44 protein-coding genes, 3 tRNA genes and 1 pseudogene (1 of these 48 only partly in view) are annotated in these 57,186 nt (G+C 69.8%); 30 read left to right on the plus strand and 18 right to left on the minus strand.

All coding sequences use genetic code 11. The annotated features are described in order from the left end of the window. Positions 1-28 precede the first annotated feature (28 nt). From MET9862_RS09675 to MET9862_RS09685, 3 genes are all read left to right on the plus strand, one after another. A tRNA-Met gene (locus MET9862_RS09675) sits at positions 29-105 on the plus strand. Between the two features lie 206 nt (positions 106-311). Continuing rightward, positions 312-1,808, plus strand: coding sequence for a flavin-containing monooxygenase (locus MET9862_RS09680; RefSeq protein WP_142582798.1), 1,497 nt, complete (start codon positions 312-314; stop codon positions 1,806-1,808). A 247-nt stretch (positions 1,809-2,055) separates the two neighbouring features. Next, the gene (locus MET9862_RS09685) at positions 2,056-3,339 is read left to right on the plus strand and encodes a serine hydrolase domain-containing protein (RefSeq protein WP_185156816.1); all 1,284 of its coding nucleotides are present in this window, start codon (positions 2,056-2,058) and stop codon (positions 3,337-3,339) included. 10 nt (positions 3,340-3,349) lie between these two features. Here MET9862_RS09685 and MET9862_RS09690 read toward each other — a convergent pair whose 3' ends face one another. Then, complete coding sequence (locus MET9862_RS09690) at positions 3,350-4,975, minus strand: alpha-D-glucose phosphate-specific phosphoglucomutase (protein ID WP_142582800.1); 1,626 nt, start codon at positions 4,973-4,975, stop codon at positions 3,350-3,352. 219 nt (positions 4,976-5,194) lie between these two features. On the opposite strand from MET9862_RS09690, the gene scpA reads away from it, so the two are divergent. The 4 genes and pseudogenes from scpA (at position 5,195) to MET9862_RS09705 (ending at position 10,825) form a co-directional block, all read left to right on the plus strand. Beyond that, complete coding sequence (scpA, locus tag MET9862_RS09695) at positions 5,195-7,357, plus strand: methylmalonyl-CoA mutase (RefSeq protein ID WP_497756005.1); 2,163 nt, start codon at positions 5,195-5,197, stop codon at positions 7,355-7,357. A 44-nt stretch (positions 7,358-7,401) separates the two neighbouring features. Then, positions 7,402-7,503, plus strand: a pseudogene (locus tag MET9862_RS30430) (DUF559 domain-containing protein); the annotation flags it as partial. A 61-nt stretch (positions 7,504-7,564) separates the two neighbouring features. Continuing rightward, positions 7,565-7,756, plus strand: coding sequence for an endonuclease domain-containing protein (locus tag MET9862_RS30435; RefSeq protein WP_280178957.1), 192 nt, complete (start codon positions 7,565-7,567; stop codon positions 7,754-7,756). Positions 7,757-8,971: 1,215 nt separating this feature from the next. Next, entirely contained in the window at positions 8,972-10,825 is a 1,854-nt protein-coding gene (locus MET9862_RS09705; RefSeq protein ID WP_142582802.1) for a glycoside hydrolase family 15 protein, read from the plus strand. A gap of 133 nt (positions 10,826-10,958) precedes the next feature. Here the strand turns inward: MET9862_RS09705 and dut are convergent, their stop codons facing one another. Both dut and MET9862_RS09715 read right to left on the minus strand, forming a co-directional pair. After that, positions 10,959-11,447 (minus strand): dUTP diphosphatase, encoded by a 489-nt coding sequence (gene dut / locus MET9862_RS09710; protein ID WP_244612641.1) that lies wholly within the window; start codon positions 11,445-11,447, stop codon positions 10,959-10,961. Beyond that, positions 11,444-12,328: an HpcH/HpaI aldolase/citrate lyase family protein gene (locus MET9862_RS09715; RefSeq protein WP_142582803.1), complete on the minus strand. Its 885-nt coding sequence runs from the start codon at positions 12,326-12,328 to the stop codon at positions 11,444-11,446. The genes dut and MET9862_RS09715 overlap by 4 nt, the downstream gene beginning before the upstream one ends. Positions 12,329-12,478: 150 nt before the next feature. Here MET9862_RS09715 and MET9862_RS09720 point away from each other — a divergent pair, with 150 nt between their 5' ends. Both MET9862_RS09720 and MET9862_RS09725 read left to right on the plus strand, forming a co-directional pair. Then, positions 12,479-12,988, plus strand: a complete 510-nt coding sequence (locus MET9862_RS09720) for an NUDIX hydrolase (RefSeq protein ID WP_142582804.1) — start codon at positions 12,479-12,481, stop codon at positions 12,986-12,988. A gap of 46 nt (positions 12,989-13,034) precedes the next feature. After that, entirely contained in the window at positions 13,035-13,700 is a 666-nt protein-coding gene (locus MET9862_RS09725) for a carbonic anhydrase (RefSeq protein ID WP_142582805.1), read from the plus strand. 86 nt (positions 13,701-13,786) lie between these two features. Here the strand turns inward: MET9862_RS09725 and MET9862_RS09730 are convergent, their stop codons facing one another. After that, positions 13,787-14,485 carry a DUF4142 domain-containing protein gene (locus tag MET9862_RS09730; protein WP_142582806.1) on the minus strand — a complete coding sequence of 233 codons (699 nt, stop codon included), beginning with the start codon at positions 14,483-14,485 and terminating at the stop codon, positions 13,787-13,789. Positions 14,486-14,627: 142 nt separating this feature from the next. Here MET9862_RS09730 and MET9862_RS09735 point away from each other — a divergent pair, with 142 nt between their 5' ends. From MET9862_RS09735 to MET9862_RS09760, 6 genes are all read left to right on the plus strand, one after another. Next, entirely contained in the window at positions 14,628-15,776 is a 1,149-nt protein-coding gene (locus MET9862_RS09735) for an acyltransferase family protein (protein WP_280178958.1), read from the plus strand. 104 nt (positions 15,777-15,880) lie between these two features. Further along, a complete protein-coding gene (locus MET9862_RS09740; RefSeq protein ID WP_142582807.1) occupies positions 15,881-16,744 on the plus strand; it encodes a universal stress protein in 864 nt (287 codons plus the stop codon). Positions 16,745-16,931: 187 nt separating this feature from the next. Continuing rightward, a complete protein-coding gene (locus MET9862_RS09745; RefSeq protein WP_142582808.1) occupies positions 16,932-17,540 on the plus strand; it encodes a hypothetical protein in 609 nt (202 codons plus the stop codon). Between the two features lie 41 nt (positions 17,541-17,581). Next, entirely contained in the window at positions 17,582-17,998 is a 417-nt protein-coding gene (locus tag MET9862_RS09750) for an HIT domain-containing protein (protein WP_142582809.1), read from the plus strand. A gap of 4 nt (positions 17,999-18,002) precedes the next feature. Next, positions 18,003-18,908: an NAD(+) diphosphatase gene (gene nudC, locus MET9862_RS09755; protein ID WP_142582810.1), complete on the plus strand. Its 906-nt coding sequence runs from the start codon at positions 18,003-18,005 to the stop codon at positions 18,906-18,908. Between the two features lie 28 nt (positions 18,909-18,936). Then, positions 18,937-19,590 (plus strand): glutathione S-transferase family protein, encoded by a 654-nt coding sequence (locus MET9862_RS09760; RefSeq protein WP_142582811.1) that lies wholly within the window; start codon positions 18,937-18,939, stop codon positions 19,588-19,590. Between the two features lie 9 nt (positions 19,591-19,599). On the opposite strand, the gene MET9862_RS09765 is transcribed toward MET9862_RS09760, so the two are convergent. Then, positions 19,600-19,803: a hypothetical protein gene (locus MET9862_RS09765; protein WP_142582812.1), complete on the minus strand. Its 204-nt coding sequence runs from the start codon at positions 19,801-19,803 to the stop codon at positions 19,600-19,602. A 219-nt stretch (positions 19,804-20,022) separates the two neighbouring features. On the opposite strand from MET9862_RS09765, the gene MET9862_RS09770 reads away from it, so the two are divergent. From MET9862_RS09770 to MET9862_RS09785, 4 genes are all read left to right on the plus strand, one after another. Further along, a complete protein-coding gene (locus MET9862_RS09770; RefSeq protein WP_142582813.1) occupies positions 20,023-20,937 on the plus strand; it encodes a 50S ribosomal protein L11 methyltransferase in 915 nt (304 codons plus the stop codon). A 159-nt stretch (positions 20,938-21,096) separates the two neighbouring features. After that, positions 21,097-21,285 carry a ribosome modulation factor gene (locus MET9862_RS09775; protein ID WP_142582814.1) on the plus strand — a complete coding sequence of 63 codons (189 nt, stop codon included), beginning with the start codon at positions 21,097-21,099 and terminating at the stop codon, positions 21,283-21,285. 41 nt (positions 21,286-21,326) lie between these two features. Beyond that, a complete protein-coding gene (locus MET9862_RS09780; protein ID WP_142582815.1) occupies positions 21,327-23,153 on the plus strand; it encodes an aminopeptidase P family protein in 1,827 nt (608 codons plus the stop codon). Between the two features lie 75 nt (positions 23,154-23,228). Then, positions 23,229-25,376, plus strand: a complete 2,148-nt coding sequence (locus MET9862_RS09785) for a protein-disulfide reductase DsbD family protein (RefSeq protein ID WP_142582816.1) — start codon at positions 23,229-23,231, stop codon at positions 25,374-25,376. A 114-nt stretch (positions 25,377-25,490) separates the two neighbouring features. On the opposite strand, the gene uvrB is transcribed toward MET9862_RS09785, so the two are convergent. Then, positions 25,491-28,187 carry an excinuclease ABC subunit UvrB gene (uvrB, locus tag MET9862_RS09790; protein WP_142582817.1) on the minus strand — a complete coding sequence of 899 codons (2,697 nt, stop codon included), beginning with the start codon at positions 28,185-28,187 and terminating at the stop codon, positions 25,491-25,493. A 193-nt stretch (positions 28,188-28,380) separates the two neighbouring features. On the opposite strand from uvrB, the gene MET9862_RS30575 reads away from it, so the two are divergent. The 3 genes from MET9862_RS30575 to MET9862_RS30015 all read left to right on the plus strand — a co-directional run bounded on the left by MET9862_RS30575 (position 28,381) and on the right by MET9862_RS30015 (position 29,783). After that, a complete protein-coding gene (locus tag MET9862_RS30575) occupies positions 28,381-28,698 on the plus strand; it encodes a DUF2934 domain-containing protein (protein ID WP_306438899.1) in 318 nt (105 codons plus the stop codon). Positions 28,699-28,819: 121 nt separating this feature from the next. Next, positions 28,820-29,185 (plus strand): exopolysaccharide production protein YjbE, encoded by a 366-nt coding sequence (locus tag MET9862_RS09800; protein WP_142582846.1) that lies wholly within the window; start codon positions 28,820-28,822, stop codon positions 29,183-29,185. 100 nt (positions 29,186-29,285) lie between these two features. Further along, positions 29,286-29,783: a DUF4166 domain-containing protein gene (locus tag MET9862_RS30015; protein ID WP_244612648.1), complete on the plus strand. Its 498-nt coding sequence runs from the start codon at positions 29,286-29,288 to the stop codon at positions 29,781-29,783. Here the strand turns inward: MET9862_RS30015 and MET9862_RS09810 are convergent. Together MET9862_RS09810 and MET9862_RS09815 are read right to left on the minus strand one after the other, a co-directional pair. Beyond that, positions 29,684-32,878, minus strand: a complete 3,195-nt coding sequence (locus MET9862_RS09810) for an efflux RND transporter permease subunit (RefSeq protein ID WP_142582819.1) — start codon at positions 32,876-32,878, stop codon at positions 29,684-29,686. The genes MET9862_RS30015 and MET9862_RS09810 overlap by 100 nt on opposite strands. Before the next feature lie 107 nt (positions 32,879-32,985). After that, a complete protein-coding gene (locus MET9862_RS09815; RefSeq protein WP_142582820.1) occupies positions 32,986-34,239 on the minus strand; it encodes an efflux RND transporter periplasmic adaptor subunit in 1,254 nt (417 codons plus the stop codon). Positions 34,240-34,327: 88 nt separating this feature from the next. Between MET9862_RS09815 and MET9862_RS09820 the strand changes: the two genes are divergently transcribed. From MET9862_RS09820 to MET9862_RS09830, 3 genes are all read left to right on the plus strand, one after another. Further along, positions 34,328-34,918 (plus strand): TetR/AcrR family transcriptional regulator, encoded by a 591-nt coding sequence (locus MET9862_RS09820; RefSeq protein WP_142582821.1) that lies wholly within the window; start codon positions 34,328-34,330, stop codon positions 34,916-34,918. A 1,128-nt stretch (positions 34,919-36,046) separates the two neighbouring features. Further along, complete coding sequence (locus MET9862_RS09825) at positions 36,047-36,643, plus strand: response regulator (protein ID WP_142582822.1); 597 nt, start codon at positions 36,047-36,049, stop codon at positions 36,641-36,643. Between the two features lie 23 nt (positions 36,644-36,666). Continuing rightward, positions 36,667-38,445, plus strand: coding sequence for an ATP-binding response regulator (locus MET9862_RS09830; RefSeq protein ID WP_244612643.1), 1,779 nt, complete (start codon positions 36,667-36,669; stop codon positions 38,443-38,445). 217 nt (positions 38,446-38,662) lie between these two features. On the opposite strand, the gene MET9862_RS09835 is transcribed toward MET9862_RS09830, so the two are convergent. After that, the gene (locus MET9862_RS09835) at positions 38,663-39,808 is read right to left on the minus strand and encodes a DUF1194 domain-containing protein (protein WP_244612644.1); all 1,146 of its coding nucleotides are present in this window, start codon (positions 39,806-39,808) and stop codon (positions 38,663-38,665) included. A gap of 202 nt (positions 39,809-40,010) precedes the next feature. Continuing rightward, positions 40,011-40,214 carry a hypothetical protein gene (locus MET9862_RS09840; RefSeq protein WP_142582824.1) on the minus strand — a complete coding sequence of 68 codons (204 nt, stop codon included), beginning with the start codon at positions 40,212-40,214 and terminating at the stop codon, positions 40,011-40,013. Positions 40,215-40,455: 241 nt separating this feature from the next. Here MET9862_RS09840 and MET9862_RS30020 point away from each other — a divergent pair, with 241 nt between their 5' ends. Continuing rightward, complete coding sequence (locus tag MET9862_RS30020; protein WP_244612645.1) at positions 40,456-40,644, plus strand: DUF5681 domain-containing protein; 189 nt, start codon at positions 40,456-40,458, stop codon at positions 40,642-40,644. A gap of 214 nt (positions 40,645-40,858) precedes the next feature. Here the strand turns inward: MET9862_RS30020 and MET9862_RS09845 are convergent, their stop codons facing one another. From MET9862_RS09845 to MET9862_RS09860, 4 genes are all read right to left on the minus strand, one after another. Further along, a complete protein-coding gene (locus MET9862_RS09845) occupies positions 40,859-42,421 on the minus strand; it encodes a PepSY-associated TM helix domain-containing protein (protein ID WP_142582825.1) in 1,563 nt (520 codons plus the stop codon). Between the two features lie 36 nt (positions 42,422-42,457). Next, positions 42,458-45,025 (minus strand): TonB-dependent receptor, encoded by a 2,568-nt coding sequence (locus MET9862_RS09850; RefSeq protein WP_244612646.1) that lies wholly within the window; start codon positions 45,023-45,025, stop codon positions 42,458-42,460. 132 nt (positions 45,026-45,157) lie between these two features. After that, entirely contained in the window at positions 45,158-46,102 is a 945-nt protein-coding gene (locus MET9862_RS09855) for a FecR family protein (protein WP_142582827.1), read from the minus strand. 97 nt (positions 46,103-46,199) lie between these two features. Continuing rightward, positions 46,200-46,709, minus strand: coding sequence for an RNA polymerase sigma factor (locus tag MET9862_RS09860; protein ID WP_142582848.1), 510 nt, complete (start codon positions 46,707-46,709; stop codon positions 46,200-46,202). A 1,080-nt stretch (positions 46,710-47,789) separates the two neighbouring features. Between MET9862_RS09860 and MET9862_RS09865 the strand changes: the two genes are divergently transcribed. Continuing rightward, positions 47,790-48,494 (plus strand): GntR family transcriptional regulator, encoded by a 705-nt coding sequence (locus tag MET9862_RS09865; protein ID WP_142582828.1) that lies wholly within the window; start codon positions 47,790-47,792, stop codon positions 48,492-48,494. Between the two features lie 8 nt (positions 48,495-48,502). Here MET9862_RS09865 and MET9862_RS09870 read toward each other — a convergent pair whose 3' ends face one another. Continuing rightward, a complete protein-coding gene (locus MET9862_RS09870; RefSeq protein WP_142582829.1) occupies positions 48,503-48,919 on the minus strand; it encodes a nuclear transport factor 2-like protein in 417 nt (138 codons plus the stop codon). A gap of 196 nt (positions 48,920-49,115) precedes the next feature. Here MET9862_RS09870 and MET9862_RS09875 point away from each other — a divergent pair, with 196 nt between their 5' ends. From MET9862_RS09875 to MET9862_RS09885, 3 genes are read left to right on the plus strand one after another with little or no spacing between them, the layout of a single operon-like run. Continuing rightward, positions 49,116-50,297, plus strand: a complete 1,182-nt coding sequence (locus tag MET9862_RS09875) for an ABC transporter substrate-binding protein (RefSeq protein WP_142582830.1) — start codon at positions 49,116-49,118, stop codon at positions 50,295-50,297. A gap of 8 nt (positions 50,298-50,305) precedes the next feature. Beyond that, a complete protein-coding gene (locus tag MET9862_RS09880; protein ID WP_142582831.1) occupies positions 50,306-51,175 on the plus strand; it encodes a branched-chain amino acid ABC transporter permease in 870 nt (289 codons plus the stop codon). 4 nt (positions 51,176-51,179) lie between these two features. Further along, on the plus strand, positions 51,180-53,648 hold the full coding sequence (locus MET9862_RS09885; protein WP_142582832.1) for a branched-chain amino acid ABC transporter ATP-binding protein/permease: 2,469 nt from the start codon (positions 51,180-51,182) through the stop codon (positions 53,646-53,648). A 1,734-nt stretch (positions 53,649-55,382) separates the two neighbouring features. Here the strand turns inward: MET9862_RS09885 and MET9862_RS09890 are convergent. The 3 genes from MET9862_RS09890 to recJ all read right to left on the minus strand — a co-directional run. Then, positions 55,383-55,456, minus strand: a tRNA-Gly gene (locus tag MET9862_RS09890). An 82-nt stretch (positions 55,457-55,538) separates the two neighbouring features. Continuing rightward, positions 55,539-55,622 (minus strand) — tRNA-Tyr (locus tag MET9862_RS09895). A gap of 81 nt (positions 55,623-55,703) precedes the next feature. Further along, positions 55,704-57,186, minus strand: the 3' portion of a protein-coding gene (recJ, locus tag MET9862_RS09900) for a single-stranded-DNA-specific exonuclease RecJ (protein WP_142582833.1). It continues 344 nt past the right edge of the window; only the last 1,483 of its 1,827 coding nucleotides appear in the window; its start codon lies off the right edge, out of view; it ends in the stop codon at positions 55,704-55,706.

Raw genomic sequence — 57,186 nt, forward strand, 5'->3', positions numbered from 1 at the left:
CCCTCGACACGATCTCGCAGACGCCCGGCGCGGGGTGGAGCAGCCCGGTAGCTCGTCAGGCTCATAACCTGAAGGTCGTTGGTTCAAATCCAACCCCCGCAACCAGATCCGCAACGGCCCGTCATCCCCCGATGACGGGCCGTTCTGCGTTTCCGGGATCCCAAAGGGATCATCCCTTTGGCGGGTCGAGGGCAGAGCCCTGGAAGATCTCAGGGCTCCGCCCCGACACCCCGCCCAAGGGACTGGTCCCTTGAGGATCCCCGGACATGCTAGAGGGTCGTTCCCCATCGAGCCCAGGGAGGCGTTGAGCCATGCGGATCCTCGCGGAGGCCGACCCGGCCGAGCATCTCGACGTGCTGGTGATCGGTGCCGGGATCTCCGGAATCAGCGCCGGCCATGCCCTGCAGACGCGCTGCCCGGACAAGAGCTACGCGATCCTGGAGGCGCGGGAGGCGCTCGGCGGCACCTGGGACCTGTTCCGCTATCCGGGCCTGCGCTCGGATTCCGACCTCTACACCTTCGGCTTCAGCTTCCGGCCCTGGACCGAGGACAGGTCGATCGCCGACGCCGCCTCGATCCTGGCCTATCTGCGCGAGACCGCCGCCGCCTTCGGCATCGACCGCAAGATCCGCTACCGCCAGCGCGTCGTCTCGGCCGCCTGGAGCACGCCGGAGGCGCGCTGGACCGTCGCGGTCGAGGTCGGGCCGGAGCGGCGACGCCTCACCTATACCTGCGCCTTCCTCTATGTCTGTGCCGGCTACTACGATTACGAGGCCGGCTACCGGCCGGACTGGCCGGGGCTGGAGCGCTTCGGCGGCCGCCTCGTGCATCCGCAGGCCTGGCCGGAGGATCTCGACCATGCGGGGCAGCGGGTGGTGGTGATCGGCAGCGGCGCCACCGCGGTGACGCTGGTGCCGGAGATGGCCAAGACCGCCGCCCACGTCACCATGCTGCAGCGCTCGCCGACCTATATCGTGGCGCTGCCGGCCAAGGACCACATCGCCAACTGGATGAGGCGCCGCCTGCCGGCGGCCCTCGCCCACCGGCTCGCCCGCTGGAAGAACATCGCCCTCAGCCTCGCCTTCTACCAGTTCGCGCGCCGCCAGCCGGAGATGATGACGCGCAAGATCCTCGGCGGCATCCGCGGCCAGCTCGGACCCGATTACGATGTCGGCCGGCATTTCACGCCGCGCTACAAGCCCTGGGACCAGCGCCTCTGCCTCGCGCCGGACGGCGACCTGTTCAAGGCGATCCGGCAGGGCCGGGCCTCGGTGGAGACCGGCCAGATCGCGCACTTCACCGAGACGGGGCTGCAGCTTGCATCCGGCACGCATCTGCCGGCCGACATCGTCGTCACCGCCACCGGACTCCAGGTGAGGATGATGGGCGGGGTGCAGATCAGCGTCGACGGCCGCACGCCCGACCCGGCGCAGAGCTACCTCTACCGGGGCATGATGCTGAGCGACGTGCCGAACCTCGCCCTGGCCATCGGCTACACCAACGCCTCGTGGACGCTGAAATGCGAGCTGACGGCCGGCTTCGTCTGCCGGCTCCTCCGCCGCATGGACGCGACGGGCTCCGCGTGGTGCGTGCCGCGGCGGGGGGAGGCCGCGGGCGAGGAGCCGCTGATCGGCTTCACCTCGGGCTATATCGAGCGGGCGCGCCACCTGATGCCGAAGCAGGGCGCGTCGCGCCCGTGGAAGCTCTACCAGAACTACGTGCTCGACCTCGCCGCGCTCCGCTACGGCCGGCTCGACGACGGGGCCCTCACCTTCGGCGGGCGCCGGGAGAAAACCCGCGCGGCCTGAGCGCCGCGCCCCTCGCGGCAGGGGAGGGGGCTTGTTCGCCGAAGCGCGACGCCGTCCCCGCGCGGCCGGTCGCCTTCCCTGCCGAGGAACAGGCGGCCCGGTCTGTTCCGGGGCGCGGCCCCGGACCGGGTGCGCCGCGCGCCCGGCTGCGAGAGCATGGGCCGAAACGGGGCATCCGCGTTCCGCGCGACCGCGCTGGCGGTTGGCGGCGCGGCACAAGCCTCGGGGTCGAGGGAGGACGATGAGAATGCGCGAGACGCTGACGCGGATCCTGGGCGCCGGCCTGATCGGGCTCGCCCTGGCGGGGGCGCCGGCCCTGGCCTTCGAGCCGGCGCCGCTCGCCGGGGCGGCCGAGCTCGGCTTCGATCCCGGGCGGCTTCAGGCGGTGGCCGATCTGGTTCAGCGGGACGTCGGCAGCGGCAAGATCCCGGGCATGGTCCTGATGGTCCTGCGTGACGGCAAGCCGGTCATGGCCCGGGCCTTCGGCGAGCAGAGCCCGGGCGTGCCGATGCGCCTCGACAGCCTGCACCGCATTGCCTCCACCACGAAGCTCTTCGTCACCACGGCGGCCCTGCGCCTCTACGAGCAGGGCCGCTTCAAGCTCTCCGATCCGGTGGCGACGCATCTGCCCGAGTTGAAGGATCTCAAGGTCTATGCCGGGTTCGAATCCGCTACGAGCGGCGAGGTGCCGCCGCCCGAGGCGCCGCGGCGCCCGCCGACGGTGCAGGACCTGATGCGCCACACGGCGGGCCTCACCTATTGGTGGATCGGGCCGGCCAACCCGGTCCGGCGCAGCCAGCGCGAGCAGGACCTCGAGGGGCTCTACGGCCTGACCGGCCCGGAGATGCTCGCCAAGCTCGCCCAGCAGCCCTTGCTCTACCAGCCGGGCACCACCTTCGAGTACTCGATCGCCACCGACGTGCTCGGGCACATGCTGGAGCGCATCGAGGGCAAGCCCCTCGACCGGATCCTGGCCGAGCAGGTGCTGGAGCCCTTGGGCCTGACCGATACGGTCTGGCAGGTGGACGAGGCGCAGGCCGGCCGCCTCGCCGAGCCCTCGCAGGCGACGCGGGAGAAGGACCCGCTCGCCTGGGTCTTCACCTGGCTCGACCTGCGGAAAGCCCCGAAGCGCTTCTCGGCCGGGGCCGGCCTCGCCTCCACGGCGGGCGACGTGGCGCGCCTCCTGCAGATGCTCGCCAATGGCGGCACCCTCGACGGCGTGCGGCTGCTGGCGCCGCGCACCGTGCGCCTGATGCTCCACCACGACCAGCTCAACGGCATCCGCGGCCCGCGCAACAACGTGGATGACGGCTATGGCTGGAGCCTCGTCAACCCGGTGCGGCTCGCCACCGGCGGCCACACCACGCCCGGCGCGCCGGGCGACCTGTACTGGGGCGGCATCACCGGGCCGCGCTACATGCTCGACCCGGCCGAGCGCCTGGTGGTGGTGGCGATGTTCCAGGCGCCGAGCCTGCGCGGGCACTACTACGCGCTGCTGCGGCAGATGGTGTACGGCGCGCTGATGCGGTGAGGGCGGCGCCTCAGGTCACCACGCTCGGCTCGGCGCGGCCGGTATGGCCGGCGATGTCGGCGATGGCGCGGGCCGCCGCGACCACGGGGCTGAGCACCTCGGCGGGGTCGCGGTCGTGCCGGTCGCGGTCGTAGCGCTCCAGATAGACGCGCAGGGTCGCGCCCTGCGTGCCCGTGCCGGAGAGCCGGTAGACCACGCGCGCGTCCTCGGCGAAGGCGATGCGGATGCCCTGGCGCTCGGTCACCGAGCCGTCGACGGGATCGACGTAGCGGAAATCGTCGGCGCTCTGGACGGTGAGGCCGGAGAAGACCTGGCCCGGCAGGTCGGCCAGGCGGTCGCGCAGGGCCTGCATCAGGGCCTCCGCCGACGCGCTCTCGACCTCCTCGTAGTCGTGGCGGGTGTAGTAGTCGCGGCCGAACTCGGCCCAGTGGGCGCGCACCAGGGCGTCGGCGCGCTCGCCCGTGGCGGCCAGGATGTTGAGCCAGAGCAGCACCGCCCAGAGCCCGTCCTTCTCGCGGACATGGTTCGAGCCGGTGCCGGCGCTCTCCTCGCCGCAGAGGGTGATCAGGCCGGCATCGAGCAGGGTGCCGAAGAACTTCCAGCCGGTCGGCGTCTCGTAGGCCGGGATGCCGAGCTTCCGCGCGACCCGGTCGGCGGCGCGGCTCGTCGGCATCGAGCGGGCGAGCCCGGCAAGGCCCGCGGCGTAGCCCGGGGCGCGGTGGGCATGGGCGGCGAGGATGGCGAGGCTGTCGCTCGGCGTCACGAAGAGATGGGGCGCCACGATCATGTTGCGGTCGCCGTCGCCGTCCGAGGCTGCGCCGAAATCGGGCGCGTCGGGGCCGTGCAGCAGGTCGAACAGGTCCTTGGCGTGGACCGGGTTCGGGTCCGGATGGTGGCCGCCGAAATCCTCCTGCGGCTCGGCATTGACCACGGTGCCGGGAGCGGCGCCGAGCGCGCCTTCGAGGATCGCCCTGGCGTAGGGGCCGGTGACCGCGCTCATCGCGTCGAAGCGCATGCGGAAGCCGCCCGCGAACAGGCGCCGGATCGCGTCGAAGTCGATCAGCTCGGCCATCAGCGCGGCGTAGTCGGCCACGGGATCGATCACCGCGACCACGGTGCCGCCGAGGGTGGTCTCGCCGATCCGGTCGAGGTCGAGGTCCGGCACGTCGAGGATGCGGTATTCCGCGAGTCCCTTCGCCCGCTCGAAGATCGCGGCGGTGACGCTCTCGGGCGCCGGGCCGCCGTTCCTCGCGTTGAACTTGATGCCGAAATCGCCGTCCGGACCGCCGGGATTGTGGCTTGCCGAGAGCACGATGCCGCCGAGCGCCCCGGATTTGCGGATCACGCAGGAGGCGGCCGGCGTCGAGAGCAGGCCGCCGCGGCCGACGAGGAGCCGGCCGAAGCCGTTGGCGGCGGCGATCTTGATCGTGGTCTGCACCACCGTCCGGTTGAGGAAGCGCCCGTCGCCGCCGATCACCAGGGTCGCGCCGGCCTTGTCGGGCAGGGTGTCGAAGATCGCCTGGACGAAGTTCTCGACATAGTGCGGCTGCCGGAAGACCGGCACCTTCTTGCGCAGGCCCGAGGTGCCCGGCTTCTGGTCCGGGAAGGCGGTCGTCGGAACGGTCTTGAGAGCCATCGGCGGGGGCGTATCCTTCCGGGCGCGTCGCGGGGAGGGGCTGAGCGGCGAACCTCGGCCGTTCACTAGTATGGCGATGCCGGAGGGATTCAACAGGGGCGGCGGCGCGCCGGGAGGCCGTCTTCTCCCCCGCACGGGGAGTGGCACGCGCCCGAACCGTCCTTATAATGCCGGTCAAGGGGGCCCTCCCGCGGGCTCCGTTACAGCGAGCCCGTTTTGATGTCGCGCATCCCGAACTTCGCCGAGGTCCCGTTCTCGGGTGAGCCCCTGCCGGCTCCCGCGCCGGTGCTCGGCGAGCCGTGGATGAGCCCGGAGGGCATCCCGGTGAAGGGCGCCTACGGCCCCGAGGATCGCGCGGGGCTCGAGTTCCTGAACACCTATCCGGGCCTGCCGCCCTATCTGCGCGGGCCCTATCCGACCATGTACGTCACCCAGCCCTGGACGATCCGGCAATATGCCGGCTTCTCCACGGCCGAGGATTCGAACGCCTTCTACCGGCGCAACCTCGCGGCCGGGCAGAAGGGCCTCTCGGTCGCCTTCGACCTCGCCACCCACCGCGGCTACGATTCGGACCATCCGCGCGTCTCGGGCGATGTCGGCATGGCGGGCGTCGCGATCGATTCGATCTACGACATGCGGACCCTGTTCTCCGGGATCCCGCTCGACGAGATGACCGTGTCGATGACGATGAACGGCGCGGTGCTGCCGGTGCTCGCCCTCTACATCGTCGCGGCCGAGGAGCAGGGCGTGCCGCCCTCGAAACTGGCCGGCACGATCCAGAACGACATCCTCAAGGAGTTCATGGTCCGCAACACCTACATCTATCCCCCCAAGGGATCGATGCGGATCATCTCGGACATCTTCGCCTACACCTCGGCCAACATGCCGAAGTTCAACTCGATCTCGATCTCCGGCTACCACATGCAGGAGGCCGGCGCGACGAACGACCTGGAACTGGCCTACACGCTCGCCGACGGCGTCGAGTACATCAAGGCCGGCCTCGCGGCGGGCCTGACCATCGACCAGTTCGCCCCGCGCCTGTCCTTCTTCTGGGCGATCTCGACGAACTTCTTCATGGAGGTCGCCAAGATGCGGGCCGCGCGCCTGATCTGGGCGAAGCTCGTGAAGCAGTTCGAGCCGAAATCGGACAAGTCGCTGCCCTTGCGCACCCATTCGCAGACGAGCGGCTGGTCGCTCACCGCGCAGGACGTGTTCAACAACGTCACCCGCACGGCGATCGAGGCGATGGCGGCGACGCAAGGGGGCACGCAGTCGCTCCACACCAACGCCCTCGACGAGGCGCTGGCGCTGCCGACCGACTTCTCGGCCCGGATCGCCCGCAACACCCAGCTCTTCCTGCAGCAGGAATCGGGCACCACCCGGATCGTCGATCCCTGGGGCGGCTCCTACTATGTCGAGCGGCTGACCGCCGACATGGTCGCCCGCGCCTGGGAGCATATCCGCGAGGTCGACAGCCTCGGCGGCATGGCCAAGGCGATCGAGGCCGGCATCCCGAAGCTGCGGATCGAGGAGGCGGCGGCCCGCGCCCAGGCCCGCATCGATTCCGGCCGCCAGACGATCGTCGGCATCAACAAGTTCAAGCCCGACGACGAGATGGCGATCGAGCTCCTGCGCGTCGACAACGGCAATGTGCGGACGCTCCAGATCGACAAGCTCAAGCGCCTGCGGGCCGAGCGCAACCAGTCCGACGTGGACGCGGCGCTCGCGGCGCTGACCCAGGCGGCGGACGGCACGGGGAACCTGCTCGAACTGGCGGTGAACGCGGCGCGGGCCAAGGCCACGGTCGGCGAGATCTCGGAGGCGCTGGAGCGGGCCTGGGGCCGGCACCGGGCCGAGATCCGCTCGATCTCGGGCGTCTACAAGCGGGAGGTCGGCGGCATGTCGCCTGTGGTCGAGAAGGTGCGCGGTCTGGTCGAGGCCTTCGAGGAGAACGATGGGCGCCGCCCGCGCATCCTCGTCGCCAAGATGGGTCAGGACGGCCACGACCGCGGCCAGAAGGTGATCGCCTCGGCCTTTGCCGATCTCGGCTTCGACGTGGATATCGGGCCGCTCTTCGCCACGCCCGCCGAGGCCGCGCGCCAGGCGGTGGAGAACGACGTCCACATCGTCGGCGTCTCCTCGCTCGCCGCCGGCCACCTGACGCTGGTTCCCGAACTCCGGGCGGCGCTGGCCGAGGCGGGCCGCGACGACGTGATGATCGTGGTCGGCGGCGTCATCCCGCCGGGCGATTACGAGGCCCTCTACGCCGCCGGCGCCTCGGCGATCTTCCCGCCCGGCACGGTCATCGCCGAGGCCGCGGTCAAGCTGATCGAGGAGCTGAACGGGCGACTCGGCTACGGCACCCGGCAGGCGGCGGAGTAGCAACGGACCTCGTCACGCCCGAAGGATCTCGGGCTTCGCGCCGCATGAACGATCCGTCGAGACGGGCGCAGGCGCTTCGGCAGCGACAGACCGCCGCCGAGGCGCGGCTGTGGCGGGTCTTGCGGAACGGCCAGCTCAACGGCTGGAAGTTTCGCCGGCAGCACCCGGTCGGCGAAGCGATCGCCGATTTCGCCTGCATTGCCGCCAATGCTCGTGGTCGAGGTCGACGGCGCCACACACGCGACCGAGGCCGAACGCCTTCGGGACGAACGACGGACCGAAGCACTCATGCGGTGCGGCTTCGCGGTCCTGCGCGTCCATAACGTCGACGTCGCAGAGAACCTTGAGGGCGTCCGCGAGACGATTCTGGCCGCGATCGAGCGGCGGACCAGCCTTTAGGGGACGACGGGTCGAGCGCAGGATCCGCGACAGGCCCCCTCTCCCGTTCGGGAGAGGGTTGGGGTGAGGGGTGAGACCGATCCGGAGAGGTCGCGGCGGCGAGGCGGCTCCGGCCCCGTTCCATCCTGATAATTCTCGACCCTCACCCTGTCCCTCTCCCGAACGGGAGAGGGGACCCGCGCCTGATCCGGGCACCGATGGAGAGCTGGAACCGCGCTCTCCCTTCCCCCCTCTGCGGGGGAGGGTGGCCCCTGCGTCAGCAGGGGTCGGGAGAGGGGTGCGACGGTGCAAGCGGAGGCAGTTGGCCTTCATGCCTGCTCCGCCCCTTCCGGCAGCCGGGTTCCCCTCTCCCGCCTCACTCCGTTCGGCACCCTCCCCCTCCCAAGTCGGGCCTGCCCAACTTGGGCACGGGCAAGCGGATCTCGGGCAGGCCCGAGATCCGTGGGGGGAGGGAGGGCGCAGCGCCAGGGCGGAAAGGCCTGCCCTAAGACAAAAAGCTTGACAGACGAGAACAAAACACGTACATCCCAGCCACGCGCTGTCCCGCGGCGCGACGGGTCCTGCAACCCGCCGCGCCGCGCGCAGGGAGCCCGGGCCGCATGACCACGGCAGGTGAAGGACAGCGCGGCGGTTCCCGCGTCGCCGGCCGGTCAGCCGGCGCCCCGGGCGCCTCTGCGCGACACAGGGCCGTTCTCGGCGCCAGCCCGGATCAACAACGGGACAGCCCCGATAGTCCGGCCTGCACAGGTCGTTGGAACCGATGCCGGGCCCAATACGAGGTCCGGTGCACGACGCTTCAAGTCTGCCGGGGTGAGGCTGGGCGAGCCGGGCAACGGCGCTACGCAGTCCGCCACGATCGGGGTCGATGCAGGTGAGCAAGAGACCGCGACGCATAGACGGACGAGGCCGGCCACACGCGGCCCCCTCGTCCGCGGGACGCCGGGGAACTCGGTATCCGTACGCATATGAGTTTGGGTTCCGCGGCGTCCCGCGTCTCCCGCTCCAGCCAAGCCTCCGGCGTCAGCAAGACGCGCGGAGCCGAAGGCGCGTCGGCCTGTGGCATATCGCCGAGCCCGGTCGATCGGCTCGGGCCCCGCGCTAGCTGCCGCCGCAGCCCCAGTGTCTCGCACGACACGCCCGCCTTGCCGTCCCGGCCCGAGCGAGGAGGCCCGGCGAAGGGGTCTCGTGCGAGCCGCGCCACCCCCTGCGAGCGCCGTGTCGAAACCCATCAGCGACTATGCCGTCATCGGCGACACCCATTCCACCGCGCTCGTCGCCCGCGACGGATCGGTCGACTGGCTGTGCTGGCCGCGGCACGATTCGCCGGCCCTGTTCCTGAAGCTCCTCGACGACGTGAAGGGCGGCTTCTGCCGGATCGACCTCGACGGGCTTGAGCGGACCAGCCGGCGCTACGTTCCTGAGACCAACGTCCTGGAGACCACCTTCGAGACGCGGACCGGCCGGGCGGTGCTCCTCGACCTGATGCCGGTCAACCCGCCCAATACCGAGCCCGAGGAAGGGCCGGACGGGGAGGGGGAGAGCCGCCTCCTGCGCCTCCTCACCTGCGAAGCGGGCAGCGTCTCCGGCCGCTTCACCGTGCGGCCGACCTTCGACTACGCCCGCTGCGCCTGCACCCCCGTGCAGGAGGAGCACTGGGTGCTGTTCGAGGCCGGAGCGCAGCGGATCCGGATGAGCGGGGGCGAGCCGCGCGTGGCGGGCGCGGGCGCCGAGAGCCATGTCTCCCTGCGCGCCGGCGAGAGCAGCTATCTCGTCCTCACCCATGGCGAGGACGGCGACACCGCCGGCATCGACGATTTCGCCACCGCCCGCGCCCGGGTCGAGTCGACCATCGATTACTGGCGGCGCTGGAGCGCGCGCTGCTGCTATCGCGGCCCCTACCGCGAGACGGTGCTGCGCTCCGCGCTCTGCCTGAAGCTGCTGACCTACTCGCCCACCGGCGCCATCATCGCCGCCGCGACCGCCGGCCTGCCCGAGGCGGTGCCGGGCGAGCGCAACTACGATTACCGCTTCACCTGGATGCGGGACGCGACCTTCACGGTTACCGCCTTCGTGATGCTCGGCTACGTGCGCGAGGCCTCCGAATTCCTGCGCTTCCTGCGCGAGGCGGACGGCAGCTTCGGCCGGGACACCAAGCTGCTCTACGGCATCGCGGGGCCGATGCCGCCCGAGGAGGCGCTCGACCACCTCGCCGGCTGGAACGGGGTCGGGCCGGTCCTCATCGGCAACGCCGCCGAGCAGCAGGACCAGCACGACATTTTCGGCGAGCTGATCCGCGCCATCGCCGTCTTCCTGGAGGCGGTGGATTACGACCCGCCCGAGAAGGTCAACGACCGCCTGCCCGAGGTGCTCGACAACCTCACCCGCCGGGCGCTCGCCGCCCGCGACCAGCCCGACCACGGCATCTGGGAGCTGCGCACGCAGCCGCGCCACCAGCTCCACAGCAAGGCGATGATCTGGGTGGCGCTCACCGATGCAGCCCGCATCGGCCGCCGCATCGACGGGGTCTCGCCGGAGACGATCGCGGGCTGGGAGCAGGCGGCCGCCGCGCTCCGCACGGAGTATCTGGAGACCTGCTGGAACCCGGAGCGCAAGGCCTTCGTCGGGGCCTACGGCTCCGACGATCTCGACGCGGCGGTGCTGCGCGCGGTGCTGTTCGGCGCGATCGACGCGAACGACCCGCGCATGCTGGCGACCCTCGCCACCATCGAGACGGAGCTGGGCGCGGGCGACCTGATCTACCGCTACCGCGCCCCGGACGGGTTGCGGGGCGAGGAAGCCACCTTCACCCCGTGCGCCTTCTGGCGCGTCGGCTGCCTCGCGCTGGCCGGCCGCACCCGCGAGGCCAGGGCGGTGTTCGAGCGGCTGATCGGGCGGGGCAACGACCTCGGCCTGTTCGCGGAGGAGATCGATGCCGCCACGGGCGAGCAGCGCGGCAACGTTCCCCAGGGCTTCTCGCACATGGCGCTGATCAACGCGGCCCTGCGCCTCGAAGCCTGCATCGACCGTTTCGGCCTGCCCGAGGAGGAGCCGCGCCATGCGGCGGAATAGGGCAGGGACCGCCGCCGGATCCGGGTATCCAAAGGCCTCAGGCCTTTGGCGGGTCCAGGGCAGAGCCCTGGAAAACCTCAAGGCTTCGCCCCGAGACCCCACCAAAGGGGTGACCCCTTTGGGATCCCTGACCTCAGATACCGCTCGATCCGAAGCCGGCAGTGCCGCGGGCCGAGCCCGGAGCGGCCTCGACCAGCCTGAGGCGCGGACGGGCGACGCGCGTGAACACGATCTGCGCGATGCGCGCGCCCGGCTCGATCACGATCGGCGCGCCCGGGACCGGGTTGCGGTTCCAGGCCGAGATCAGGAGCGGACCCTCGTAATCGGCGTCGATCACGCCCGTCCCGTTGCCGAGGACGAGCCCCTCGCGATGGCCGAGGCCGGAGCGCGGGAAGACGAGGCCGCACCAGGCGGGATCGCCGATCATCAGGCTGCACCCGGCCGGGATCAGGGCGGGCGGTCCCTGCGGGTCGAGCGAGAGCGGCGCGTCGAGGCAGGCATGCAGGTCGAGGCCGGCGGCGGCCTCGGAGCCCCAACGCGGGAAGCCCCAGCCGGCGAGCCGCGGATCGAGGATCCGGACCGCCACCTCGGGCAGGTCGGACCCGGAGCGATCCGCGCTCACGCCTGGAGCTGCGCGATGGCCTCGGCGAGCGCGAGCACCCGCCGGGCCTCCTCGGCATGCAGGCGCTCGACCATCCGGCCCCGGAAGGGGATGGCGCCGCGCCCGCGATTCTCCGGCTCGGAGAAGGCGGCGATCAGGGCCTCCGCCTCGGCGACCTCCGCGGGCGCCGGGCCGAAGGCGGCGTTGGCGGGCGCGATCTGGCTCGGATGGATCAGCATCTTGCCGTCGAAGCCGCAATCGCGGCCCTGCGCGCACTCGGCCGCGAACCCGTCCGCATCCGTGAAGGCGTTGTAGATGCCGTCGATCACGTCGATCTCGTAGGCCCGGGCCGCGGCGACCGCGCTCATCAGCCAGGGCATCAGCGCCGCCCGGCCCGGCACGGGCCGCAGGCGGCCCGCCTTCAGGAGGTCGTTCGGGCCGACCACGAGACAGGCGAGGCGCACGTCCACGTCGCGGGCCGCGCTCGCGATGTCGGCGAGGTTCAGGATGGCGACCGGGCTCTCGATCATCGCCCAGATCCGGGTCTGGGGGAGCGCCTTCAGCCGGCGCAGGCGCGAGCCCACCGCCACGAGCGCCTCGGCCCCGGTCACCTTCGGCACCAGGATCGCGTCGGGACCGGCGGGGGCGAGCGCGGCGAGGTCGTCCTCGCCGTGATCGCCGTCGAGGGGATTGATGCGCACCACCACCTCGCGCCGGCCGAAGCCCCTGGCGGCGACCGCAGCGGCGACCGAGGCGCGGGCCTCCGCCTTCGCCTCCGGCGCCACCGCGTCCTCGAGGTCGATCATCACCACGTCGCAGGGCAGGCCGCGCGCCTTCTCGAGGGCGCGGGCGTTCGAGCCCGGCATGGAGAGCACGCTGCGGCGCGGGCGGATCTCGGTCATGGCACCCTCTCCCCAGATCCTTGGACCGATCGGCCGATACAGGCAGCGATGAGCGGAGACAAGGCGGGCCGGCGGCCCCAAATTCTCCTTGTCCCGGCGCAAACCCGAATTCACGGGAGGCCGCCGCAAAATCCTGCTAACCCGGTGACCATGACCGATTCCGCGCTTCCCATCCGGCACATCGCCCGCGCACTCGTCTTCGATCCGCAGGACCGCCTCCTGCTGATCCGCTACGAGTCGGTCCACGCCAGGGGGCCGGACGGACGCCCCAAGACCTTCTGGTTCATGCCCGGCGGCGGGCTGGAGCCCGGCGAGGATCATGTCGAGGCCTGCCGCCGCGAGTTGCGGGAGGAGATCGGCCGCGAGACCGAGATCGGTCCGCAGATCGCCGCCTGCGACGGTCCCTTCCACCTGTTCAAGCAGTCGCGCGACGCGCGCGAGCGCTATTTCCTGGTGCGCCTGCCCGACGACCAGGTCGATACCAGCCTGCTCGCCGAGACCGAGGATAATCCCGTGCTCGGCACCCATTGGTGGCCCATCAACGAATTGTGCACGACCGAGGAACACATCGAGCCGGCAGGACTTGGCGAGCTGGCGCGGGCGGTGGTCGAGGACAGCGTTCCCACCGAGCCCGTCCGCCTGACCTGGCGCGACGCCTGAACCGTCCGCCACCGAACGCCGTCCGCCAGACGCCGCAGGAGACCGCATGTTCCCACAGACCCTGACCGATGGTTACCGTGCCTTCCTCTCGGACCGGTTCCCGCAGGAGAGCCGCCGCTTCAAGCAGCTCGCCACCAGCCAGAGCCCGGAGGTGCTGGTGATCGGCTGCTGCGACAGCCGCGTCGCGCCCGAGGCGATCTTCGATGCGGGACCCGGCGAACTCTTCGTGATCCGCAACGTCGCCAACATCGTGCCCGTCTACGAGACGGGCGGCGACTATCACGGCACCTCGGCGGCGATCGAATTCGCCGTGCAGTCGCTGGAGGTGAAGCACATCGTGGTGCTCGGCCACGCCACCTGCGGCGGCATCAAGGCCTATGCCAACAAGGCCAAGCCGCTCTCGCCGGGCAACTTCATCGGTAAGTGGGTGTCCCTCGTCGCCCCCGCCGAGGCCAAGGCCGGCGATTCCTCGGCCGAGGATTATCTCACGCGCCTGGAACACGCGATGGTGAGCCAGAGCATCGAGAACCTCCTGACCTTCCCCTTCATCAAGGAGCGGGTCGAGAGCGGCACGCTCCAGCTCCACGGCGCCCATTTCGGCGTCGCGAGCGGCCAGTTGCTGGTGCGCGACCCGCAGACCGGCGACTTCGTCCCCGCCGTCGACCAGGAGGGCGGCCCGATCCGTCCCTCCGCCACCATCACGTGCGCCTGAGCCGGACATGCGAAAGGCGGCGAGCCCTTCGGCTCGCCGCCCCAATCGATCGCGTGAGCCCCCGGCCGGAGCCGGGGGCCGCATCCTCACATGCTGCGGGCGCCGGGCAGGCGCTGCGCCTGCTCGTAATGCATCTGGTAGACCGGCAGCGCCTGCTGCGCGTAGGTGCGCAGCGCCGGGTTCGGGCCGGTCTGGGCATAGGCCTGGGTCATGCCGATCGCCATCTGATGCGCCTTGAGCTGCTGGCTCACGTAGAGGCGGTCGAACTGCGCGCCGGCCGGAGCCGCCGACAGCTCGGCGAGCATGGCCTGCTGCTCGGGGTTCGGCTCCACGACGGTCCCGGCGGTGGCATCCACGTCGCCGCGGCCGATCCGGCTACCGGCGGCGGCACCGCGCGCCGCGCCAGCGCCAGCTCCCTCGACGGCGCCGACCGGGCCGCCGCTCAGCGTACCGCCGACGATGCCAGCGGCCGCGCCCGTGGCCGCCCCGACGGCGCCGCCCGCCACCGCAATCGGCGCGCCGATCAGGTCAGCCGGGCCGCCCATGGCCATCGGGCCGTCACTGCCGACGAGGGCGGCATTGGCCGCGCGATGGTCGCGGATCGCTTCGCGGGCAAAGGTCCGGATCTTGGGGTTGCGCGACTTCGACAGGGCGATCTGGCTCGACTGGATCTCGAAGGCATTGGCCTGCAGGGCCTGCAGCCGGTAATCCATCATGCCCTGTGCCATGGCGGGCGTGGACACCGCGACCATGAGCGCGGACACGGCAGCGTATTTCTTGAACATTCCGTACCTCAAATGAAGATGTGCAGCGCTGTTGGCTGCTCGGCGCAAGCGCCAGAGCGGCTGGAACCGGCCGGAATTCCGGTCTCGCTTCACGCCGTAAACGAGGGTTGCGGATCTTGGTTCCTGGGAATCTGAACAGGCTGTGGGCTTTTCTCGGACCAATACTGCCACGCTTCGGCCCGCCGCGCGGCAGGACGCTTCTCTGAGGCTCAACCTCCTCCAAGTCCTGAGAGCGGTCGCCGCCCTCATGGTTGTCGTCCATCACCTGCGGCACGAGCTTGGCGCGCTGGCCCTGGGCGGCACGGGGGCGGCCCCGTTGCCCTGGTGGGCCGGCGTCGACGTTTTCTTCGTGATCTCCGGCTTCATCATGGTCCACGCGACCGGGCCGGATTACGACCGCCCTGGCGGCCGCGCCCGCTTCCTCGCCCATCGCATCGCCCGGGTGGTGCCGCTCTACTGGCTCGTCACGCTGCTCTTCCTCGGAGTGGCGCTCGCCGCGCCGCGGGCGCTCGGCGATGCCGGGGCCGCCACGAACCCCGCCTATGTGGCAGCCTCCTTCCTGTTCTGGCCGGCGGCGCGGGCCGACGGGAGCGTGCTGCCGCTCTACGGTCTCGGCTGGACGCTCAACTACGAGATGTTCTTCTACGCCGTCTTCGCGTTCGGCCTTGGCGCCGGCCGTGCCTGGACGGTGGCATTCACGGCCGCCCTCTTCGCCGTGCTGGTCACGGCGGGCGCCGCGCTCCGCCCGCTGCCGACGCCACTGGCCTTCTGGTCGGACCCGATCGTGACGGAGTTCCTGTTCGGCGCCACGCTTGGGCTCGTCCATGGCGGCGGCATCCGCCTCGCCGCAGCGCCGCGCCTCGCCCTGGCGCTTGCCGGCACCGCCGGCCTCGCCGTCTTCGGGACGGGCGAGCCCTCCGGCTTCGCCCGCCCGCTCCTGGCGGGCCTGCCGGCCGCAATGCTGGTGGCAGCCGCTACTCTCGGCCGCAGCGGCGGGACGCCCTCCATGCATCGCCTGGTTCGCCCCCTGATTTCTCCTCTGGTCCGCCTGGGAGACGCCTCCTACGCCCTCTATCTGGTCCATCCCTTCGCCCTGCGCGCCATGCGCGAGGCCGTCGCGCGGCTCGGAGGAGCGCCGACGCTGGGCGCGCTCGGCGTCGGCACCCTGATGCTTGCCGGCAGCGTCGCCGCAGCGCTCCTGACCTACCGCCTGGTCGAGCGGCCGCTCACCCGCCGCCTGCGGCGCCTGCTCGACCGCGGCGGAGCGGCCGGACACGCGAAAACCGTGTGAGCCATCCGCCGCAGGCGATTTCCCGGCGGCGCGGCGCGCATTAGCCTCCCCGCCGAAGACCCGGCATGCGGCCCTCGGCCCATGCCCCCAGAGAGGATCCGGCGATGAAGACCCTGCTCGTTCCCGTGACGCTGCACGACGCGCTGCCCTCCGTCTTCGAGACGACGCGCCTCGTGGCGCAGCGCTTCGGCAGCCTGATCGAGGGCGTGTCCCTGCGGCCCGCCCTAGCCGAATACGTGCCCGTCGACATGGTCGGCGGCATGACCTGGCTGCGCGACGAGGAGGCCGACCGGGCCGAGGCCGAGGAGGCAGGTGGCCGCTTCATCGCCTTCATGGACGGGGCCGGCATTCCGCGCCACGCCCGCGATGGCCTGTGCATGCCGGAGAAGGTTCCAGATGCCGGTCCGCGCTACCGCTGGCGCCAGGACGTCCCGGCGGGCGACAGCTTCCTCGGGCAATATGCCCGCCTGTTCTCGGCGACCGTCGTCGGGCGGCCCGGCTCTACGGACGGCGCCCCCAGCATGGCGACCTTCGAGACCGCGCTCTTCGAGGGCGGGCGTCCGATCCTGCTCGCGCCCCCGACCGTCCCGACCGGCCTGGGGGATGCGATCGTGATCGCCTGGAACGGCTCCACCGAAACCGCGCGGGCGGTGGCCTTCGCGATGCCCTTCCTGCGTTCGGCCAAACGCACCCTGGTTCTGAGCGTCGAGGGCGGCACCGTGCCGGGCCCGAGCGCCGAGGACCTCGCCCGGGCCCTGGCTTGCGAGGGGATCGCTGCGGAGTTCAAGGCGATGCCGGCCGGGCGCCGCACGCCCGGCGAGACCTACCTCACCGAGGCGAAGGAGTTCGGCTGCGATCTCCTGATCAAGGGCGCCTATACCCAGAGCCGCCTGCGCCAGATGATCTTCGGCGGCCCGACGAGTCATCTCCTGACCCATGCCGACCTGCCGGTCCTGATGGCGCACTGACCGGCCGCGGCACAGCGGCGCAGGAACCTCGGCCGTCCGGTGACGTTGCGGCAGCGCCAATCCAGGACTCGCTAGAGCCGCGCTTGATCGCGTTGCGACGGGACACGGCTCGAAGCCCTTGTTGTGACGCGCTCTCTTACGCCGAACCGGCATCCACTTCGGAGGAGAGCGCTCTAGGAGTTCGAACGTGTTCAGAACCGCGATCGGAACCGCCCTGGCCGCCCTTGCAGCGGCCCTCGCCCTCTCCGGCTCGGCCGGCGCCGTCAACGGGCTCAGCCGGATACGCGGAACGGTGGAGATGCGCACAGACGACACCCTGGTGGTGCGCCGCTACGATGGCGGAACGGTCACGGCCTACATGAACCCGAAGACCCGGCTCCTCATCGCCAGCCCGAGCCGGGTGCGCGACATCAAGCCGGAGAGCTACATCAGCGTGATCTCCGAGCCGCAGGGCGAGGGGCGGGCGGTGCGGGAGATCGCGCTCTACTCGCCCTCCGAGCGCGGCTTCGAGGCGGGCAGCCAGCCCTGGGACACGGGCCCCGGTGCCACGCTGACGGGCGGCTGGATCGCCGACCGGACCGGGACCGATCCGGTCCATGTCCGCCTGCGCCACGGCGACGAGACGCCGAGCTTCACGCTGCCGCGCGGCACGCCGACGACGCAGATCGGGCCGGGTGAGAGGGCGCTGCTGGTGCCGGGCGCCAACGTCGTGATCTTCGCCCGCACGGACGGACAGGGCCTCCTCAACGCCGACACCATCGCGGTCGGGCGCCTCGGCGTGCGGCCGGCGCTCTGATGCCCGGCGACGGAAGCGCGGCCGCGCGCTAGATTGGCCGCATGACCGACGCCTTCGCCCTCGACCCACGCCTCGCCGCCGACACGGTGGTGGTCGGCGACCTGCCCCTCGCGCAGGTCCTGCTGATGGACGACGCCCGTTATCCCTGGCTCATCCTCGTGCCGCGACGCCCCGCCGTCAGCGAGCTCACCGACCTCTCGGCGGAGGATGGCGCGACTTTCTCCCAGGAGATCCGGCTCGCCGTCGGCGTGATGCAGGCTCTGGCCAAGCCCGACAAGGTGAACGTCGCGGCGCTCGGCAATGTGGTCGCCCAGCTCCACGTCCACGTGGTCGGGCGCTTCCGCTCGGATCCGGCCTGGCCCGGCCCGGTCTGGGGTCAGGGCGAGGCACGCCCCTATCCGCCCCATGCCCGCGCGCAGCTCGTCGAGCGCGCCGCCGCCCTGTTCGCCGCCGCCTGAGCCGATGCCCGATCCCTCCGCCACCCTCGGCTTCGCGCAGAGCCGCCTGCTGCGCCACTCCTCCGAGCAGCCGGAAGCGGCAGTACCGGGACCGGATGCCCCGGGCGCGCGCCTCGTCCTCCTCGTCGGGGACCGCCCGGTTCTGCGGGGCGGCACCGCCCTGCACGAGGCGGGAGACGTCGCACCGGAAGGTGCCGCGATCCGCCAACGCATCTTCCTCGGCCATATCGACGAGCGTCCCGTCTTCGCGCTCGCCCTGCACCCGGATGCGGGCGGCCCCTACGAGGCGGAGCCCTTCACGATCCTCGACCTCCGCTCCGTCGCCACCGAGGGGGCGGTCGAGCCGCACGAGCTCGGCCTCCTCGCCACCGCCAAGTCGATGCTCGACTGGCACGCGCGCCACGGCTTCTGCGCCAATTGCGGGACGCCGACCGAGCCGAGGGCCGGCGGCTTCCGCCGCGAATGCCCGAACTGCCAGGCGCACCACTTCCCCCGCACGGATCCGGTGGCGATCATGCTGGTCCGGCGGGGCGAGACCTGCCTGCTCGGGCGGGGACCGCACTTCAAGGAGGGGATGTATTCCTGCCTTGCCGGCTTCCTGGAGCCGGGCGAGACCATCGAGGCCGGGGTGGCCCGCGAGATCTACGAGGAGACCCGCATCCGCGTCGACGCGGTGCGCTACCTTGCCTCCCAGCCCTGGCCCTTCCCGTCCTCGCTGATGATCGGATGCATCGCAGAGGGCCTGGACGAGGCCATCGTGACGGACCCCACCGAACTCGCCGACGCCCGCTGGTTCGACCGCGAGGCGGTGATCCAGATGCTGGAGCATCGCCATCCGGAGGGCTTCTTCGCGCCGCCGCCGATGGCGATCGCCCACACCCTGATGCGGGCCTTCCTCGACGGCGCCTGAGGGTGGGCGGCCAGCGGACGAGCAGACGATGATCACCGTCCACCACCTGGAGAACAGCCGCTCGCAGCGGGTGCTCTGGCTCCTTGAGGAGCTTGGCCTCGACTACGAGATCCGCGCCTATGCCCGCGATCCGAGGACGCTGCTGGCTCCGCCGGAGCTGCGGGCGGTGCATCCGCTCGGCAAATCGCCGGTCATCACCGATGGCGGCCGGGTGGTCGCCGAATCGGGGGCGATCGTCAGCTATCTCACCGAGCGCTGCGGCGGCGCCCTCGTGCCGGCGGAGGAGGAGGCCCGCGCCCGCTACACCTACTGGCTGCACTATGCCGAGGGCTCTGCGATGCCGCCCCTCCTGCTGAAGCTCGTCTTCTCGCGGCTCGCTCCCGCGAGCCCGACGCTCCTGCGCCCGCTGGTGCGCGCGGTGGCCGGCCGCGTCCTCGGCGGCTTCGTCGAGCCGGAGCTGCGCCGCCACGCTGCCTACTGGGAAGCGGAACTCGCGGATCGTCCCTGGTTCTGCGGCGCGGCGTTCTCGGCCGCCGACATCCAGATGAGCTTCCCGCTGGAGGCCTTCGCGGCGCGCGGCACCGGGGCTGGGCCTCGGGTCACCGATTGGCTCGCGCGGATCCATGCCCGCCCCGCCTATCAGCGGGCGCTGCAGCGGGGCGGTCTCTACGCCTACGCCTGACCCCAGTCCTCAGAGGCTCGTGGGATCGGACTCGACGGGCCGCGCGCTCTCGGAGCGGTGCAGACGACTCAGGAGGACGAGAAGATGGCCGGGCAGGGGGCCCTGGGGCGTCTCCACGAGGATCGAGCCACCGCGGCGCGGCTCGGCCGGAGCTTTGGCATTGTCGTTGAGGACAACCGGCCCACGGCGGACGGATCGTCTGGACTTGGTCACGCGAACACGCCTCGAAGGTGGAACCAACTCGGAGAAGCCAGCGAGAACGCGGCGCAACCTGCCCGGTTCCGCGCCATGTCGGGCCCATGATGCGAACTTTCTGCCGCAGATTTGCGCGACCTCGACGCAGAATCGCGGGAGATGCCACCGCCTGCCCTGTCGACGTCTTGATGCGGTGATCGCTGGCGGCCCCGCCCGCCCGATGGTAGACGCCGCGCCATGATCGAAGGCCTGCCCCCGCACCGTCCGACCCACATCCTCCGGATGCTGACCGACGAGGCCTCGGCCCGCGCGATGACGGACCTGCTCGGCGAGATGTTCGATCCCACCGAGACCGCGGTCGCCGCCTTCGAGGCCGAGGACGGGGTCACGTGGCGCCTCGAGGCCTACTTTGCAGACGCGCCGGACGAGGGTTTCATCCGCGATCTGATCCGGCCGGTGGTGGGCGACGCCGCCGACACGGCCGAGTTCCGCACGATCGAGCAGCAGGACTGGGTGCGCGCCTCCCTGGAGGGACTGAAGCCGGTGCGGGCCGGACGTTTCCTCATCCACGGCGCCCACGACCGCGACGCGGTGCGGGCCAACGACCTGCCGATCGAGATCGAGGCGGCGCTCGCCTTCGGCACGGGCCATCACGGCACCACCCTGGGCTGCCTGCGCGCCCTCGTGGACGAGTTGAAGCGCCGCCGCCCGGCGCATGTCCTCGATGTCGGCACGGGCACCGGCATCCTCGCCTTCGCAGCGGCCAAGGCGCTGCGCAGCCCGGTCATCGCGGGCGATCTCGACGGCGAGGCCGTGACGACCGCCCGGGAGAATGCCCGGCTCAACGGCCTCGGGCCCTATCTGCGGCTCTACGAGGGACCGGGCGTGCGCCCCGCCCTCGCCGCCCGGCCCCGCCGCTTCGACATCGTGTTCGCCAACATCCTGGCCCGGCCGCTCAAGCGCCTCGCCCCCTCCCTCACGGCGGTGGTCGCGCCGAACGGCGTGCTGATCCTCTCCGGCCTGATCGAGCGCGACGTGGCGGGCGTGCTCTCGACCTACCGCCATCGCGGCTTCCACCTCGCCCGCAAGGGTGTGATCGAGGGCTGGGCCACCCTGGTCCTCCGCCGGGGCGGCGCCGCCCCGCGCCCGTGAACCGCGCGGCCTGAATCCGGGTTTCGACAGGGGTCACCCCTGTCGCGGGTCCGGGCGGAGCCCGGGACCGTCACGTCTGGGCTCCGCCCCGACACCGCGCCAGAGGGATGATCCCTTTGGCATCCCGGATGTCCGGGATGCGTGTCGGAGGTGCGGACCATGGCGACGCTGAGCGATCATCCGCAGACGCGAGATCCGGTCACGGAGGGCGCGCGGGCGCGGGCGGCGGGCCGGCCGAAGGATGCCTGCCCCTATCCGGCCGCGTCGCAGCAACGTGCCGACTGGCTCGCCGGCTATGACGGGCTTCCGCCCGGCCGCCCGCCGGATCCCCCGGCGGAAGGCGCCTGATCCTGGTTGCGGCCGGGCCCCGCCCCGCCATACTGGCCGGCATGAGCCAGAGCACCCGCTTCCAGACCTTCGACGATCCGAGCCACCGCAAGGGCCCTGAGCGGGTCGCAGCGCTCCGCGCCGCCCTGCGCGAGGCGGGGGTCGACGGCTTCGTGGTGCCCCGCGCCGATGAGCACCAGTCCGAATACGTGCCCGCCAATGCCGAGCGCCTCGCCTGGCTGACCGGCTTCACCGGATCGGCCGGCACCGCGATCGTGCTGACGGACCGCGCCGCCCTGGTGGTCGACGGACGCTACACCCTGCAGGCCCCCGAGCAGGTCGATACCGCCGTCTTCACCGTGGTGCCCCTGGCACAGACGAGCGCGGAGGCCTGGGTCTCCGAGAACCTGAAGGCGGATGCGGTGCTCGGCTACGATCCCTGGCTGCACACGCCGGAGGGCGTGGCGCGGCTGGAGCGCGCCGCGCAGAAGGCAGGCGCGTCCCTGCGCGCGCTGCCCGCCAATCCCGTGGACGCCGCCTGGGCCGGTCGGCCGAAGCCGCCGGCCGGGCCGGTCGAGGTCCATGCCCTGGAATTCGCCGGGGAGACGGCCGCCGACAAGCTCGCCCGCATCCGGACCGCATTGGAGACCGCGCGCTGCGACGCGCTGGTGATCTCGGACCCCCACAACCTGGCCTGGACCTTCAACCTGCGCGGCGCCGATATCGGCCACACGCCGCTCGCCCTCGGCTACGCGCTGGTGCCGCGCGAGGGCGTGGCGCGTCTCTTCCTCGGCTCGCCGTCCGTGCCGGCGGAGGTTTCGGAGGCGCTGGCCGGCCTCGCCGAGATCGCGCCGCGGGCGGGCTTCGAGGACGCGCTGCAGGGCCTGTCGGGCACGCGCGTGCGCCTCGACGGCGCGACGGCGGCGGAGGCGCTGAAGAGCCGGATCGAGGCGGCCGGCGGCACGGCCGATGTCGGGCGCGATCCCGTCACGGCGATGAAGGCCGTGAAGAACGCGGTCGAGATCGCTGGCAGCCGGGCGGCGCACCGGCGCGACGGCGCCGCTTTCGTGCGCTTCCTCGCTTGGCTCGATGGACGGGCGGCGGAAGGCCTCACCGAGATCGCGGCGGTGGAGGCGCTGGAGGGCTTCCGGGCCGCGGGTGGAGAGCTGCGCGACATCTCCTTCCCGACCATCTCCGGGTCCGGGCCGAACGGCGCCATCGTCCATTACAGGGTGACGCGGGCGAGCGACCGCGCCGTCCGGCCGGGCGAGCTGTTCCTGATCGACTCGGGCGCACAGTACCGCGACGGCACCACCGACATCACCCGCACCGTCGCGGTCGGCGAGCCGACGCCAGAGATGCGCGACCGCTTCACCCGGGTGCTCAAGGGCCATGTGGCGATTGCCCGCGCGGTCTTCCCCAAGGGGACGACCGGGGCTCAGATCGATTCTTTCGCGCGGCTCCCGCTCTGGCAGGCCGGGCTCGATTTCGACCACGGCACCGGCCACGGGGTCGGCAGCTTCCTCTCGGTGCACGAGGGCCCGCAGCGCATCGCCAAGACCGGCACGGTGGCGCTGGAACCGGGCATGATCCTCTCGAACGAGCCCGGCTACTACAAGACCGGAGCCTACGGCATCCGAATCGAGAACCTCGTCCTCGTCGAGCCGCGCGCCATCGACGGCGGTGAGCGGACGATGCTCGGCTTCGAGACCCTGACGCTGGCGCCGTACGACGCGCGGCTGATCGATGTGCGGCTGCTCGATCCGGCCGAGATCGCCTGGATCGACGCCTACCATGCCCGCGTGCGCGAGACCCTGAGCCCTGCGCTCGACACCGAGGCCAGCGCCTGGCTCGACCGGGCGACCGCCCCGCTCGCACCGACCGCCTGACGGATAGCCCGGGCGATTCCGCCGCGGCCGGCTTCCCACGAGGGCGGGCCCACGAATGTGCTATGGGAAGCGGCGATGCTGCGCTTCCTCGCCCTCCTGCTCCTCGCCCTCGGTCTCGGCCCCGCCGCCGCGCAATCCTTGCGCGCGCCGCCCGATCTGGTGAAGGCGAGCCTCGTCGCCGAGCCGGCGAGCGTCCAGGGCGCCGAGCCCTTCACCGTCGCCGTGCGCATGGTGATGAAGCCGGGCTGGCACGTCTACTGGCGCAATCCCGGCGATTCGGGCCTGCCGCCGGAGGTGACCTGGACCCTGCCCGCCGGCTTCTCGGCCGGCCCGCTGCGCTGGCCGGCGCCCGAGCGCATCCCGGTCGCGACCCTGATGAATTTCGGCTACGCGGGCGAGGCCGTGCTCCTGGCGCAGATCACGCCGCCGCCGAGCCTCGATCCGGCGGTGCCGGCGCGGCTCACGGCGAAGCTGAGTTATCTCGTCTGCGAGACGGAATGCGTGCCGGGCTCGGCGGAGCTCGCCCTGACCCTGCCCATCGGACCCGGCGGCGCCGACCCGCGGAACCGCGCCCTGTTCGAGCGGGCCCGGGCGGCGATTCCCATTGCCGCGCCCTGGCCCGCGCGCCTGTCGAGCGAGGGCGACGACCTCGTGCTCAACCTCGATGCCCCGGGCCTCAAGCCCGAGACCATCCGCGCGGCGGCCTTCTTCCCCTATTCGGAGACCGCGATCGAGAACGCGGCGGAGCAGGTCCTGCGCATCGACGGCGTCGGGCTGCACCTCGCGCTCCGGCGCGCGAGCCCGAAGGAGCCCGCGCCTAGGAGCCTGCCCGGCGTCCTGACCATCAGCGAGGAGACCGGATCCGGCACGGTGCGGCAGGCCTTCGCCATCGGCGACGAGACGGCGCCGCCGGCGGCGGGCCAGATCCCCGCGACGGAGCCGACGCCCGCCGCCGCCGCACCCGGCGACACGCCGACGCTCCTCGGCGCAGCCTTCCTGGCGCTGCTGGGCGGCCTCGTGCTGAACCTGATGCCCTGCGTCTTCCCGGTCCTGTCGATCAAGGTGCTGGGGCTGGTGCGCCATTCCGGCGAGAGCGGGGCCCGCGTGCGCATGCACGGCCTCGCCTACACCGCGGGCGTGCTGGCGAGCTTCCTGGCGCTCGCCGGGCTGCTGATCGCCCTGAAAAGCGGCGGGGCCGGGCTCGGCTGGGGTTTCCAGCTCCAGTCGCCGCTGGTGGTGGCGGGCCTCGCCTACCTGCTCTTCGCCATGGGCCTCAGCCTGTCCGGCGCCGTCCATCTCGGCGGGCGCCTCGCCGGGATCGGCGACGGGCTGACCCGGCGGGCCGGCCTGGAGGGCTCCTTCTTCACCGGCGTGCTGGCCACCGTGGTGGCGACGCCCTGCACCGCGCCCTTCATGGGCACCGCGATCGGCTTCGCCCTGACCCAGTCGGTGCCAGCGGCACTCGCCATCTTCGCGAGCCTCGGCCTCGGCCTCGCCCTGCCGTTCCTCGCCCTCACCCTGTGGCCGGGGGCGCTGCGCCTGCTGCCGCGCCCGGGCGCCTGGATGGAGGTGCTGAAACAGGCGCTCGCCTTCCCGGTCTATGCCACCGTGGCCTGGCTCGTCTGGGTGCTGGCGCAGCAGGTCGGGCCGCAGGGCCTCCTCGCCGCCCTGCTCGGCCTCGTCCTGATCGGCTTCGCCGCCTGGGCCTGGGAGCGCGGCCGGGCCGGCACCCGACTCGGCGCGCAGGTGGCGCAGGGCCTCGCGGTGCTCGCCGTGATCGCGGCGGCCGCGATCGGCTTCACCCTGGAGCGCGACCGCGCGACGCCGGGCGCCCAGGCCCTGGCCGAGGGCATCGAGCCCTTCGCGCAGGCCCGCCTCGACGGGCTGCTCGCCGCGGGCAAGCCAGTCTTCATCAACATGACGGCGGCGTGGTGCATCACCTGTCAGGTCAACGAGCGCGCGGTGCTGGCGACGGAGCCGGTGCGCGCGGCCATGCGGGCGCACGGCGTCACCTATCTCAAGGGGGACTGGACCAACCAGAACCCGGAGATCACCCGCCTCCTCGAGCGCCACGGCCGCGGCGGCGTCCCGCTCTACCTGCTCTACGCCGGCAGCGAGCCGAAGGTGCTGCCGCAGATCCTGACCACGGGCGCGATGCTCGACGCCCTGGCCGGTGTCGGGCCCGGCAAGAGCGCGGCCCTGGAGACGGCCACACGCCCGTAGCGGGATCGCAAAGGGGTTCAACCCCTTTGGCGGGGTGCCGGGGCAGCGCCCCGGCCCTTCCAGGGCTTTGCCCTGGACCCACGAAAGGGATGATCCCTTTCGAAAAACCCGGACCTAATCGCACCGCCGGCCGCCGCCGCCCTTGTAGCGCGGCTTCTGGCCACCCAGCCCTTGCGTCGAGCGCGGCTTCGGCCGCTCCTGCCAGACGGGGGCGCCGACCGGCAGCTCACGGTCGGTGCCCGGTCCCATATTGTCGAGGTCGGGCTTGGCGATGCGGCTGCCGCCTGCCGGACGGGGGGCCTTGCGGCCATACTTGCCGGCCTCGCGCTCGATCTCGCCCTGGCGCGCCATCGGGTCGTCGGAAACCAGGAGCTCGGTGGCCTGGAGACGCTTCAGCTCGTCGCGCAGGCGGGCAGCCTCCTCGAAGTCGAGATCGGCGGCGGCCGCGCGCATGCGCTTCTCAAGATCCGCCATCACCGCCTTGAGATTGTGGCCGACGGTGATCGCGTCCTTGGCGAGGCCGGTATCCACCTGGACGTGGTCACGCTCGAACACGCTGTTGAGGATGTCGGCGATGCCGCGCTTCACGCTCTGCGGCGTGATGCCGTGCTCGGCATTGTAGGCAAGCTGCTTCTGACGCCTGCGCTCGGTCTCGGCCATGGCCCGCTCCATCGAGCCGGTGACCGAGTCGGCATAGAGGATGCAGCGCGCCTCGGCGTTGCGGGCGGCGCGGCCGATGGTCTGGACCAGCGAGGTCTCCGAGCGGAGGAAGCCTTCCTTGTCGGCGTCGAGGATCGCGACCAGGGCGCATTCCGGAATGTCGAGGCCCTCGCGCAGCAGGTTGATGCCGATCAGCACGTCGAAGGCGCCGAGCCGGAGGTCGCGGATGATCTCGATGCGCTCCAGCGTGTCGATATCCGAGTGCATGTAGCGCACCCGCACCCCGTTCTCGTGGAGGTATTCGGTGAGGTCCTCGGCCATGCGCTTGGTGAGCGTCGTCACCAGCGTGCGGTAGCCGGCCTGCGCCACATCCCGAACCTCGCCGAGCAGGTCGTCGACCTGGGAGCGAGCCGGGCGCACCTCGATCACCGGATCGACGAGGCCGGTCGGCCGGATGACCTGCTCTGCGAAGACGCCGCCGGTCTGCTCCATCTCCCACTTGCCCGGCGTCGCCGAGACATGGACCGACTGCGGCCGCATCGCGTCCCATTCCTCGAAGCGGAGCGGGCGGTTATCGAGGCAGGAGGGCAGGCGGAAGCCGTACTCGGCGAGCGTGGCCTTCCGGCGGAAGTCGCCCCGATACATGCCGCCGATCTGCGGCACGGTGACGTGGCTCTCGTCGGTGAAGACGAGGGCGTTGTCGGGCAGGTACTCGAACAGGGTCGGCGGCGGTTCGCCGGGCTTCCGGCCCGTGAGATAGCGCGAGTAGTTCTCGATGCCGTTGCAGGAGCCGGTCGCCTCGATCATCTCGATGTCGAAGGTGCAGCGCTGGTCGATGCGCTGCGCCTCGATCAGGCGGCCCATCTTGGTCAGCTCCTCGATGCGGCCCTTCAGCTCCGTCTTGATGCCCTTGATCGCCTGCTGCAGCGTCGGGCGCGGCGTGACGTAGTGGGAGTTGGCATAGACCTTCACGAATTTCAGCTCGGAGATGGTCTTGCCGGTGAGGGGATCGAACTCGACGATCTTCTCGACCTCGTCGCCGAACAGGCCGATGCGCCAGCCGCGATCCTCCAAGTGGGCCGGCCAGAGCTCGATCGTGTCGCCGCGTACCCGGAAGGTGCCGCGGGCGAAGTCGGACTGGATGCGCTTGTACTGGAGCGCCACGAGGTCGGCGATGAGCTGACGCTGTTCGATGCGTTCGCCGAGCGACACCGTGAAGGACATCGCCGTGTAGGTCTCGACCGAGCCGATACCGTAGATGCACGACACGGAGGCCACGATGATCACGTCGTCGCGCTCGAGCAGGGCGCGCGTCGCAGCATGGCGCATGCGGTCGATCTGCTCGTTGATCGAACTTTCCTTCTCGATGAAGGTGTCCGAGCGCGGCACATAGGCCTCGGGCTGGTAATAATCGTAGTAGGAGACGAAATACTCGACCGCGTTTTCGGGAAAGAACGATTTGAACTCGCCGTAGAGCTGCGCGGCCAGCGTCTTGTTCGGCGCGAGGATCAGGGCCGGGCGCTGCGTCTCCTCGATGATCTTGGCCATCGTGAAGGTCTTACCCGAGCCGGTGACGCCGAGGAGCACCTGGTCGCGCTCCCGCCCCTGCACGCCCTTCACCAGCTCGGCGATGGCGGTGGGCTGATCGCCGGCGGGCTCGAAGTCCGATTTCATCACGAAGCGGACGCCGCCCTCGCTCTTCTGCGGACGCTCCGGCCGGTGCGGCACCCAGGCCTGGCCATCCTTGAACAGCGGGTTGCCCTCGGTGAGCAGGCGCTCCAGCGCGGTCACCGTGGCCGAGGCGCCCCCAGGCGGGTCGAGCGGGGCGGTGTCGGGAGCGCCCTCAGGAGCAGGCCCGTCCTCGGGCGGGGTCATTCCCAGCGCCTGGGCAAGGCGCGGATCGACCTCGGCGCCCGGCGCTACCGTGAAGCCGGCCTGCGGCGCCTCGCCGAACCCCGGCGCCGCTGAAGCCTTGCCCTTGCGCCCGCGCTTGGCCGGAGCCGCCGGCTCGGGCAGGCGGTTGCGGTTGAGCGCCGGGTTGAGCAGCTCCGCCAGGAACGGGTCGAGGGGCTGAAGCTCCGGTTTGTCGGCCTTCGCGCCGGTCTTGGCCGGATTCGCCGCGGCGCGGCTGAGCTTACGGGGTGTCGCCATAGCGGGAATATGGCCCCTGCACCCGTCCGGCGGAAGCCTGCGAGCCCGTCCGCGACGCCGCATTCGCAGTCCCGCCGGATCCCGTCGACGAAGGTGTCTCGCCAAGGCCGCGCTGAAACTTGCGCGCCGGATCATGGGTTCGCTTGACGGGGGGCGGTGCCGCACGGCGCCGCTAGCGGGAAAGGATGCGCGGGTGTCAGGCGACGAAGGCAGGGTCGATCCCTGGGGCAGGGAGCCCGAGGATGTCGAGCAGGGCGCCGCGGAGGTACCTCCGCCCCGGACCGGGCCTGCGGCGGAGAGCCGCCAGGACGGCGACGAGATCACCTTCGAGCGGATTCGCGAGCGCGCCTACGACCTGTGGGAGCGCAACCACCGCCCGGAGGGCCTGGAGATCCAGTTCTGGCTGGTCGCCGAGCGCGAGTTGAGGTCCGAGCACGAGCGGCGTCTGGCGGAACAGGAGAAGCAGCCGGGCAAGGATCTGGGAACCCGAACCCTATCCAACACAGGTTAAAGTCAAAGCATGGCCGTAGATGAATCGGCTCGCCGCATCCCGCTCAAGCAGCAACTTTTCTCAGGAACCTTTGGCAATTGAGACAAGTTTGTCGGGCGAGAAATTATTGGAGGAGACACCCATGCGGATGACCGGTTTCACCAGCGCGATCGCGATCCTGGCTTTGACTGCGGGCACGGCGCTCGCGGCCCCCTGCAATACCGGCTCGACCAAGGGCAAGATGCCCGACCAGACCATGAACGAGAAGAGCTCGGACATGGATAAGGGCAGCAAGAACCTCGCCGGCGGCCAGCAGCCGGCCTCGCCGGGCACCGTCGGCGCCATGAACAACGCGGGTGCCAACCAGGGCCTCGGCGAAAAGGCCGGCGCCAACGACACCAGCAAGAACATGGCCGGTGGCAACCAGCCCTCCTCGCCGGGCACTGTCGGTGCCATGAACAATGCGGGGACGGATCAGAAGCTCGCCAAGGGCGACAACGACTGCTGATCGACCAACCCGCACTGCCTTTCGTGACGGCCAGCGGCACCCCGCCGCTGGCCGTTTAGCGTTCATGGATCTGGAGGAGCATGTCGGCGCTGGTGTCGGCATGACTCTCACGGTCGGGGTGGTCGACGAAGCGTTGGTGTTTCGGAGCCAATGCGACTTCGTCGATTGTCTCGGCTGCCGCCTGCATCGGCCTGAACGGCTCACGCCCGGTGCGCTGACCGTCACGCACGCCGATGCTGGCGGAAGAGCGACGGCAGGCGCCGTCCGCTTCATCCGCGACATCGTACACCCGTGGGTCGGGCCGCTGATCCGGCAGGAGGCGGTCGTCCAAGATGCCGAGCCGGCCGCGCCGAGAGCGCCATGCTGGTCCTCGGCGGCTATGGCGGGTTCGGTGCCGGCCTGCGGGGCTGCACAGGTTGAGGACGGTGCCTTCCGAAGCGGGTTCGTCAGCAGCGTTGGTCTCCGATCTTCGGGGCCCGGGACAACGGGAACGGTTCACTACGCGACGTGCTGGAAGCTGTCGGGTCCGGCGATTGGCGCGCTTGCAGCGTGCTGTTTGAGGGGTCGATTCCCGGAGAGGCGACGCAGCAGCACGTAGAAGACCGGTGTCAGGAACAGGCCGAAGGCGGTCACGCCGATCATGCCGGAGAACACCGCCACGCCCATGGCGCTGCGCATCTCGGCCCCGGCTCCGGTGGCGGTGACCAGAGGCAGCACGCCCATGATGAAGGCCATCGAGGTCATCAGGATCGGACGCAGGCGCAGGCGGCTCGCCTCGATCGCCGCCTGGACCGGGGAGCGGCCGGCGAATTCCAGCTCGCGGGCGAATTCCACGATCAGGATGGCGTTCTTGGCCGAGAGACCGACCAGCACGATGAGGCCGATCTGCGTGAAGACGTTGTTGTCGCCCGCCGACAGCCAGACCCCGAACATCGCCGCGAGCAGCCCCATCGGCACGATGAGAAGGATCGCGAGCGGCAGGGCGAGGCTCTCGTACTGCGCGGCGAGCACGAGGAAGACGAGGAGCAGCGCCAGCGGGAAGACCCACACGCCGGAATTACCCGCGATGAACTCCTGGTAGGTCAGGTCGGTCCACTCGAAGGCGAAGCCGCGCGGCAGCGTCTCGGCGGCGATGCGCGCTGCCGCCGCTTGCGCTTGGCCCGACGAGTAGCCGGGCGCGGCGCCCGCGTTGATGTCAGCGGAGAGAAAGCCGTTGTAGCGCATGGCTCGCTCCGGGCCCGCGGTCTGGCGCACCTGCAGCAGGGCCGAGAGCGGCACCATCTCGCCGGATCCCGCCCGGACCTTCAGCAGACCGACATCGTCTTGGCGGGCGCGGAAGGGCGCGTCGGCCTGGACGCGCACCGAGTAGGTGCGGCCGAACCGGTTGAAGTCGTTGACGTAGAGCGAGCCCAGATAGATCTGCAGCGTGTCGAATACGTCGGTAACGGGAATGCGGAGCTGGCGCGCTTTGGTCCGGTCGATATCGGCGAAGAGCTGGGGCACGTTCATCTGGAAGCTTGAGAACAGCCCCACCAGCTCCGGTGCCTGCGCGGCCTTGGCCATGAAGGCCTTCGTCGCCTCGTTCAGCGCCTCGTAGCCGAGGCCGGCGCGATCCTCGATCTGGAGCTTGAAGCCGCCGATGGTGCCGAGCCCATTGACGGGCGGCGGGGGGAACATCGCGATGAAGGCCTCGGGGATCGCGGCGTACTTCTTGTTCAGTGACATGGCGATCGCGGCACCGTTCAACGACGGGCCCTTTCGCTCCTCGAAGGGCTTCAGTGTCGAGAACACGATCCCCGAATTCGATGAGTTGGTGAAGCCGTTGATCGACAGCCCCGGGAAGGCGACCGCGCTCTCGACGCCCGGCTCCTTCAAAGCGATCTCGCTCATCTGGCGGATGACTGCCTCGGTCCGGTCGAGTGTGGCGCCGTCGGGCAGTTGCGCGAAGCCGACGAGGTACTGCTTGTCCTGGCCCGGCACGAAGCCGCCAGGGATTTGGCGGAACAGCACGACGGTCACGCCAACGAGCACCAGGTAGAGCACCATCATCGCGCCCTTGCGTGAGATGACGCCGCGGACGCCGCGCCCATAGCCGTCGGAGGCCCGCCCGAAGGCGCGATTGAAACGGCGGAAGAACCAGCCGAGCAGCATGTCGAGCCCGCGGGTCAGTCGATCCTTCGGGGCGTGGTGGTCCTTCAGCAGGAGCGCCGAGAGAGCGGGCGAAAGGGTGAGCGAGTTGATCGCCGAGATCACCGTCGAGATCGCGATGGTGAGCGCGAACTGCTTGTAGAACTGACCCGTGAGGCCGCTGATGAAGGCCAACGGCACGAACACCGCCACCAGCACGAGAGCAATGGCGATGATCGGCCCCGAGACCTCGCGCATGGCCTGATAGCTGGCGTCGCGGGGCGACAGCCCCGCCTCGATGTTGCGCTCGACGTTCTCGACCACGACGATGGCATCGTCGACGACGATGCCGATGGCGAGCACGAGACCGAACAGGCTCAGGGCGTTGATCGAGAAGCCGAAGGCATGCATCACCGCGAAGGTGCCGACGATGGAGACCGGCACCGCCAGGAGAGGGATGATCGAGGCCCGCCACGTCTGCAGGAACAGGATCACCACTAGGACGACGAGGGCGATCGCCTCGAGCAGCGTGTGGATCACCGCCTCGATCGAGGCGCGCACGAATTGCGTCGGGTCGTAGACGATCTGGTAGTCGACGCCGTCCGGCATGGTCTTCCTGATCTCCGCCATGGTCCGGCGGACCTCGTCCGAGATCTGAATCGCGTTCGAGCCCGGCGACTGGGAGATCGGGATCGCCACCGCTGACTTGTTGTCGAGGAGCGAGCGCAGCGCGTAGTCCGAGGCGCCGAGTTCGATCCGGGCGATGTCGCGCAGCCGTGTGATCTCGCCGCTCTCCCCGGTCTTCACGACGATGTCGCCGAACTGCTCCTCGCTGGTGAGGCGCCCCTCGGCGTTCAGCGAGAGCTGCAGGTCGAGCCCGGGCACGGCCGGCGACGCGCCGATGACGCCCGCGGCCGCCTCCACATTCTGCGCCTGGATCTCGCGCACCACGTCGCCCGCCGACAGGCCGTGCTCGGCGACCTTCTGCGGATCGAGCCAGATCCGCATCGCGTAGTCGCCGGAGCCGAACAACTGCACCTGGCCGACGCCGTCGAGGCGGGCGAGGCGGTCCTTGATGTTCAGCACCGCGTAGTTGCGCAGATAGGTCATGTCGTAGCGCCCGTTGGGCGAGACCAAGTGCACGACCATGGTGAGGTCCGGCGAGGACTTCACCGTGACGATGCCGAGCTGGCGCACGATGGCCGGCAGGCGCGGCTCGGCCTGCGAGACGCGGTTCTGAACGAGCTGCTGCGCCTTGTCCGGGTCGGTGCCGAGGCGGAAGGTGACGGTGAGCGTCATGATGCCGTCGGTCGTCGCCTGGCTCGACATGTAGAGCATGCCTTCGACGCCGTTGATCTGCTCCTCGATCGGCGTCGCCACGGTCTCGACGATGACCTTGGGGTTGGCGCCGGGGAAGGTCGCACGCACCACTACCGAGGGCGGCACCACGTCCGGATATTCGGAGATCGGCATCGCGAAGAGCGAGATCAGGCCACCGATGAAGATGAGCACCGAGAGCACGCCCGCGAAGATCGGGCGATCGATGAAGAATTTGGACAGGTTCATGTCGCCCTCCGGGATCGGGGCATCAGGCGCGAGTCGACGGGGCGGCCGCCGCGGGGGCGGTCGCGCGCGTCAGGTCGAGGGCAGGGGAGGATGGAGGCTGCCGGACGTCAGCGCTGGGCGAGCTTGCCCGTCCCGGCGGCGGGCGGTCGCTCACCCATCGTCACGGGCTCGGGGCGCAGGAGCGTTCCGGGACGGATGCGCTGCAATCCGTTGACGACGATGCGCTCGCCGCCGGAGAGGCCTGAGGTCACCACGCGCAGTCCGTCGACCGCCCGGCCGAGGGTGACGGCGCGGAACTCGGCGCGGTCGTCCGCGCCCACCACGAGCACGAACTTCTTGTCCTGATCGGTGCCGACGGCCCGCTCGTCGACAAGGAGCAGCCGCTCGGGCGCGGACCGGCCGAGCCGCATCCGCGCGAACTGACCGGGGATGAGACGGCCGTCGCCGTTGGCGAAGGTGGCCCGCACCCGGACCGTGCCGCTTCGGGCATCGACCTTGTTGTCGATGAATTGGAGATGCCCCCGGGCGGGCGTCCCCTCAAGCGTCACCATCTCGACGGGAATGCGGTCGAGCTTGTCCCGTCCGCCTGCGGATCCGGCGATCGAGGCCAATGCCTTCAGGACGACGCCCTCGTCGGCGTCGAAGCTCGCATAGACCGGATCGACCGAGACGAGGGTGGTCAGCACCGCGGCCCCCGCGCCGGTCGCCACGAGATTACCCGGGGTGATCTCCCGGCGTCCGACCCGCCCGCCCACAGCCGCGCGCACCTCGGTGTAGCTCAGGTTCAGGCGCGCGGCCTCCAGCGCCGCCTTCGCGCCATCGAGGCTCGCCCGCGCCTCCTTGAAGGCGTTGGCGCGCACGTCGAGATCGCGCGCCGTGACGATCTGCTGGTCGGAGAGCCTGCGCCCGCGCTCCAGATCGCTCGCGGTCAGTCCGACGCGCGCCTCGGCGCCCGCCATCTGGGCCTCCAGGCGCTGGACCTCGGCGGCGTAGGGCGCCGGATCGATGGTGACGAGAAGGTCGCCGGCCTTGACCAGCGCACCCTCGACGAAGTGGGTGGCCTGGATCGCTCCGCCGACGCGGGCCCGCACGTCGACGCGGTCGACGGCCTCCAGACGGCCTGAGAATTCGTCCCAGAGAACGATGTCGCGCGGCTCGACGGTGGCGACCTGGGCCGGCACGGCCTGCTCGGGCAGGGGGGTTGCAGCAATGGCGGCGTTCCCCCGGACCAAGGGGCCGGACGCGAGCTGATAGGAGGCGCCCGCGAGTAGCGCGAGGGCGAGGCCGATCCCGGCGCTGCGGCGGACGACGAGACGGCCAAGGGAAACGTTGCGATGAGGGCCCACGACCGACTCCAACATCTGTAGGGTTCGCTACACATGTCGATGTGGACGCGGCGCGTCAAGAGACTTATCTACCACTCGATACAAAAGTTGGAGCCCGCAGACAATGGCGATGGGGCGGCCCCGGTCGTTCGACACGGACAAGGCGCTCGACGAGGCAATGGAGGTGTTCTGGCGCCACGGCTACGATGGCGCGAGCCTGGCGATGCTGACCAAGGCGATGGGCATCAAACCGCCGAGCCTCTACGCAGCCTTCGGCAGCAAGGAGGGCCTGCTCAAGGCGGCCCTCGACCGCTACGCGCAGCGCCGCTCCGAGCACATGCGCTACGTGCTCGCCGGAGCGACCGCGCGCGAGGTGGCGGAACGCTTCCTGAGCAGCATCGCCGAGAGCCACACGGATCCGGCCAACCCGCCCGGCTGCCTGCTGGTCCAGGGCGGGCTCGCCTGCGGCGAGGGCTCGGAGAACATCCCGTTCGAGCTGGCCTCGCGGCGCGCCTTGACCGAGGTGGAGCTTCGCGAGCGCTTCGATCAGGCGAAACAGGACGGCGACCTCGGGGGGGACGCCGACCCGGCGGCGCTGGCCCGGTTCCTGTCCACGGTCGCCTCCGGCATGGGCGTCCTGGCTTCCTCCGGCGCCGACCGAGACGCGTTGCGTGAGGTTGCGCGGGTCTCACTGAGCGCCTTCCCAGCGACATGATGAGATGAGGCGCGCCCTGCTCCGGCGGTCGGCCTGTTCGACCGCGGCCGGCAATGGGTGGTTGCGAGGGCCGATCGCGGTGGAGCCATCCGTCGTCAAGATGCGGACACTACCCGATGTCCCGTCATGCTCGGACGGTCTTCGGCATCCATCCGCCATCAGGATCCAGGATGCCCGAAAATCTGCGCTCAGCGTGGACCGGTTTGGCGGGTCAGGGTCAGTAGTGCGGCTGCCGACAACCGAACCGGTTCATGCGGTCAGACACCGGCGCAGGCGGCACAAGCTGGTATGGCCCCTCAGCAGCACGCAGGCCTGCGCCATCCATGCGGATGCAGAGCACGATGCAAATTCAATCAATCGCGAAAGAGGCCCCGCCCTTGCGACTTGTAAAAATTTGATGATGTCAATTAATCTGGCCCTGTATCATTTGCACAAACCATTGTGAAGCAGAGCGCATCACCAACCTTTGCTATTCTTACTCGGATCTCATCGCGAGAACGACGGCTCGGAGGTGACCATCTCCCGACTGTCTGCGTGTCCTTTGGCCAGATGTTTGGGGCCATGTGAGCGTCGTCACATTGTCGAAGTCCGGAACAGGCTGAACTTCCTGCTTGGCGGCTTTGGCTCGCTTCCTTGCTGCGGCGCCGATCCAGCGCACGATCAAAGCCCGCCTTGCGTCAGAAGCAGAAGGAGCATTCTTGAGGATGATGCTGCGCCGGACCGAATAAGTGGCGTGATGACGACCTCGAGCCGGATTGACCATGCCTTCCCCCTGGATTAACGGTATATATTATCTTTCGCTCGACCAATATGCTGTCGGATGCGAACGTTATTTGAAACATCAGAGGCGATCTTTTCGCCCGAGCAGGCGAACGGGATCGGTGGATGGTGCTTTACGCGATCCCGGAGGCAGCGTGGACCAGTCCAGATGGACTGGTCCCGAGCCGAAACGGCGCCGCGAGCGCTCTCTGCCGACGTGGATGCCGGTTCGGCCAAAGAGAGCGCGTTGAAACACGGGCCTAAAGCCGTTCCCGTTCTCAACGCGATCGGGAGATCTCCCTCTGGGCACGACGGCGCAGCGGGCGTTCTGTGAGAGGCTCTCAGGCGTTTGCGCGAGACAGGGTTTGCATGGCGCAGGAAGCAATCCTCATCATCGACGACCACGCGCTGTTCCGATCCGGCATCGTGTCGATGCTCTCGACGGCGCTCGATCGCGTTCTGACCCGCGACTGCGCCTCCCTGCATGAAGCCCTCGCCGTCGACGACGTCGTGCCGACGGTAATCCTCCTCGACATCCAACTGCCGGGAACCAGCGGCCTGGAAGGGATGAGCCTGCTCCAGCGCCGGTGGCCCGCCGCCCGGATCGTCGTCGTCTCGGCCCTGGATCTGCCGGATACGGTCAGCGCCGCACTTGCTCAGGGCGCCAGCGCCTTCCTATCCAAGACGGATCGGCCGGACCGGATGATGGCGGTCCTGCGCGAGATGCTGGATCGGCTTCCCGTCGCGCCGCCCGTCGGCGCGGTCGCCTGCCCCTCGCTGACCCCACGGCAGGCCGAGGTGCTCATCCTCGTTGGACGGGGGTTGTCCAACAAGATGATCGGCCGCAATCTCGGATTGTCCGAGCATACGGTCCGGGGGCACGTGCAGGGGCTGCTGTCGGTCCTCGGCGTGACCCGGCGCGCGGAAGCCGTCTTCAAAGCACAGCAGCTCGGCCTGATTCGATGAGCCCATCGCAGGACCGCCGGGTCGTGGCCGAGGAGTTGCGCCTCGTGCTGGACGGCATCCTTCAATCGGTCGCCGTGGGCTTCCTCGTCTCGACGCTGATGCTGGCCGTGCTCTGGACGCTGGCGGCCCGTAGCATCCTCGTGAGCTGGTACGTCGCATTCCTCACCGAGCGGATCGCCGCAGCCCTCTACGCGCGACGCGCGCGCCACGTCCTGGACCAGCCCGATCGCGCACGCCGGGTCGAGCGCATCGTCTTCCTGAGCAAGGTCCTCGAGGGCTCGATCCTGGGCTCGCTGATCTGGATCGCGCTGCCGCTGCAGATTCCCGCGATCAGCATCCTGACGATGTCTTTGCTGGGGGCGACCTGCAGCAACGGCGTGTCCCTTCTGGCACCGCGCCGCCATCTGTACCTCGCGCTCGTCATACCCGTCGCCATCCTGGCCGCCGGAACGCTGTGGTCACTGGGGGGCGCTCCCTACCGCGCCCTGGCGATCTGCTCGATCCTGTTCGTCGTCGGGCAATACGGTCAGGTCGTGCTCGCCAGCCGTCGGGTCCGAGAGTCGATCGAATTGCGCTTCGAGAACATGGCTCTCGTCGAGCAATTGCGCGGAGAGACCGCCGCGGCTCACGCGGCGCGTCGCGACGCCGAGCATGCGAACGCAGCGAAATCGCAGTTCCTCGCGGCGGCAAGCCACGACTTGCGCCAGCCCGTCCATGCCGTCGGCTTGTTTCTGCAGGCGTTGAGCCAGACGAATCTCGCCGGCCCGCAGCGTCGGATCCTTCAGAACGCCCAGGCCGCCAACGTCGCCTCGACGGACATGCTCAACACGCTCCTGGATTTCTCGCGCCTGGAGGCCGGGGTCGTCACGCCACGGCCGAAAGCCTTCGAACTCCAGCCGCTCCTCGACAAGATCGAGAACGACCTCGCCCATCTGGCCGATGCCAAGCGCCTGATCTACCGAACCCGTCAGACGAACCGGGCGGTTGTGTCCGACGCGGCGCTCCTCGAACTGGTCCTGCGCAACCTGGTCCTCAACGCCGTCCGCTATACCGATCGCGGCGGCGTTCTCATCGGCTGCCGCCGACGCGGGCTCGACGTCTCGATCGAAGTCTACGACACGGGCATCGGCATCCCGGACAACAAGCGCGAGGACATCTTCCGCGAGTTCTATCAGCTCGGCAATCCTGAGCGCGATCGCCAGAAGGGCCTCGGGCTGGGACTCGCCATCGCGCGAGGGATCACGACGTCACTCGGACATCCGCTCTCCGTTTCGTCGAAGGAGGGACGCGGCAGCGTGTTCCGCATCCTCGTCCCTGGAACGGATGCGGCCGTGCGCGCTATCGATGTCCCGGCGGACATCCCCCATCCTGGCGAGCTGGCCGGCATGCGGATTCTGGTCGTCGATGACGACGCCATCGTGCGCGATGCGATGGTGGCCCTTCTGACGAGCTGGGGATGCCGATGCCAGGCCTTGGAAGGCCCGGACGACGTCAGCCGGCCCCCATCATCCGAACCGGCTCCGGACGCGCTGATCTGCGACTTTCGGCTCCGTGAAGGCCAAACGGGCACGCAGGCCATCGCGCTGCTGAGGGAGCATTGGGGGCGCCCGATCCCCGCAATCCTCATCACCGGCGACACGGCCCCCGCGCGCTTGCGAGAGGCCTTGGACAGCGGAATCCCGCTCGTCCACAAGCCGGTTCGCCCCGACATCCTGCAGAATGCCCTGCTGACCTTGATCGCGCCCAGGCAACCGAGCGAAGGCGCCTGTTCGACGTCAGGGAGCGGATCGAGGATGCGCTGAAGGTGGCCGACGCCGAGCCCCCTTCCTACACCGCCCACGCCTCGCCCTGAACCGCTCGCCTTCGCCAGCTGCGACCGCCGGCATGTCCTGGCGCGCTTCGCCGCCGCCCACGCCGTTCAGCCTGAGGAGGTCCTGTGCTCGAGATGGGAACGACGGCTTCCAGGATCGCTTCCGCGGATCGTCGGGACGACAAGCCCGCCAGCCTGACCGGTCGCCCTTACGGGTCGATGTCGTATGGCACGCGTTGGCCGGTCAGGGCGCACCGGATCGGAGTGCCCATCTGCGCTGGCAGAACGCGTGCTGCCGGCCGCGCAGGTTCGGCAACCTCCCGGACGATCTTGGTGCGGATGGCCTTGGCGAACTCGGCAGCCTCGCGCACCGGCACCATGAAGGCACCGGGGCCACCGATGACGCAGTCCCGGTAGTACAGGTCGAGGTCGGGTATGTCGTAAGGGCCGGTCGGCTCGCGGATCATCAGCGGCAGACCGTTCACGACGATACCTGCAGCGACAGCATCGTCCCGGGCACGGGTCACCGCGCGGCCGCTGTTGTTCGGGCCGTCGCCCGAGATGTCGATGACGCGGCGCGTCGCCTCGAACCCCGCCGTGCGCAGGATCTCGACCGAGAAGTCGAGCGCCCCGGAGATCGAGGTGCGCAGCGCGCGCAGCGGGGGCGTTCGCGCGAGTTGAGCAGCAAAGCCCTCGGCCTCCTGGGCGGTGCCGATCACGGTCCAGGGCACGACCACGTCCTGCCGCTCGGGCCCTGCCCATTCGACGTAGGTCACGGCGATGCGGCCGATGAGGCCCTGGCGGATGGCCTCCTTCACCGCGGTCGAGCGGAACGCATCGATGTAGCCGCCGCGCTGAACCTGCTGCTCGTCGGCGGTCATCGAGAGCGACACGTCGACCGCGAGGACCAGGGCCAAGTCGACCTCGGTACCCTCGGCCCGCGCCGAAGCCAGGTCTGCGGAAAGAGCGAAGCCGAGAAGGACGGTGGCCAGTGTGAGAAGGCGCATGAGGATGCTCCGACGCTCGTCCAGTCTGGGCAGGCCGAGCATCAGCAGGAAGGGCAGGGCGCCGCGGCAAATCGCACGCCATGGCGCGCTGTTCGTCTCATGCCCCCAGGACGCTGCCGGAGAGTGGGCCACATCCCTGCGCTGCTGGACCCCGATTTTCGTGGAGGCTACCCGTGAGCAGCCACGCCGTGCGCCTGAGCTGCGTTCCAGCCGCATGCTCGATGCCGATGCTCTCGACTCCGCCCAGGCCGAGGAGTGGCAGCCTTCCGAGACCGCACCGCGCGACCGGCCGATCGACATCCGGGTCGTGCGGTGGAGCGCGTACGGCACGCGCCGCCGCATCGACATGGCACCGGGCTGCGAAGGGTGCGCAGGCAGCACTGCCCGCGTCCCAGGTCCGTCCTGGCGCGGCCGGCCGAGCGGCCCTCTACCCACCGGCGGGAGGGGGCCGCGGGATCAGGCCCCGTTGCACCCATGTCGGCGCCCCTCTCCGCTTCGGGAGAGGGGGCTCATGCAGCGCGAGCCGCGAGCGGTATCGGGTGAGAGAACCCTACCGCCGGCCGAACCCTCCTGGCTTGGAGTCGAGCTCGATGGCTCGCATGGCGTTCTCGAACGCCTTGGCCTCAGTGAGGAACGGACGATCGGACCGCTCCATCAGCTTACCGTGCTTGCGCAGAGCCCAGCCGAACTGGCCTTCGGGCTTCTTCAGCGGCTCGACGGTGATCGAGTAGGGGTGCGGGATATCGGTCGACATGACGGCCCTATGGCATGCTCGCGTCATCGCAGCCAGCCTGGGCGGCCGCGAAGGCCATCGTCATACGGGTCATCGGTCTATCCATCCGGGTGAGGTCGGACGGCAACGAGCGGTGCAGAGCGATGTTCAACGGCCTTCGACACCGAGCCACGCGAGATCGCGCTGTTCGCAGGCCGATCCTTTCAGCATGTTCCGGGCGGCGGCGTCTCGCCGGCGCGCCATGACGGTGTAGAGTTTCAGCATGACGACGCGAGGCCGGGCCTTTCAGAAGGGGCAGAGCGGCAACCCGGCGGGCCGGCCGAAGGGCAGCCGCTCCAAGACGGCATGGAAGCTCGAGGCGATCCTGCAGGGGCGAGGCCGAGGCCGTCGGCCACACAGCGATGGAGATGGCCAAAGGCGGCGACACCGTCGCGATGCGCCCGTGCCTTGAGTGTCTGATCCCCGCACGGAAGGACCGGATCACCCGAGTGGCCCTGCGGTTCCGACTGCTCGCGCAACCTTCTGCATCAAGAGCTGCGCTGCCCAGGTGCTCGGTAAACGCCCGACGTTGGGCTTCGTTGAAGCGGCGTATCCGGCGACGAGTCGTCCCGCTGGCCGTATCGAGGCGCGTCGAGAGCGAATGGCGGTCGCCTTGAAACCTCGGGTCAGGCCGTTTGCGCCGGCACCGCGTCCGGCGACCGTCTGCGCCTCTGCTCGGATGTCTCGTAGCGCACGAGCTTGAGCGCTGCAGCGGCAAAGAGACAACCGAGCAGCAGAATCGCGGCGTCAAACCACACGAACAACAGGTCGCCGCCGGATCGGCGCAACGGGTGATCCGCGATCATCAGAACGTCACTCGCCGTGACGGCGAGGCACAGCGCCGCCACGGCCGCCAGCCCCTCACACCACGCGCGCCGCGGAGGGCGAAGGGAGGGCAGGAACGTCGCCACCAGCCAAACTCCGAAGAAGGCGCGGATCTCCCATTCGGCACGCCCGGCGAGATCGGCGGGCAGGAGCCGGTTCGCGAGGAAGTAGGCCGCCACTGCCGCCGGCAGGCCGACGAGGCTGCCGACGTTCAGTGCCTGGACGAGCCGGAGCCCGATGAAGGGCCGCTCGGCAGGACCGGGCAGGCGGGCGACCGTCCAGAGGACGAGGCCCGTCGCAACCATTGCACAGCCGGTCAGCCCGCAGAGGAAGAACAGCAGGCGTAAGGCGGATCCGGCGAAATGCGCCTCGTGTAGGCCGACCAGGGTGGCGAACGTCTTGGTCGCTGGCCGCAAGGGGTCGACACGCTTCTCGATGAGCATTCCGGACATGCCGTCGAAGGCGAGCTGCGGATGCTCGTGTGAGAGGCCATGCGGCTCCTCGAACAGAACGATCACCGTGGCATTTGCATCCTTCGGATTCCGGATCGCGATGCGTTCCAGCGGCTCGGACACCGCCTCCATCGCCTGCCGCACCATCGGCCCGACCGGGACCAGCGTACCGGGCCGGCCGGCCGGCGGGCGTATTCGGGTGATCTGGCCGGATTCGGCGAAGAGTGCCTGCGCGTCGCCCTTGTAGGCCGTCTGCACACCCCAGGGCATGTACAGGGTCGCGAGCGTGACGAGGCCGGTATAGGTGATCATCAGGTGGAAGGGCAGCGCCAGCACGCCCGAGACGTTGTGCGCGTCGAGCCAGCCCCGTTGGGCCGATCTGGTGCGGCGGAAGGTGAAGAAGTCCGCGAAGATGCGCCGGTGCGTGATCACGCCGGAGACCAGCGCCACCAGCATGATCAGGGCACAGATGCCCACGATCCAGCGGCCCCAGAGCGGGGCCATGTGCAGCTCGAAATGGAACAGGTAGAGGAAGTCCCCGCCCTTGGTGTCGCGCACTTTGGCCAAGTCGCCGGTGTCAGGGTCCAGCAGGACGTGGCCGGGCGGCTGCCCGGGAGCCCTGCGCCAGAACAGCTCGATCACCGGCTTGTCGGGACGCGGCGGCGTGATGAACCACGCCCGCGCCTCGCCCGCATGCGTCTGCATGTAGGCGACGCCGCGCTCGACCGAGGCGGCGAGCGCGGCCGGTTCGAATGCCTCGGTGCTGCGCAACTCGGGCTGCATCCAGCGCGTGATCTCGGCCCGGTAGTAGCTCGCGGTACCGGTGACGAAGACCGCGAACAGCACCCAGCCGACCACGAGGCCGGACCAGGTGTGCAGCCACGCCATCGACTGTCGGAAACCGTTGCGCATGGATCAGGCCGAGCGTGGCATGTCGGGGTTGCTCCTCTAGAAGTCGAGTTGGGCGGAAAGGATGAACGTCCGCGGCGCTCCGACCGCGAGATAGCCGCGGGCGGCCGAAGCCCAGTACGAATCGTCGAGCAGGTTCTGGACGGTGGCCCGGACCACCACGGGCTTGCCGTTCGTGCCCTCGAAGACGTAGCGCAAGCCGGCATCGAAGCGCGTCCAGTCCGGGACCGACTGGGTGTTGGCTTGGTTGTAGAACATGCGGCTCGTGTAGATCGCCCGGCCGGTCAGAGTCAGGCCCGGTGCCAGCCACGGCGGCAGGTCGTATTCCCCGCAGAGGTTGATCGCGGTGTCGGGAACGCCGGGCGCGGCGTTCCCGTCGAACTGGCGGTTGGCGGTGTTGACCAGGGTCGCGTCGATGAAGGTCACGCCGCCGAGCAGCCGCACGCCGGGAATCGGCTCGCCGAACACGTTGAGGTCGAGGCCGCGGTTGCGCTGGAGACCGCTGAGGGGGGAGCGGTTGGGCGCCGTATCGGTGAAGGCATTCGGCTGCTCGATCTCGAACAGCGATGCTGTGAGCGCAACTGGACCGAAATCGTACTTGGCACCAACTTCCTTCTGCCGGCTCACGACGGGCGCGAAGACCTCGCTGGCGTTGACCACCGTTGCCGGCGCGCTCGGGCCCGCGTCGAGCGACTCGATGTAGTTGCCATAGAAGGCGAGGTTCTCGGTCGGCCGGACGACAAGGGCGTAGGCGGGGCTGAAACGGCTCTCCCGGTAACTCGTGGCCAGGGTGCCCTGGGTTGGGCCCGGACGTGTGGCGTAGCTCTGCAGGTCAATCTCCTGGAAGCGTCCGCCGATCGTCAGCATGAAGCGGTCGTCGCCGAGCGACAGGGTGTCGGCGACCGCGACACTGCGCGCATAGAGCTCCGTGAAGAGGGGCTGCTGGTTGGAGCGCGGGAAATTGATGGTCGGGACGGAGCCGAACGGCAGGTAGATCGGATTGTAGATGTTGGTCGTGTAGGTCGGCAGGCTGAAGGGCACGAAGCCGCGCGAGTAGTTCTTGTTCACCGCCTCGGCCGCAGCGACATTGAACTGGTGGCCGACGATGCCCGTGTGGAAGCGTGAGCGCAGTCCGACCTCGCCACTGAAACCCTCCAGCTCGAGGGGCTGGATGGCGAGCGAGTTCGACGCCTGTCCGGTTACGCTCGTGACCCGGTAGTTCGAGGTCAGGAAGTCCTCGTTGTAGCGGCTGAGGCCGCCTGCTGCGTAGACCGTCGTCTCCGGCAGCACGTCGTACTCAATCCGGCCCGCGGCCATGTTGTAGCGACTGTCGTTGTACTCGAACGGGTTCGACGTATTGCGGCGGTTGTTCGGCGCGCGCGGAACGGGAATGTTGGGCGCCACCGCATTGAACAACGAGGTCGGCGCGGTGACGTTCTGCGTGGAGTGGTTCAGGTCGACCGAGGCGCGGAACCGTTCGCCGCGATAGTCGAGGCCGAGCGCGGCGAAGCCGACCTCGATCTCGTTTTTGTCGAGGGGCGTGGCGCCGTTGCGGTACGCGCCGTTGAAGCGCACGCCCCACTCGTTGAACGTGCCGAAGCGGCGACCGATATCGGCGTGCGTCCAGATCTGCGCGTCGCTGATATAGGTCGTCGTAAGGCGGGTGAGCGGCTCGTCGAAGGCCCGCTTCGGGATCAGGTTGATGGTGCCGCCGACGCGGCCGGTGCCGCCGCTGAGGAGGGCGGTCGGCCCGAGAAGGATCTCGACCCGCTCCAGCCCCTCTGTGAAAGTGCGGCGCGGATTGGCGATGTAGAACAGACCGTCGAAGGCGGTGTCGAGATTGGTGACCGAGAAGCCGCGGATGAAGTAGGAGTCGCGCTCGCTGAAGGGCGGAGCGTCGTTGCGCACGGACGAATTGTTCAGCACGACGTCGGAGAGCGAGCGCGCCTGCTGGTCGTTGATCAGCTTCTCGGTGTAGCCCGTCACATTGAAGGGCGTCCGCAAGACCGAGCGGTTGCCCAGGAAGCCGATACGCGTTCCGGTTCCCACCTGACCGCCCGCGTAGGGCACGGGAGGCTGCCCCACCGTGCCGCTCGCCGGAGGCAAGCCCGCGAGCACGCCCCGACTCGATCGCTGGCCCTCGACGCTCAGCTCGTCGAGGGTCACCACGTGGGCCGGATCCCCGCCCAGCTGGACGTAGCGCGGATTGACGAGCGTGATCGTGGAGGGACCGACGGCCCGGTAAGTCAGGCCGGTGCCCGCGAGGATTCGACCGAGCGCTGCGAGGGGCCGGTACGCCCCTTCGACGCCCCTTGTCGTCAGCCTCTCCGTCAGGTCGGTCGCGTAGACGAGCTTTATCCGGGCCTGCTCGGTGAAGGCGACGAGGGCTGGCTCGAGCGGGCCCTGCGCGATGGACAGGGACACCTGCCCCGCCTCCTGAGGCAGCACGGCCTCCGGCGTGATCGCGATGATGCTCGGCTTGCGAGCCACGCCTGCCGAGACGCGGTTCGCGTCCTGGCTCTGAGCGACGGCCGGAACCAACGCCAGCATCGAAACGCTGGCCAGGGCAATGCTCGCCTGTCGCCCGCCGCTGGCATACCCACGCATCCGCACCGCCATCCCACGCCCCATCCGTCTGCTCGAAGGGACGGCGCGCTTCGCGCTCTCCCGTCCCTACCGACTGAGATCAACGGGGCGGCGATCTCCTGACGTCGGAGGGCGAAGATTTTTCGCGGCGCTTCACAGCGGCGATCCGACCAGGGCGAGGAAAGGGGTCAGACGAGTGACGCGCACCCCCATCGTCGCGGCGATCGCGTCCAGGGCGTCGTCCGTGTTGTGGGGGTCAAAGGCTCCGGTGACGCGCCGCTCACCGGCAGCGGGATCAAGCAGAAGGATGCCGCCGCGACGATAGCGCCCCAGCTCCGCCAGGACGGCGGACAGCCGCTCGCCCGAGAAGACCAGGCGGCCGTCCCGCCAAGCCGTTTTCCGCCCCACATCCGCCTTGACGACGGAGGGCGCATTCCCGTCCGCGAGTCGGACAGCCTCACCAGCCGAGACCTGCACGTACCGACCTGACGCCGTCACCTCGACACGCCCTTCGGCCACATCCACAGGCCTCTCCGCCCCATCGACGCGAACGGAGAAGCGCGTACCCAGCGCCCGCGCGCTCAAGCCGTTCCCGCGCACTACGAAGGGGCGCCGCGGATCGGGCGCGACGTCGAAGAAGGCCTCGCCGCGCAGGAGCTCGACCTCGCGCCCGGTCTCGGTGAAGTGCAGAGCGAGGGCCGTGTCGGTGTTGAGGTCGATACGGCTGCCATCGGCGAGAGTCGCGTGCGTGATCTCGCCGACGCCGCTCCAGAGATCGGCCTGCATCCGGTCGATGAGGCCGAGTTGGTAGGCAAGGGCGGCACCGAACAAGGCCAGGGCAGCGATACCGGCGAGGCCTTTCGCAGGCCGGCGACGCTGCCGGGGATCGGGAACATGGCCGAGCTTGCGCCATAGCGCATCCATCTCGGCATAGGCTGCTCCGTGGAGCGGATCGGAGGAGCGCCAAACCTCGAAGGCCTCGCGATCGCTCTCCGCCGCGTCCGGCGATGAGAGGCGTGCGACCCAGCCCGCGGCGACCTCATAGACTGGATCCTCGCCGCCTTCCTCGGTTACGCCGGACGCGTCGCTATCGGCCACAATCCGCTCCCTCTGGGCAGCACCATGGCTCGGGCGGCCAATCTGTGTGTCCCCATGAATTGGGATCAACGAGACGTCGAGTTCCTGATGTCATCCCTCACAGAGGGTCGCTGAACCGGCGACGGCAGTGCAGGAGTGCCTTGATGAGGTGCTTCTCGACCATGTTCCGGCTGATGCCGAGACGGGCCGCGACCTCCCCGTTCGCGAACCCGTCGATGCGGGCGAGCAAGAAGACCTCGCGGCAGCGGGGCGGCAGTTCATCCACGGCCGCCGCAAGACGCATCAGTTCCTGTCTCGCGATGGCTTGGCGTTCCGGCAAGGCGTGGCCATCGACGATGCCCGCCAGGTCCGCGTCGCTCAGGTCCTGGAACAGCGTGCTCTCGAACCGCTGCCGATTGCGCATACGCAGGGCGACATTGTTCGCGATCTGAAAAAGGAAGGCCGATGGCTGATCGATATGCGTGCGCGACAGCGCCGCGAGCATGCGCAGATAGGTTTCTTGGTGGGCGTCGGCGGCGTCTGCCGAGTTGCCGAGCAGGCGCAGCAGGAAGCGTCGGAGCTTGACGCTCTCGCTACGATGCAGCGCATCGATTGATATCGGCTGCATGATGCCGGCCCCACTCACCTCCAGAGCTCTCATGGCCGGTCAACCACTTCAGAAGCCGTCCCTCAAGGTGCTGAAGAGGTCAAAATGCGAGCATAAATTCAGAATTATTCCAAAAATAATGAGCAGTTCTGCGCCAAGTCGTTGTGTTTATGACGGTAATATTCAGACGGGAGTCAGGACCATTTACGTGACCATCGACCGATGGCTCCACGAGCAGCAACCATGTTGTAGCACGGCCACACGACGCCGTCCGAATGCGGCGTGTTCCAACTGGCTCCTGCCTTATACGGCGTGAAGTGCTGTTTGAGCCGCTGAAGCGGCCGTATGTGTGGCCGAACGAGTCGGCGGCCTGCATGGTGGCAATGTCAATATTTATCCGCGCCGACCAATCCCTTGGCACCAGCGCCCCCGCACAGCTCGAGCGAGCGCTTGCCAGACAAACCGATCTTCGGACCGTTCAGAAGGTAGAGCAGCTTGCCGCCGGGCACGGTGGAGGAGCCTCGCTGCGATGCTGGAAGCACGGGCGTCGGGGACGGGCAGGCTAGGATGGACCGATGCGAAATACGCGACACCCTCAAGCTATCCTCGGCGCCTCGGGGACAGGCAATCCCATGTCCGGCCTCGCTTAGGTCCGCTTCTGCCTTCCGAGCAGTCTTTCGGGCCGAAAAGGCGGAACGTCCGGAAGAGGCCAGAAGCTCGGGCGGCCCTTGGACAGGCTGAACGTCCGAGAAGGGCCGCGTCGAGGCTTCTCCCTCCGCTGTGCCGAACGTCGGCTTGCCCCCAACTTGAGCCCATGAGCGGACAGGCGGCTATCGGCCGACTTCGGCCGCTACGGCCATTCAGCCTATAGCGCCGAAAGTGGCCAGTCCCGGTGAAACCGGTCCGCTTCGATCACCACAAGGTCGCTCCTCGTCGCGTGCGAGCCCATTGGAACCGAGTGGCGCGACCGTTGCACTCGGAGATCCGCTCCGGCAGACAGCGCACGAGCCACCCGTCTGAGCCCGTCGGAGTGGATCGCGACCCAGAGAGGACCATGACGGATCAAGCCGGAGTGATCGTGGCGCAGAGTTTCCGACGTCGATGAAGACTGGAGACGAGGCGGATCGTGTGGGCGCGATCTGCCAAGCCTTGCGACGGGCTATTGTGGAACGGGCGCTAGCCCCCGGAGATCGTCTGCCCGAGGATGCCATCGGTGAGCGGTTCGGCGTCAGCCGTACGATCGCGCGGCAAGCCCTCGTCCGTTTGGCCGGAGAAGGTTTGGTCGACCTTCGCCGCAATCGGATTGCCGTCGTCGCGACGCCGAGTTGGGAAGAGGCGCGCGACATCTTCGACGTGCGCCTCGGTCTGGAGCGGCTCGTGGTGCACCGCCTCGCCGGACAGTTGAGCGAGGAGCAGCGTCAGACGCTGCTGGACCAGATCACGCGTGAGGAAGCGGCTCGAAGCGGGTCCGACGCGGTCTCGATCCGCCTCGCCACCGAGTTCCACCTGATGCTCGCCGAGATGACCGGCAGCGCTGTGCTGACCCGGTACGTCGCCGAACTGGGCTATCGCTGCGCCTTGATCCTCTCGCTCTACAGCCGGCCGCATTCATCGGACTGTGCCGTCAGCGAGCATCGCGACATCGTCGCCGCCTTGATCGCGGGCGATGCCGAGCGTGCCTCCACCCTGATGGATCGCCATCTCGACGCGGTGGCGGAGCGAGCGCGCATCGTCCCGCCGCCGCCGCGCGAGCGCGACCTCGGCCGCCTGCTGGCGCCGTATGTCGCGGATGCCGGTGGCGCCTGACCCCGGAGTCAGGCTGTGATGCCGTGCTTCATGAGCAAGCGCTCGGCGCTGTCGTTCCAGACTTCCATGCCGACGATCAGGCCCTCACGGACGGTAAAGCGGTCGACGTAGCGGTTGCCCTCGAAGGGCGTTCCGTCGGGCCACGCGCCGTACAGGGTACCGAGGCTGTAGACCGTGGTGACGTCGTTGCCCGGAACCACGTCCAGACGCTCCATCCGCTTCTTCACCCAGGCGTAGCGGCTAGCGTTGAAGGCCGTGACCTCGGACGGATGATGAAACACCCGAGCCCCGGTGAACACGATTTGCGTGCCGGGCGCCATGTAGCGTGCAGCCGTCTCCGGATCCGGCACCATCGAGGCCTCCAGGTAGGCGGTGACGTTGGCGGCATCGCGCGCGGCCTTCGCGCTGGGCGTGACATCGGTCATGGGACCTCTCCTCTGCCTTCAGCATGCCGCAGCGCCTGGAAAAGTGCATGCAATAAGTGTATGCACTTTGGCGCAGGATTGAGCACAGCTGTCCCAGACAGTGCATGCACATCGCTGCCCTCGTGCCGGAGCCGCGGATGCGCGGTGGCATGGAGGTTGCGCTCGGCAGGCCGCGCCCCGTCCTCGGAGACACGCCATGGCCTCCTTCCTCCCCCCCTCCCTGCGTCGCGTCGCGGTGACGACGAGCGCCTTGCTCGGTCTCGCCATCTCGACCGCGCAGGCGGCCGACACCATAAAGATCGGCCTCGTGACAGCCCTGAGCGGCCAATCGGCAAAATCCGGCGAGGCGATCTCCCGCGGGATCGGGCTCGCCATCGACGAGATCAACGCCAAGGGCGGCGTTCTCGGGCGCTCCCTCGAACTCGTGGCCCGCGACGACGAGGCCAACCCGTCCAAAGGTGTGCTGGCGACCCGCGAACTGATACAGCGGGCCGGCGTCGTTGCGGTCGTCGGCGGCCTCGACACGCCGGTCTCGATGGCGATCGTGCCCATCGCCAACCAGATGAAGGTGCCTTTCATCGGCCCCTGGGCTGCCGGCACCGGCATCACCCGCAACGGCGCCGCCGACAACTACGCCTTCCGGGTCTCCGCGGTGGACGCCCTCGTCGACGAAGCGCTGGTCGCCTACGCGGTGAAGACCTACGGGGCGAAGAAGCCCGGAATGATCCTCGTCAACAACGCCTGGGGCGAGTCGAACCAGAAGGGCCTCAAGGACGCCCTGCAAGCGGCCAACCTTCCGGCAGCGGGCATCGAGAAATACGAGGCCAACGACGTCGACATGGTGCCCCAGCTGTCCCGGCTGAAGGAGGCCGGCGCCGACACCTTGTTTCTCGTTGGCAATGTCGGACCCTCGGCGCAGGTGGTGAAGTCCCTCGACCGGATGGGCTGGTCGGTGCCGGTCGTCTCGCACTGGGGCCCTGCAGGCGGCCGCTTCGACGAACTCGCCGGCCCCAGCGCCGGCAAGGTGCACTTCATCCAGACCTTCACCTTCGCTGGCAACGCCTCGCCGAAGGCGACCGCGGTGCTCGATGCGCTCAAGGCCAAGTACCCGGCGATCAAGTCGATGGCCGACGTCACGCCCGCCGTCGGCATCGCCAACGCCTACGACGCAACGCACCTGCTGGCCCTGGCCATCCAGGCCGCCGGCTCCACCGAGGGCCCGAAGGTTCGCGACGGCTTCTACAAGATCGGCACCTATCCGGGTCTGATCAAAACCTATGACAAGCCCTTCGCCCCCGGTCAGCACGATGCGCTGGGCCCGTCGGACTACGTGTTCACCCGCTTCAAGGACGGTGAGATCGTCGCGGTGACCAACTGAGCCCGGCGATGCTGACCTCCATCCTTGTCAGCGGCCTCGGTCTCGGCAGCATGTACGGGCTCGTAGCGCTCGGCTTCCATGTGACCTACGCGGTGTCCGGGACCGTGAACTTCGCGCAAGGGAGCGTCGTCACCCTGGGCGCGGTCCTGGCCTACGCGCTCGGCGTTACCCTCGGCTGGCCGATGCCGGCGGCGATCGTCCTGGCACTCGCCGGCTGCGCATTGTTCGGCCTCGTGGTCGAGCGAGCGCTGGTCCGCCCCTTCGTGGTGCGCGGCTCGGATGCGTGGCTCCTGGCGACGGTGGCGGGAGGCATCGTCCTCGACAACACCGTGCTGTTTACCTTCGGCAAGGAGCCGCGCAGCTTGCCTTCGCCGCTGGCCACGAAGCCGGTGGAGATCCTCGGGACCGGCATCTACCCTCTGCAGTTGGTGATCCCAGTGGTCGGGATCGGCCTGGCCTTCGCGATCCGCACGGTGTTCCGCCGGACCGATCTCGGCCGCGTGTTGCTCGCCGTGGCGCAGAACGCCGACGCCGCCCGCCTGATGGGAATCGACGTGCGTCGCACAGTGGCCTGTGCCTTCGCGCTGTCTGCGACGCTCGCCGGCATCGCCGGTCTGCTGATCGCGCCGCTCTTCTCGGTCTCGGCCGAGCTCGGCACGCTGTTCGGCATCAAGGCCTTCGCGGTGGCGATCCTTGGCGGCATCGGCTCGGCCACCGGGGTAATCCTAGCGGGGCTGCTCTACGGCCTCGTCGAGGCCGGCGTCACCGCGACCCTCGGCTCGACCTACACGCAGCTCGTGGTGTTCTCGGTGATCATCCTGGCCCTCACCCTGCGCCCCGACGGCCTGCTCGGCCGCGCCGCGGTCAATAAGGTCTGACACGATGCACCGCCTGCGCTCGGCCTCGGCGATGCGGTTCGGCATCGCGGGGCTCACCGCCGCCGCGCTCGGCCTCGTCGCGCTGACCACCGGCTACAGCCACTTCGTGATCGCCCTCGTGGCGCTGACGACGGTGGCGGGCGTCGGTCTCAACGTGCTCCTCGGCCTCACCGGGCTGATCTCCTTCGGCCATGCCGGCTTCTACGCGATCGGCGCCTACGCGAGCGCGATCCTGACGCTCCACGGCGTCGGCTTCTGGCTGGCGCTCCCGGCCTCGGCCCTGATCGCCGCCCTCGTCGGCGGCCTCGTGGCGGTGCCGGCGATGCGGGTGAAGGGCCCCTATCTCGCCATGCTGACGATCGCCTTCGGCTTCATCGTCGAGCATGGCCTGATCGAGGGCGGCGAGCTGACGGGCGGCCAGAACGGCCTCGTCGTCACCGACGCGCCGACGCTCCTTGGCGAACCGGTGACCGCAGCCGGGCTGGCGGTGCTGGCGGTGATCGCTGCTGGCGCGAGCCTCGTCGGGTTCGACCTCCTCGCCCGCAGCCGCCTCGGCCGGGCGATGCGCGCCGTGCGCGACGCCGACGTCGCCGCGGCAGCTCTCGGCTTCGATCCGGTCCGGGTGAAGACCCTGGCCTTCGCGATCTCCGCCGCCTTGACCGGCTTCGCGGGGGCTGTCCTGCCGCCGCTGATGCTGTTCATCGCGCCGAGCTCGTTCCCGTTCTCGCAGTCGATCCTGTCCGTCCTGTCGGTGATCGTCGGCGGCGCCGGCACGGTGCTCGGCCCGCTCCTCGGGGCCCTCGTCACCGTGCTGCTGCCGGAGGCGTTGTCCGGCCTCGCCGAGTACCGCCTGCTGTTCTTTGGAATCGCGACCCTGGCGGTGCTGTGGCTGGTGCCCTCGGGGCTGGTCGGCAGCCTCGCCCGCCTGCTGCCCCGGGGCCGCGACGCGCTGGCCGGAGGGGGAAGCGGAGAGGTGTCGCTGCCTGGCACCACGGCGCGCGAGGCCCTGGTCCTTGAGGGCCTCGGCATCCGCTTCGGCGGCATCACGGCGGCGGAGGGGGTAGACCTCACCGCCCGACCGGCGGCGGTCACCAGCGTGATCGGCCCGAACGGGGCCGGCAAGACCACCGTGCTCAACATGATCTCCGGCTTCTACCGCCCGAGCGCCGGGACGATCCGGCTGGGCGGGCGCGACCTCGACGGCCGGCCGGCGCACGTCGTCGCCCGCGCCGGCATCGCGCGCACCTACCAGACCACGCGCCTGTTCGGCTCGCTCCCCGTGGTCGACAACGTTGCCCTTGGCTTCGCACCAGGCAAACTCTGGCGCCGCGCGCGGGCGCAGGACCGCGAGACGGCCACCGCGCTCCTCGCCTTCGTCGGCTACCGGGGCGCCCTCGACCGCCTGGCCGCCGAGTTGCCCCATGTCGACCGGCGGCTCGTGGAAATCGCCCGGGCGCTTGCCGGCAGCCCCACGATCCTGCTCCTCGACGAGCCCGCCGCCGGCTTGTCGCGGGCCGACACCGACCGGCTGGCCGGGCTAATCCGCCGGATCGCCGACCAGGGCGTCGCGGTGGTCCTGGTTGAGCACGACATGCCGCTGGTGATGGGCATCTCCGACCACATCCTCGTCATGGATGCCGGGCGCCCGATCGCGCGGGGCACGCCCGCCGAGATCCGGCGCGACCCGGCGGTCCTGCGCGCTTATCTCGGCGGCGCCGACACGCCGGCCCGGCCGCGGAGCACGCCGTGGCAAGGGTCGGCGGACGCCGTCCTCTCCGTCCTCCGCCTGACCGCTGGCTACGGCGCCGCTCCCGTCCTGGAGGGCATCGATCTCGACGTGCGGCCGGGCGAGACCGTCGCCCTGCTGGGCGCGAACGGCGCCGGCAAATCCACGGCCATGCGAGCGCTGGCGGGGCTGCTGCGCCCGGTCGCGGGCGCGATCGTGTTCGACGACCGGCGCGTGGATGCGCTTTCCGCTCACCGGATCGCCCGCAGCGGCCTCGTCCTGGTGCCGGAGGGCCGGCAGGTCTTCCCCGAGCTGAGCGTCGTGGAGAACATCCGCCTCGGCGCCTTCGGGCGCGGGACGCCCATCCATCCGGCCGAGGTGGAGCGCCTGCTCGACCGGTTCCCGCGCCTGCGCGACCGGGCCGGCAGCCGGGCGGGCCTTCTCTCTGGCGGCGAGCAGCAGATGCTGGCGATCGCCCGCGGATTGATGGCGCATCCACGCATCCTGCTCCTCGACGAGCCGTCGCTGGGCCTCGCCCCGGCGATGATCAACACCCTCTACGCCACGGTGGCCGAGCTGCGCGACGAGGGTGTCACGATCCTTATCGTCGACCAGATGGCGGCGCTGGCTCTCACCGTCGCCGACCGCGGCTACGTGCTGGAGCAGGGCCGGGTGGTCGCGCGCGGGACCGCCGCGGAGCTGTCGGCGGATCAGGGGCTCGAGGCGGCCTATCTCGGTGCGGCCTGATAGGGGACTGTCATGGACCCGGATGCGGGCCACGGCCGCACCGGCGGCAGCACCCTGCCGGGCGGATCGCCGAGATGCTGGACGGACTGGTCATGCCGGTGAGCGTGCTCGTCAAAAGCACCCTCTACCGGGGCTGATCGAGGCGTTCCGCGCCCGCGACCACGATCTCGGCGCGGGCAGACCATTGCGGAGCGGCAGGGCACCCTCAACGAGGTCGCGGAGGGGGCGCCGAGCGTCGAGACGACGGAGGCGGTTGCCGCGCAGGAGGGCGCCCGCCGACCGTCTGGCTCGGGCGGCGGACTCCAGTCACGGGTGCTTCGAAACCTCCTGACCGAGGCCAGCTACCGCGATCGACTCGACTGGAGCACGACGACCGGCCGACTTGGTTCGCGACCCGCGGCGGCCGCTGCATCCTGGCGGTCCCGCACGCGCAGGCGTTCCACGACATCCCTGCAATCGTGAGCGGCAAGGAGACGGGCCGCCGGCTCGCCGAGGCGATCGTCCACCCCATCGAGATGCTGGGGCAGGCGCGGCGCGCACACCTCATTATGGGCCTCGCCCTCCACCCCTCCATCGTCAAGCGACCGCACCGCGTGCGGCCCTGCGCCAAGCGCTGCAGCACATCGCCCAGCACCGCGCCGACATCTGGCTCGCCACCGGCGGGGCGATCACCGACCACATCATGGCGCGATCGACCGATACGCGCTGATACTGTGCGATCTCCGGAAAACGACTGTCGATGTCGACAGATCTCCGCTTTAGACGCTATCGGTTTGACTCACCGTGAACTATTCGAAATAGTATAATAATCCAGCTGGTTTTCAGTAATTCGCAACTTTTCATTTGTGCCGCTTGCCGTCGGCGCTCGAAACATATCGCGAGACACACAACGGCCTACGAGGGCGCGGCTTCGGCCAGTGCCGCGCCTCCCTGTGCTAACAGCCTCTGCACGGCCATGAGAGTCCGCTCCGGCGGTCTGAGCACGCGCCGAGGCGGTGGCCAAGAAGGCGGTGAGCACCAGGGCGAGAAGGGGCCCCACGTCAGAGCTCACTCGAGCAGGGGAGGGGAACCCTCAGCTGCCTGCGCTGAAATCATGGGGCTTCACTGCGAGCGCCGAGCAGCGCCATCATGATGGGTCCGGCGGCGAGGCACCTATCGGATAACGCGCCACGTCACGCAGCCGGGTCGATCCATACTCCTTGTACCCGGCCAGCAGGACACCGCCCGAAGACCGGGTATACAAGCCGTGCATGACATTCATCGCGGTGTGGCGATCGCGGCACCGCTACGTGTCGCGGTCGGACACGCTGCATCCTGGTAGGGTCGCAAGCTCCGCCATGAACCAGCGCGCCCCTGGCAAAGCGACGCCCCGGTTACCGGCGACATCGACGCGTTGGTGCATCGTCCGTTGCCAGTCGAACCGATCACAGAGTTCGGCCTGAGCGCGCCGCCACGCTGCATCGTCACAACCGAACTCGACGCCGAACCGGTAAGCCGAACCCGGCCCCGCGGCATACCAGCCGCTGCCACACGCTACCGCCAAAGCCGAGATCAACAGGATCGGTCGTAGCGCCGCCTCCTCCGTCCGAGAGGCTAGCCATCTGGGCGCAGTGCATCGGAGCGAGCGGCCGACGATTCGCCCGAACGCCACGGCCATGTGAGATCTGCGTATGGGACGAACCGTCGAAGGCCCCGACCGTCTCGCCTAAGCGGCTGATACTGCGGCAGGAAGAGTGGAGCGGGTGAAGGGAATCGAACCCTCGTATTCAGCTTGGAAGGCTGCTGCTCTACCATTGAGCTACACCCGCGCGGCACGCCGGATAGCACAGGGCCGCAGGCTTGAGAAGCGTTGCAGTCCTGTCGGCGCGTGATGCTCGGATCGGGATCGTTTGGTGGGGGAAGTAGGACTCGAACCTACGAAGCTTACGCAGCGGATTTACAGTCCGCCCCCTTTGCCGCTCGGGACATTCCCCCAAACGCCAGCCCGTCCGGGCCGCGGGGGCTCTTATGGTGGGGGGTCGCGCGGGTGTCAACAGCGCGTTGCGCCCCAATCCCTCATTCCGCACGATCCGCGGAGGCGAGGTCGCAGATGCGCAGCTGCGCGCGCTCGGCGCCGCGCCAGCGGTCGCAGGCCAGGGTGCCGGCCACGTGGAACTCGCGCCCGATCCCGTTGAGCAGGGCGAGGCCGAGGGGGCTCTGGGCGCTGCGGAAGCTGATCGCGCCGATCGCCTGACCGTCCCGGCTGCGCAGGCGGGCGCGGGCATGGCCCGCGCCGACGATGCCCGCATCGACGATGCGGGGGTTGGCGAGCGCGAAGACCGGCTCGGGCGCGCCCTGGCCGAAGGGGCCGGCCCGCCCGATCAGCCGGACGGTCTCGGCGGTCGCCCCGCCCGCGCTCAGGCTCGCATCGATCAGGAGCAGGTCCGCGGCCCGGGCCTGCGCCACGGCCGCGCCGAGGCACTGGGTGAGATGAGCCTCGAAGCGGGTGAGGTCGGTCCCGATCAGCGTCACGCCGGCCGCCATGGCATGGCCGCCGCCCTTGGCCGCCAGCCCGGCCTCGACACAGGCGCGCACCGCCTGGCCGAGATCGGCGCCAGGCACCGAGCGGCCGGAGCCGGTGGCGGTGCCGTCCGGACGCAGGGCGAAGGCGAAGGCGGGCCGGCCGAACCGCTCCTTGAGGCGGGCGGCGATCAGGCCGACCACGCCCGGATGCCAGTCGGCGCTGCCGGCGACGAGGACCGGGCGGTCCGGATCGAGGCCGAGCAGGCGGTCCATCCCGGCCTCGGCATCGGCGACCGCTTGCGCCTCGATGATCTGGCGCTCCCGGTTGAGCCGGTCGAGCTCGGCGGCGATGCGGACCGCCTCGACGGCGTCCTCGGTGGTCAGCAGACGGGCGCCCAGCGCCGAATCGCCGATGCGTCCACCGGCATTGATGCGGGGCCCGACGAGATAGCCGAGATGCCAGGCCTCCGGCGGGCCGTCGAGGGAGGCGGCGTCGAACAGGGCGGAGAGCCCGGTGCGGCCGCGGGCGCGCATCACGGTCAGGCCCTGGACCACGAAGGCGCGGTTGAGGCCCACCAGCGGCACCACGTCGGCGACCGTCGCCAGGGCCACGAGGTCGAGGGCGTCGGTGAGCTTCGGCTCGGGGATATCCGTGCCGAAGAAGCCCTCGGCGCGCAGGACCCGATTCACCGCCACGAGAGTCAGGAAGACGACGCCCGCGGCGCAGAGATGGCCGAGGCCCGAGAGATCGTCGAGGCGGTTCGGGTTCACCAGGGCGCGCACCGGCGGCAGGGTCTCCGGCGCGGCGTGGTGGTCGAGCACGATCACGTCGAGGCCGAGCTTCTCCGCCTCCTCCAGCGGGCCGTGGCCGCTGGTGCCGCAATCGACGCAGACGAGGAGGCTGGCGCCCTCCGCAGCCAGGCTGCGCACGGCACCGACATTCGGGCCGTAGCCCTCGCTGATCCGGTCGGGGATGTGGATGCGGGCGGTGACGCCGAGCTCGCGCAGGTAGCCGGCGAGAAGGGCCGCGCTCGCG

It is taken from the genome of Methylobacterium symbioticum, assembly GCF_902141845.1.
Classification (GTDB): Bacteria; Pseudomonadota; Alphaproteobacteria; order Rhizobiales; family Beijerinckiaceae; genus Methylobacterium; species Methylobacterium symbioticum.

Bases quoted from the DNA above. Each gene is read 5' to 3' on its own strand.
- MET9862_RS09850 (WP_244612646.1), bottom strand. From the start codon at position 45,025: ATGCGTGGGTATGCCAGCGGCGGGCGACAGGCGAGCATTGCCCTGGCC.
- uvrB (WP_142582817.1), bottom strand. From the start codon at position 28,187: ATGGCGACACCCCGTAAGCTCAGCCGCGCCGCGGCGAATCCGGCCAAG.
- MET9862_RS09840 (WP_142582824.1), bottom strand. From the start codon at position 40,214: ATGTCGACCGATATCCCGCACCCCTACTCGATCACCGTCGAGCCGCTG.
- scpA (WP_497756005.1), top strand. From the start codon at position 5,195: ATGTCGCGCATCCCGAACTTCGCCGAGGTCCCGTTCTCGGGTGAGCCC.
- MET9862_RS09740 (WP_142582807.1), top strand. From the start codon at position 15,881: ATGAAGACCCTGCTCGTTCCCGTGACGCTGCACGACGCGCTGCCCTCC.
- nudC (WP_142582810.1), top strand. From the start codon at position 18,003: ATGCCCGATCCCTCCGCCACCCTCGGCTTCGCGCAGAGCCGCCTGCTG.
- MET9862_RS09775 (WP_142582814.1), top strand. From the start codon at position 21,097: ATGGCGACGCTGAGCGATCATCCGCAGACGCGAGATCCGGTCACGGAG.
- MET9862_RS09750 (WP_142582809.1), top strand. From the start codon at position 17,582: ATGACCGACGCCTTCGCCCTCGACCCACGCCTCGCCGCCGACACGGTG.
- MET9862_RS09690 (WP_142582800.1), bottom strand. From the start codon at position 4,975: ATGGCTCTCAAGACCGTTCCGACGACCGCCTTCCCGGACCAGAAGCCG.
- MET9862_RS09825 (WP_142582822.1), top strand. From the start codon at position 36,047: ATGGCGCAGGAAGCAATCCTCATCATCGACGACCACGCGCTGTTCCGA.
- MET9862_RS09870 (WP_142582829.1), bottom strand. From the start codon at position 48,919: ATGACCGATGTCACGCCCAGCGCGAAGGCCGCGCGCGATGCCGCCAAC.
- MET9862_RS09835 (WP_244612644.1), bottom strand. From the start codon at position 39,808: ATGTCGATGCGGCGGCGCGTGCCGTACGCGCTCCACCGCACGACCCGG.
- MET9862_RS09685 (WP_185156816.1), top strand. From the start codon at position 2,056: ATGCGCGAGACGCTGACGCGGATCCTGGGCGCCGGCCTGATCGGGCTC.
- MET9862_RS30020 (WP_244612645.1), top strand. From the start codon at position 40,456: ATGACGACGCGAGGCCGGGCCTTTCAGAAGGGGCAGAGCGGCAACCCG.
- MET9862_RS30435 (WP_280178957.1), top strand. From the start codon at position 7,565: ATGCTCGTGGTCGAGGTCGACGGCGCCACACACGCGACCGAGGCCGAA.
- MET9862_RS09875 (WP_142582830.1), top strand. From the start codon at position 49,116: ATGGCCTCCTTCCTCCCCCCCTCCCTGCGTCGCGTCGCGGTGACGACG.
- MET9862_RS09820 (WP_142582821.1), top strand. From the start codon at position 34,328: ATGGCGATGGGGCGGCCCCGGTCGTTCGACACGGACAAGGCGCTCGAC.
- MET9862_RS09865 (WP_142582828.1), top strand. From the start codon at position 47,790: ATGAAGACTGGAGACGAGGCGGATCGTGTGGGCGCGATCTGCCAAGCC.
- MET9862_RS09720 (WP_142582804.1), top strand. From the start codon at position 12,479: ATGACCGATTCCGCGCTTCCCATCCGGCACATCGCCCGCGCACTCGTC.
- MET9862_RS09815 (WP_142582820.1), bottom strand. From the start codon at position 34,239: ATGTTGGAGTCGGTCGTGGGCCCTCATCGCAACGTTTCCCTTGGCCGT.
- MET9862_RS09785 (WP_142582816.1), top strand. From the start codon at position 23,229: ATGCTGCGCTTCCTCGCCCTCCTGCTCCTCGCCCTCGGTCTCGGCCCC.
- MET9862_RS09860 (WP_142582848.1), bottom strand. From the start codon at position 46,709: ATGCAGCCGATATCAATCGATGCGCTGCATCGTAGCGAGAGCGTCAAG.
- MET9862_RS09800 (WP_142582846.1), top strand. From the start codon at position 28,820: ATGCGGATGACCGGTTTCACCAGCGCGATCGCGATCCTGGCTTTGACT.
- MET9862_RS09730 (WP_142582806.1), bottom strand. From the start codon at position 14,485: ATGTTCAAGAAATACGCTGCCGTGTCCGCGCTCATGGTCGCGGTGTCC.
- MET9862_RS09880 (WP_142582831.1), top strand. From the start codon at position 50,306: ATGCTGACCTCCATCCTTGTCAGCGGCCTCGGTCTCGGCAGCATGTAC.
- MET9862_RS09810 (WP_142582819.1), bottom strand. From the start codon at position 32,878: ATGAACCTGTCCAAATTCTTCATCGATCGCCCGATCTTCGCGGGCGTG.
- MET9862_RS09680 (WP_142582798.1), top strand. From the start codon at position 312: ATGCGGATCCTCGCGGAGGCCGACCCGGCCGAGCATCTCGACGTGCTG.
- MET9862_RS30015 (WP_244612648.1), top strand. From the start codon at position 29,286: ATGACTCTCACGGTCGGGGTGGTCGACGAAGCGTTGGTGTTTCGGAGC.
- MET9862_RS09760 (WP_142582811.1), top strand. From the start codon at position 18,937: ATGATCACCGTCCACCACCTGGAGAACAGCCGCTCGCAGCGGGTGCTC.
- MET9862_RS09780 (WP_142582815.1), top strand. From the start codon at position 21,327: ATGAGCCAGAGCACCCGCTTCCAGACCTTCGACGATCCGAGCCACCGC.
- MET9862_RS09885 (WP_142582832.1), top strand. From the start codon at position 51,180: ATGCACCGCCTGCGCTCGGCCTCGGCGATGCGGTTCGGCATCGCGGGG.
- MET9862_RS09725 (WP_142582805.1), top strand. From the start codon at position 13,035: ATGTTCCCACAGACCCTGACCGATGGTTACCGTGCCTTCCTCTCGGAC.
- MET9862_RS09845 (WP_142582825.1), bottom strand. From the start codon at position 42,421: ATGCGCAACGGTTTCCGACAGTCGATGGCGTGGCTGCACACCTGGTCC.
- MET9862_RS09770 (WP_142582813.1), top strand. From the start codon at position 20,023: ATGATCGAAGGCCTGCCCCCGCACCGTCCGACCCACATCCTCCGGATG.
- MET9862_RS09715 (WP_142582803.1), bottom strand. From the start codon at position 12,328: ATGACCGAGATCCGCCCGCGCCGCAGCGTGCTCTCCATGCCGGGCTCG.